This window comes from Phreatobacter stygius (assembly GCF_005144885.1).
In the GTDB taxonomy this organism is placed as follows: Bacteria; Pseudomonadota; Alphaproteobacteria; order Rhizobiales; family Phreatobacteraceae; genus Phreatobacter; species Phreatobacter stygius.
Genome location: NZ_CP039690.1, coordinates 2,502,071 through 2,556,728, shown reverse-complemented (window position 1 = coordinate 2,556,728; position 54,658 = coordinate 2,502,071). Strand labels below are relative to the sequence as shown.

56 protein-coding genes and 1 tRNA gene (2 of these 57 cut by a window edge) are annotated in these 54,658 nt (G+C 67.5%); 27 read left to right on the top strand and 30 right to left on the bottom strand.

Annotation, left to right across the window (positions count from 1 at the left end):
• Nucleotides 1-60: the 3' portion of a DUF1697 domain-containing protein gene (locus E8M01_RS11775; RefSeq protein ID WP_136960292.1), read on the top strand. Its footprint begins 477 nt before the window's first position; only the last 60 of its 537 coding nucleotides appear in the window; its start codon lies beyond the left edge, outside the window; its stop codon occupies nt 58-60.
• Nucleotides 61-269: 209 nt separating this feature from the next.
• Here E8M01_RS11775 and E8M01_RS11770 read toward each other — a convergent pair whose 3' ends face one another.
• The gene (locus E8M01_RS11770; protein ID WP_170181870.1) at nt 270-986 is read right to left on the bottom strand and encodes an AprI/Inh family metalloprotease inhibitor; all 717 of its coding nucleotides are present in this window, start codon (nt 984-986) and stop codon (nt 270-272) included.
• A 47-nt stretch (nt 987-1,033) separates the two neighbouring features.
• A complete protein-coding gene (locus E8M01_RS11765; protein WP_136960290.1) occupies nt 1,034-1,705 on the bottom strand; it encodes a transglycosylase domain-containing protein in 672 nt (223 codons plus the stop codon).
• Here E8M01_RS11765 and E8M01_RS11760 point away from each other — a divergent pair.
• The 3 genes from E8M01_RS11760 to E8M01_RS11750 all read left to right on the top strand — a co-directional run bounded on the left by E8M01_RS11760 (nt 1,704) and on the right by E8M01_RS11750 (nt 6,241).
• Nucleotides 1,704-2,447, top strand: coding sequence for a DUF429 domain-containing protein (locus E8M01_RS11760; protein ID WP_136960289.1), 744 nt, complete (start codon nt 1,704-1,706; stop codon nt 2,445-2,447). The two genes, E8M01_RS11765 and E8M01_RS11760, sit on opposite strands and share 2 nt — an antisense overlap.
• A gap of 48 nt (nt 2,448-2,495) precedes the next feature.
• Entirely contained in the window at nt 2,496-3,431 is a 936-nt protein-coding gene (locus E8M01_RS11755) for a threonine/serine dehydratase (RefSeq protein WP_136960288.1), read from the top strand.
• Nucleotides 3,432-3,571: 140 nt separating this feature from the next.
• Nucleotides 3,572-6,241, top strand: coding sequence for a TIGR02302 family protein (locus tag E8M01_RS11750; RefSeq protein WP_170181869.1), 2,670 nt, complete (start codon nt 3,572-3,574; stop codon nt 6,239-6,241).
• Between the two features lie 30 nt (nt 6,242-6,271).
• Here E8M01_RS11750 and E8M01_RS11745 read toward each other — a convergent pair whose 3' ends face one another.
• Nucleotides 6,272-6,973, bottom strand: coding sequence for a helix-turn-helix transcriptional regulator (locus E8M01_RS11745; protein ID WP_136960286.1), 702 nt, complete (start codon nt 6,971-6,973; stop codon nt 6,272-6,274).
• A gap of 141 nt (nt 6,974-7,114) precedes the next feature.
• Here E8M01_RS11745 and E8M01_RS11740 point away from each other — a divergent pair, with 141 nt between their 5' ends.
• Nucleotides 7,115-7,744: a LysE family translocator gene (locus E8M01_RS11740; RefSeq protein ID WP_136960285.1), complete on the top strand. Its 630-nt coding sequence runs from the start codon at nt 7,115-7,117 to the stop codon at nt 7,742-7,744.
• A 51-nt stretch (nt 7,745-7,795) separates the two neighbouring features.
• Here E8M01_RS11740 and E8M01_RS11735 read toward each other — a convergent pair whose 3' ends face one another.
• Genes E8M01_RS11735 through pgsA form a run of 3 tightly spaced genes read right to left on the bottom strand, consistent with a single transcriptional unit; the run spans nt 7,796 to nt 9,750 of the window.
• Complete coding sequence (locus tag E8M01_RS11735; RefSeq protein WP_136960284.1) at nt 7,796-8,872, bottom strand: MBL fold metallo-hydrolase; 1,077 nt, start codon at nt 8,870-8,872, stop codon at nt 7,796-7,798.
• Between the two features lie 6 nt (nt 8,873-8,878).
• The gene (moaD, locus tag E8M01_RS11730; protein ID WP_136960283.1) at nt 8,879-9,130 is read right to left on the bottom strand and encodes a molybdopterin converting factor subunit 1; all 252 of its coding nucleotides are present in this window, start codon (nt 9,128-9,130) and stop codon (nt 8,879-8,881) included.
• The gene (gene pgsA / locus E8M01_RS11725) at nt 9,127-9,750 is read right to left on the bottom strand and encodes a CDP-diacylglycerol--glycerol-3-phosphate 3-phosphatidyltransferase (protein WP_170181868.1); all 624 of its coding nucleotides are present in this window, start codon (nt 9,748-9,750) and stop codon (nt 9,127-9,129) included. The genes moaD and pgsA overlap by 4 nt, the downstream gene beginning before the upstream one ends.
• A 101-nt stretch (nt 9,751-9,851) precedes the next feature.
• Between pgsA and E8M01_RS11720 the strand changes: the two genes are divergently transcribed.
• Nucleotides 9,852-10,412 (top strand): disulfide bond formation protein B, encoded by a 561-nt coding sequence (locus E8M01_RS11720; protein WP_136960282.1) that lies wholly within the window; start codon nt 9,852-9,854, stop codon nt 10,410-10,412.
• Between the two features lie 13 nt (nt 10,413-10,425).
• On the opposite strand, the gene E8M01_RS11715 is transcribed toward E8M01_RS11720, so the two are convergent.
• The 3 genes from E8M01_RS11715 to E8M01_RS11705 all read right to left on the bottom strand — a co-directional run bounded on the left by E8M01_RS11715 (nt 10,426) and on the right by E8M01_RS11705 (nt 12,472).
• On the bottom strand, nt 10,426-10,971 hold the full coding sequence (locus E8M01_RS11715) for an HNH endonuclease (RefSeq protein WP_425467736.1): 546 nt from the start codon (nt 10,969-10,971) through the stop codon (nt 10,426-10,428).
• 158 nt (nt 10,972-11,129) lie between these two features.
• Nucleotides 11,130-11,774: an alpha/beta hydrolase gene (locus E8M01_RS11710; RefSeq protein WP_136960280.1), complete on the bottom strand. Its 645-nt coding sequence runs from the start codon at nt 11,772-11,774 to the stop codon at nt 11,130-11,132.
• Entirely contained in the window at nt 11,774-12,472 is a 699-nt protein-coding gene (locus tag E8M01_RS11705; protein ID WP_246088693.1) for a DNA-3-methyladenine glycosylase family protein, read from the bottom strand. Before E8M01_RS11705 ends, E8M01_RS11710 begins: the two co-directional genes overlap by 1 nt.
• Before the next feature lie 10 nt (nt 12,473-12,482).
• On the opposite strand from E8M01_RS11705, the gene gluQRS reads away from it, so the two are divergent.
• Nucleotides 12,483-13,406: a tRNA glutamyl-Q(34) synthetase GluQRS gene (gene gluQRS, locus E8M01_RS11700; protein WP_136960279.1), complete on the top strand. Its 924-nt coding sequence runs from the start codon at nt 12,483-12,485 to the stop codon at nt 13,404-13,406.
• Here gluQRS and E8M01_RS11695 read toward each other — a convergent pair.
• From E8M01_RS11695 to E8M01_RS11680, 4 genes are read right to left on the bottom strand one after another with little or no spacing between them, the layout of a single operon-like run.
• Nucleotides 13,403-13,951 carry a DUF924 family protein gene (locus tag E8M01_RS11695; RefSeq protein WP_136960278.1) on the bottom strand — a complete coding sequence of 183 codons (549 nt, stop codon included), beginning with the start codon at nt 13,949-13,951 and terminating at the stop codon, nt 13,403-13,405. The genes gluQRS and E8M01_RS11695 overlap by 4 nt on opposite strands.
• The gene (locus E8M01_RS11690) at nt 13,948-15,057 is read right to left on the bottom strand and encodes a CobW family GTP-binding protein (protein WP_136960277.1); all 1,110 of its coding nucleotides are present in this window, start codon (nt 15,055-15,057) and stop codon (nt 13,948-13,950) included. Before E8M01_RS11690 ends, E8M01_RS11695 begins: the two co-directional genes overlap by 4 nt.
• Nucleotides 15,058-15,062: 5 nt before the next feature.
• Entirely contained in the window at nt 15,063-15,944 is an 882-nt protein-coding gene (locus E8M01_RS11685) for a DMT family transporter (RefSeq protein ID WP_136960276.1), read from the bottom strand.
• 2 nt (nt 15,945-15,946) lie between these two features.
• Nucleotides 15,947-17,605 carry a D-alanyl-D-alanine carboxypeptidase family protein gene (locus tag E8M01_RS11680; RefSeq protein ID WP_246088692.1) on the bottom strand — a complete coding sequence of 553 codons (1,659 nt, stop codon included), beginning with the start codon at nt 17,603-17,605 and terminating at the stop codon, nt 15,947-15,949.
• A 392-nt stretch (nt 17,606-17,997) separates the two neighbouring features.
• On the opposite strand from E8M01_RS11680, the gene E8M01_RS11675 reads away from it, so the two are divergent.
• Both E8M01_RS11675 and E8M01_RS11670 read left to right on the top strand, forming a co-directional pair.
• Nucleotides 17,998-18,402, top strand: a complete 405-nt coding sequence (locus E8M01_RS11675) for a MarR family winged helix-turn-helix transcriptional regulator (protein ID WP_136960274.1) — start codon at nt 17,998-18,000, stop codon at nt 18,400-18,402.
• 132 nt (nt 18,403-18,534) lie between these two features.
• On the top strand, nt 18,535-19,701 hold the full coding sequence (locus E8M01_RS11670) for an acetyl-CoA acetyltransferase (RefSeq protein ID WP_136960273.1): 1,167 nt from the start codon (nt 18,535-18,537) through the stop codon (nt 19,699-19,701).
• A gap of 81 nt (nt 19,702-19,782) precedes the next feature.
• On the opposite strand, the gene E8M01_RS11665 is transcribed toward E8M01_RS11670, so the two are convergent.
• From E8M01_RS11665 to E8M01_RS11640, 6 genes are all read right to left on the bottom strand, one after another.
• Nucleotides 19,783-20,874 (bottom strand): P1 family peptidase, encoded by a 1,092-nt coding sequence (locus tag E8M01_RS11665; RefSeq protein ID WP_136960272.1) that lies wholly within the window; start codon nt 20,872-20,874, stop codon nt 19,783-19,785.
• 85 nt (nt 20,875-20,959) lie between these two features.
• Nucleotides 20,960-21,499, bottom strand: coding sequence for a molybdopterin adenylyltransferase (gene mog, locus E8M01_RS11660; RefSeq protein ID WP_136960271.1), 540 nt, complete (start codon nt 21,497-21,499; stop codon nt 20,960-20,962).
• Nucleotides 21,500-21,531: 32 nt separating this feature from the next.
• Nucleotides 21,532-22,089, bottom strand: coding sequence for a GNAT family N-acetyltransferase (locus tag E8M01_RS11655; protein WP_136960270.1), 558 nt, complete (start codon nt 22,087-22,089; stop codon nt 21,532-21,534).
• Between the two features lie 84 nt (nt 22,090-22,173).
• On the bottom strand, nt 22,174-22,821 hold the full coding sequence (locus E8M01_RS11650; RefSeq protein WP_136960269.1) for a GNAT family N-acetyltransferase: 648 nt from the start codon (nt 22,819-22,821) through the stop codon (nt 22,174-22,176).
• 154 nt (nt 22,822-22,975) lie between these two features.
• Entirely contained in the window at nt 22,976-23,245 is a 270-nt protein-coding gene (rpmA, locus tag E8M01_RS11645) for a 50S ribosomal protein L27 (protein ID WP_136960268.1), read from the bottom strand.
• A gap of 67 nt (nt 23,246-23,312) precedes the next feature.
• Nucleotides 23,313-24,002, bottom strand: coding sequence for a 50S ribosomal protein L21 (locus E8M01_RS11640; RefSeq protein WP_136960267.1), 690 nt, complete (start codon nt 24,000-24,002; stop codon nt 23,313-23,315).
• 320 nt (nt 24,003-24,322) lie between these two features.
• On the opposite strand from E8M01_RS11640, the gene E8M01_RS11635 reads away from it, so the two are divergent.
• Nucleotides 24,323-24,412: transfer RNA gene (locus E8M01_RS11635), tRNA-Ser, on the top strand.
• Between the two features lie 133 nt (nt 24,413-24,545).
• Here the strand turns inward: E8M01_RS11635 and E8M01_RS11630 are convergent.
• Nucleotides 24,546-26,129 (bottom strand): ABC transporter substrate-binding protein, encoded by a 1,584-nt coding sequence (locus E8M01_RS11630; RefSeq protein WP_215908878.1) that lies wholly within the window; start codon nt 26,127-26,129, stop codon nt 24,546-24,548.
• A gap of 10 nt (nt 26,130-26,139) precedes the next feature.
• Nucleotides 26,140-27,651 (bottom strand): serine hydrolase domain-containing protein, encoded by a 1,512-nt coding sequence (locus E8M01_RS11625; RefSeq protein WP_136960266.1) that lies wholly within the window; start codon nt 27,649-27,651, stop codon nt 26,140-26,142.
• Nucleotides 27,652-27,811: 160 nt separating this feature from the next.
• Between E8M01_RS11625 and E8M01_RS11620 the strand changes: the two genes are divergently transcribed.
• Complete coding sequence (locus E8M01_RS11620) at nt 27,812-28,195, top strand: DUF1801 domain-containing protein (RefSeq protein WP_246088691.1); 384 nt, start codon at nt 27,812-27,814, stop codon at nt 28,193-28,195.
• A gap of 154 nt (nt 28,196-28,349) precedes the next feature.
• A complete protein-coding gene (locus E8M01_RS11615; RefSeq protein ID WP_136960265.1) occupies nt 28,350-28,649 on the top strand; it encodes a hypothetical protein in 300 nt (99 codons plus the stop codon).
• A 55-nt stretch (nt 28,650-28,704) separates the two neighbouring features.
• Here the strand turns inward: E8M01_RS11615 and E8M01_RS11610 are convergent, their stop codons facing one another.
• Nucleotides 28,705-29,595, bottom strand: a complete 891-nt coding sequence (locus E8M01_RS11610; protein WP_136960264.1) for a LysR family transcriptional regulator — start codon at nt 29,593-29,595, stop codon at nt 28,705-28,707.
• Nucleotides 29,596-29,770: 175 nt separating this feature from the next.
• On the opposite strand from E8M01_RS11610, the gene E8M01_RS11605 reads away from it, so the two are divergent.
• The 7 genes from E8M01_RS11605 (at nt 29,771) to E8M01_RS11575 (ending at nt 38,704) form a co-directional block, all read left to right on the top strand.
• Nucleotides 29,771-30,664 (top strand): EamA family transporter, encoded by an 894-nt coding sequence (locus tag E8M01_RS11605; protein WP_136960263.1) that lies wholly within the window; start codon nt 29,771-29,773, stop codon nt 30,662-30,664.
• 406 nt (nt 30,665-31,070) lie between these two features.
• Nucleotides 31,071-31,406 (top strand): DUF1236 domain-containing protein, encoded by a 336-nt coding sequence (locus tag E8M01_RS11600; protein WP_170181867.1) that lies wholly within the window; start codon nt 31,071-31,073, stop codon nt 31,404-31,406.
• Nucleotides 31,407-31,571: 165 nt separating this feature from the next.
• Nucleotides 31,572-32,285: a response regulator gene (locus E8M01_RS11595; protein ID WP_136960261.1), complete on the top strand. Its 714-nt coding sequence runs from the start codon at nt 31,572-31,574 to the stop codon at nt 32,283-32,285.
• Entirely contained in the window at nt 32,282-33,604 is a 1,323-nt protein-coding gene (locus E8M01_RS11590; protein WP_136960260.1) for an ATP-binding protein, read from the top strand. The genes E8M01_RS11595 and E8M01_RS11590 overlap by 4 nt, the downstream gene beginning before the upstream one ends.
• A 131-nt stretch (nt 33,605-33,735) precedes the next feature.
• Nucleotides 33,736-34,107 carry a hypothetical protein gene (locus E8M01_RS11585; protein WP_246088690.1) on the top strand — a complete coding sequence of 124 codons (372 nt, stop codon included), beginning with the start codon at nt 33,736-33,738 and terminating at the stop codon, nt 34,105-34,107.
• 78 nt (nt 34,108-34,185) lie between these two features.
• Nucleotides 34,186-35,436, top strand: coding sequence for an efflux RND transporter periplasmic adaptor subunit (locus E8M01_RS11580; RefSeq protein ID WP_136960259.1), 1,251 nt, complete (start codon nt 34,186-34,188; stop codon nt 35,434-35,436).
• 13 nt (nt 35,437-35,449) lie between these two features.
• Nucleotides 35,450-38,704 carry an efflux RND transporter permease subunit gene (locus E8M01_RS11575; protein WP_136960258.1) on the top strand — a complete coding sequence of 1,085 codons (3,255 nt, stop codon included), beginning with the start codon at nt 35,450-35,452 and terminating at the stop codon, nt 38,702-38,704.
• 71 nt (nt 38,705-38,775) lie between these two features.
• On the opposite strand, the gene E8M01_RS11570 is transcribed toward E8M01_RS11575, so the two are convergent.
• Nucleotides 38,776-40,128 (bottom strand): spinster family MFS transporter, encoded by a 1,353-nt coding sequence (locus E8M01_RS11570; RefSeq protein WP_136960257.1) that lies wholly within the window; start codon nt 40,126-40,128, stop codon nt 38,776-38,778.
• Between the two features lie 292 nt (nt 40,129-40,420).
• On the opposite strand from E8M01_RS11570, the gene E8M01_RS11565 reads away from it, so the two are divergent.
• The 4 genes from E8M01_RS11565 to E8M01_RS11550 all read left to right on the top strand — a co-directional run bounded on the left by E8M01_RS11565 (nt 40,421) and on the right by E8M01_RS11550 (nt 43,237).
• On the top strand, nt 40,421-40,696 hold the full coding sequence (locus tag E8M01_RS11565; RefSeq protein WP_136960256.1) for a DUF6489 family protein: 276 nt from the start codon (nt 40,421-40,423) through the stop codon (nt 40,694-40,696).
• A 259-nt stretch (nt 40,697-40,955) separates the two neighbouring features.
• On the top strand, nt 40,956-41,393 hold the full coding sequence (locus E8M01_RS11560) for a hypothetical protein (protein WP_136960255.1): 438 nt from the start codon (nt 40,956-40,958) through the stop codon (nt 41,391-41,393).
• Nucleotides 41,394-41,484: 91 nt separating this feature from the next.
• Complete coding sequence (locus E8M01_RS11555) at nt 41,485-42,099, top strand: L,D-transpeptidase (protein WP_136964574.1); 615 nt, start codon at nt 41,485-41,487, stop codon at nt 42,097-42,099.
• A gap of 100 nt (nt 42,100-42,199) precedes the next feature.
• Nucleotides 42,200-43,237 (top strand): amino acid ABC transporter substrate-binding protein, encoded by a 1,038-nt coding sequence (locus E8M01_RS11550; protein WP_246088688.1) that lies wholly within the window; start codon nt 42,200-42,202, stop codon nt 43,235-43,237.
• Between the two features lie 40 nt (nt 43,238-43,277).
• Here E8M01_RS11550 and E8M01_RS11545 read toward each other — a convergent pair whose 3' ends face one another.
• The 3 genes from E8M01_RS11545 to E8M01_RS11535 all read right to left on the bottom strand — a co-directional run bounded on the left by E8M01_RS11545 (nt 43,278) and on the right by E8M01_RS11535 (nt 46,287).
• Nucleotides 43,278-43,574: an HdeA/HdeB family chaperone gene (locus tag E8M01_RS11545; protein WP_170181866.1), complete on the bottom strand. Its 297-nt coding sequence runs from the start codon at nt 43,572-43,574 to the stop codon at nt 43,278-43,280.
• 25 nt (nt 43,575-43,599) lie between these two features.
• The gene (locus E8M01_RS11540; RefSeq protein ID WP_170181865.1) at nt 43,600-44,307 is read right to left on the bottom strand and encodes an HdeA/HdeB family chaperone; all 708 of its coding nucleotides are present in this window, start codon (nt 44,305-44,307) and stop codon (nt 43,600-43,602) included.
• 201 nt (nt 44,308-44,508) lie between these two features.
• Nucleotides 44,509-46,287, bottom strand: a complete 1,779-nt coding sequence (locus tag E8M01_RS11535) for a winged helix-turn-helix domain-containing tetratricopeptide repeat protein (protein WP_170181864.1) — start codon at nt 46,285-46,287, stop codon at nt 44,509-44,511.
• Here E8M01_RS11535 and E8M01_RS11530 point away from each other — a divergent pair.
• Complete coding sequence (locus E8M01_RS11530) at nt 46,286-47,287, top strand: DUF6639 family protein (RefSeq protein WP_136960250.1); 1,002 nt, start codon at nt 46,286-46,288, stop codon at nt 47,285-47,287. The genes E8M01_RS11535 and E8M01_RS11530 overlap by 2 nt on opposite strands.
• Nucleotides 47,288-47,380: 93 nt before the next feature.
• Here the strand turns inward: E8M01_RS11530 and E8M01_RS11525 are convergent, their stop codons facing one another.
• Genes E8M01_RS11525 through E8M01_RS11515 form a run of 3 tightly spaced genes read right to left on the bottom strand, consistent with a single transcriptional unit; the run spans nt 47,381 to nt 50,828 of the window.
• Nucleotides 47,381-48,247: an SDR family oxidoreductase gene (locus E8M01_RS11525; RefSeq protein ID WP_136960249.1), complete on the bottom strand. Its 867-nt coding sequence runs from the start codon at nt 48,245-48,247 to the stop codon at nt 47,381-47,383.
• Nucleotides 48,244-50,052, bottom strand: a complete 1,809-nt coding sequence (locus E8M01_RS11520; protein ID WP_136960248.1) for an acyclic terpene utilization AtuA family protein — start codon at nt 50,050-50,052, stop codon at nt 48,244-48,246. The genes E8M01_RS11525 and E8M01_RS11520 overlap by 4 nt, the downstream gene beginning before the upstream one ends.
• The gene (locus E8M01_RS11515) at nt 50,049-50,828 is read right to left on the bottom strand and encodes an enoyl-CoA hydratase-related protein (RefSeq protein ID WP_170181863.1); all 780 of its coding nucleotides are present in this window, start codon (nt 50,826-50,828) and stop codon (nt 50,049-50,051) included. The genes E8M01_RS11520 and E8M01_RS11515 overlap by 4 nt, the downstream gene beginning before the upstream one ends.
• A gap of 85 nt (nt 50,829-50,913) precedes the next feature.
• On the opposite strand from E8M01_RS11515, the gene E8M01_RS11510 reads away from it, so the two are divergent.
• The gene (locus E8M01_RS11510) at nt 50,914-51,732 is read left to right on the top strand and encodes an enoyl-CoA hydratase/isomerase family protein (protein WP_136960246.1); all 819 of its coding nucleotides are present in this window, start codon (nt 50,914-50,916) and stop codon (nt 51,730-51,732) included.
• 16 nt (nt 51,733-51,748) lie between these two features.
• Here E8M01_RS11510 and E8M01_RS11505 read toward each other — a convergent pair whose 3' ends face one another.
• Nucleotides 51,749-52,951, bottom strand: coding sequence for an acyl-CoA dehydrogenase family protein (locus E8M01_RS11505; RefSeq protein ID WP_136960245.1), 1,203 nt, complete (start codon nt 52,949-52,951; stop codon nt 51,749-51,751).
• A 192-nt stretch (nt 52,952-53,143) separates the two neighbouring features.
• On the opposite strand from E8M01_RS11505, the gene E8M01_RS11500 reads away from it, so the two are divergent.
• Nucleotides 53,144-53,737: a TetR/AcrR family transcriptional regulator gene (locus E8M01_RS11500; protein ID WP_170181862.1), complete on the top strand. Its 594-nt coding sequence runs from the start codon at nt 53,144-53,146 to the stop codon at nt 53,735-53,737.
• Nucleotides 53,734-54,658 carry the 5' portion of an acetyl-CoA carboxylase biotin carboxylase subunit gene (locus E8M01_RS11495; protein ID WP_136960243.1) on the top strand. 557 nt of this gene lie beyond the right edge of the window, so the window shows 925 of its 1,482 coding nt (coding positions 1-925); its start codon is at nt 53,734-53,736; its stop codon lies off the right edge, out of view. Before E8M01_RS11500 ends, E8M01_RS11495 begins: the two co-directional genes overlap by 4 nt.

Here is a 54,658-nt window from a genome sequence, read left to right as displayed (position 1 = left end):
GGCACCGCCAGAAACTGGAACACGGTGCAAAAGCTCCTGGCGATGGCGCAGACGTTCTGATTTGCGAGGGATGCCGCCCTAGGCGCGCCGCCTCGGGAACGCGTCCCAGTTGGTCTCGCCGGCGGCCGGGTCGGCGACGAGCAGGCGCGTGTAGCTCGCCGCCATGGCCTCCAGCGCCAGAATGTCCGGGCCGCCCCTCTCCTGGGCCCGGCCGACCGGCTGCCCCAAGGCAAGGTCGATGAGCGCCGCGGCACTGCCGATCGGCGCTGCTATTCGCGGCTCAACACCAGCGGCCGGTTATCGGCCGGCACCTTGGTCCAGCGGCCGTCCGGATCGCGCTTGAACGACAGCACGGTCGTAGCGCCCTGGAGCACCAGCAACTCGCGCTCGAGGCGCCAGCTGGAAAGCCCGAGGGCCGCGACCGACCGCTCGCAGCCCTCGGCGGCGTCGAGCGTGAAGCGTTGTTCGAGCGGTCCGGCATTGGCGGCCAGCTCCGGCTTGAACGTCAGGGTGCAGAGCGCCCGCCCGCGCGGCTGGCCCAGCGTCCAGATGCCGGTGAGCTCGTCGGCGGTCGGCAAGGTGGTGCCGGCAAGCCCGCGATTGGTCAGGAAATAGACGCTCGGGTCGCCTGGCCGGAGCGCCTCGAAAATGCCGACCTCGGTCTCGCCGAAATCGAAGGTGGCGGCGCCGGTGCGGTCGAGCCATTGGATATTGCCGTTGGGCGTGACCGCCCAGCCGACGACACCGGTGACCGCCGGAAAGATGGCGGCGCAGCTTGCCGCGAAACCGAGGCCGAAGCCGGGACCGGCCCGTTCGGCCTTGAAGGTGACGTCGCATTTGCGGTCGCCCGCCGGGTTGGACAATTCCCAGGGGCCGACGACACGGTCGATCTGGGCCGGTGTCGTCTGCGGGACGGCCGGCGGCGGCTGCGCGGCAGCCTGGCCGAGCGGGCACAAGAGGAAAGCGGCGAGGACCAGTTGACGCATGCCCGGCGATAGTGACCGCGGCGCCGCGAGCCGTCCACCCCGGGTCATCAGCCGAGACAGTCGATGGCCGCGGCGGCGGCGCGCCGGCTGACGATCGCGGCTTTCCGCCGGACGCCGGGGCCGGGCTGGCGGGCGTCGCGCTCGATCGGATTCGGCAGGATCGAGACGAGCAGGGCTGCTTCCGACGGCGTCAGCCGTGCCGCCGGCTTGTTGAAGGCGCGCCGGCTGCCGGCCTCGATGCCGAACTCGCCGTCCGGGCCCCATTCGGCAATGTTGAGATAGACCTCCATCATCCGCCGTTTCGACCAGATCAGGTCGATGACCAGTGCCAGCGGGATCTCCAGGCCCTTGCGCAGATAGGCGGTCGGGCCGGAATCGCCCTGCCAGAGGAACAGGTTGCGGGCGACCTGCATGGAAATGGTCGAGGCGCCGCGCGACGGGCCGTCGTCATCGTCCAGAACCGCCTGAAGCTCGCGCCAGTCGACGCCCCAATGGCCGCAGAAGCGAGCATCCTCGGAGGCGATCAGCGCGCGTGGCACCGATCGGGAGACATTGGCGAGCGATACGGTGACACGTTCGACCCGCCCGCCGGTGACCTTGCGCCACGCCATCAATGTCGAGACCGGCGTGACGACGGTGTAGACAAGGGCGAACAGCAGCGGAGCCGCGACAAGGATCGCGATGACGAGCCTGGCGCGGCGGAGAAGGCGGAAGATCATGCCGGACGACTATCCCGATGGTTCAGCCACAGTCGTTCGCGGCGTCGACGGATGCAAGGCCGGCTGGATCGCGGTGACGATAACGGCAGCCGGCCCGATCGAACCCCAAGTGACGGTCAGCCCGCGTTTTGCCGACCTGATCGACGGCGCCGGCATTATTGCCGTCGACATGCCGATCGGCCTGCCGGAACGGGCCGGCGCCGGCGGCCGCGGGCCGGAACGCCATGTCCGGCCGTATCTCGGCGAGCGCCAGTCGTCGGTGTTCTCGCTGCCGTCGCGCAGCGCCGTCCATATGCTCGACTATTGGGAGGCCTGCAAAGTCGCGCTGGAAACCTCCGACCCGCCGCGCAAGGTGTCGAAACAGGCCTTCTTCCTGTTTCCCAAGATCCGCGAGATCGATCAGATGATGCGCGCCGATCCGACGCTCGGCCGGCGCATCTTCGAGGTCCATCCGGAGCTCGCCTTCTGGCGCCTCAACGGCGAGACGGCCGTGGCCTTGCCGAAGAAGGTCAAATCGCTCGTTCATGGCTCCGGCCTGGCGCTCCGGCGCGCCATCCTGGTCAACCATGGCTTTCCCGAACCCTTTCTCGACAAGGCGCCGCGCGGTGCCGGTGCCGATGATCTGCTCGATGCCTGCGTCAACGCGCTGATCGCCCGCCGGTTGCATGCCGGCACGGCGCGCCCCTTTCCGGATCCGCCGCTCAGCGATGCGTTCGGGCTGACGGTCGCGATCTGGGCTTGACCGCGGAGCGCGAAGCGGCTCCGGTTCGGGCCGACTTTGGGAACGATCATGCTGACACCTGACGACATCAGTGCCGCCCACGCCCGCATCGCCGGCCATATCAGGCGGACCCCGACGGTTGCGCTCGGGCCCGAGACCTTCGGCCTCGGCATTCCCCTGTCGATGAAGCTCGAATTCCTGCAGGTCACGGGCACCTTCAAGGCGCGCGGCGCCTTCAACACGCTGCTGGGCAGCCCCTTGCCCGCCGCTGGCGTCTGTGCCGCCTCGGGTGGCAATCACGGCATCGCGGTGGCCTATGCGGCGACCAAGCTCGGCATCGCCGCACGCATCTTCGTGCCTGAGATCTCGTCGCCGGCGAAAATCGCCCGGATCCGCGAGACCGGTGCCGACCTGGTCGTCGGCGGCGCACGCTATGCCGATGCTCTGGCGGCCTGCGAAGCCTATGCGGCGGCAAGCGGCGCTCATTCGGTCCACGCCTATGACGCCTGGCCGACCATGGCCGGGCAAGGCACGGTCGGGCTCGAATGGGAAGAGGATGCCGGCGGCCTCGACACCGTCCTGGTGGCGGTCGGCGGCGGTGGCCTGATTTCCGGCATTGCCCGCTGGTTCGACGGCCGGGTCAAGGTGGTCGGCGTCGAGCCGGAAGGCTCGCGCGCGCTGCAGGCCGCGCTGGCCGCCGGCGGGCCGGTCGATGTCGAGGTCGATTCCATCGCGGCCGATTCGCTCGGCGCCCGGAACGTGCTGGCGCGCGTTCACGAGGTGGCGGCGCGCCATGTCGACAGCGTCGTGCTGGTGCCGGACGAGGCGATCCGCGAGGCCCAGCGGCGGCTCTGGCTGAACCTGCGTGCCGCCGCCGAGCCAGGTGGGGCCGCGGCCCTCGCCGCCCTGATCGCCGGCGCCTATCGCCCGGCTCCGGGCGAGCGGGTCGGGGTGCTCGCCTGCGGCGCCAATGTCGATCTGGCGAGCCTGGCGTCGCTGGTCTGAGGCATGGCCCGGGAGGTTCAGGGCGGCCTCCTCACAGGCTCCGCACTGATCCGTGATCGGCTGGCCGGGCCGGTGAGGTGGCCTTCCGTGACATTCGTGTTACCCTGTGCAGTGCAAGGTGGCACGAACCGGAGCGGTCATTGAGCGACGGCACGAATACCGAGCGGCAGGCGACGGGGCCCGGACATGATCCGGCGCTCGGCCATACCATCGATCGCGCGCGGGCCGTCCTGCTGTGGGAGCGTGTCTGGCCGCGCCTGGTGCTGTTCCTTGGCATTTTCGGCGGCGTCCTGGCGGTCTCCTGGCTCGGATTCTGGCAGGTCGTGCCCTATTGGGCGCGGTTTGGCGGCGTCATCTTCGTGCTGGGCCTCTTGGTCATTGCCGCCTGGCCGCTTCTGACCATCCGGCGGCCGACCGATCAGGAGGCCTTGCGCCGGATCGACCGGTCGACCGGCGGCGGGCACCGGCCGGCGACCGCGCTCGCCGACGAACTGGCCACCCGGGACGATCCTTTCGCCAAGGCGCTGTGGGATGAGCACCGGGCGCGCGTACTGGCCGCGACCGGCCGGCTGAAGACCGGCATTCCGATGCCGCGCATGGCCAATCTCGATCGTTATGCGATCCGCTCCCTGGCGCTGCTGCTGATCGTTCCGGCCTATTTCCTGGCCGGCGACGAACGCATGGCGCGGCTGATGACGGCGTTCGACTGGCGCGCGCCGCCGGCGCCGATCACCTACCGGGTCGACGCCTGGGTGACGCCACCGACCTATACCGGCCGGCCACCCCTGATCCTGCCGACCCGCCGCTCGACCGAGCCGGTCGCGCAGCGCGAGGCGACGCCCGACAGTTTCAAGGTGCCGGCGGGTTCGGTCGTCACCTTGCGGGTGACCGGCCTTGCCAATGTCGACATTCGCGCCGATGGCGGCGTCACGGCTGCCCCGCCACCGGCCACCACGGGTGCCACGCCGACCGCGCCGGCCGGTCTTGCCGAGACGCGCTGGGTCATCGCCAGGGACGGCCAGCTGACGGTCCGCGGCACCGGCGCGGAACCGCTCGACTGGCGCTTCGAGGCGCTGATCGATCAGGCGCCGACGATTACCTTCGAGCGTGATCCGCAGGCCGACCAGCGCAACCAGCTCATGCTGTCCTACAAGATCGAGGACGACTACGGCGTCACCGAAGCCGAGGCGCGGTTCCAGCTCGCGCCATCGGCCACCGCGCTGCAGCGGCCGTCGGCCCGGCCGCTGGCCGAACTGCCGCCGATCCCGCTGGTCTTGCCGCAGGCGCGCACGCGCCACGGCACGAGCCAGACCAGCCGCGATTTCGTCGCGCATCCGTTCGCCGGGCTGCAGGTGGCGGTGACGCTGCATGCCAAGGACGATGCCGGCAATGAAGGCCGGTCCGACACGGTCGTCGCCACCTTGCCGCAGCGCAGCTTCGCCAAGCCGGTGCCGCGCGCCCTGGTCGAGCAGCGGCGCATCCTGGCGCTCGATGCCAATGCGCGGCCGCGGGTGGCGCGCGCCCTGGAGGCGCTGACCACTGCGCCTGATGTGTTCGGCATGGAGACGGCGGTCTATCTCGGGCTGCGCACCGCCTATTTCCGGCTGACGCGGGCGTCGAGCGATGCCCAGCTGACCGAGGTCATGGATTATCTCTGGGATATCGCCGTCCGGATCGAGGACGGCGACGTGTCGGAAGCCGAGCGCGCGGTGCAGGCGGCGGCCGAGCGGCTGCGCCAGGCGATCGAGCGCGGCGCATCGGAAGACGAGATCCGCCGCCTGTCGCAGGACCTGCGCCAGGCCATGGACCGGTTGATGCGCGAACTGACCGAACAGGCGCTGCGCAACCGCCAGGACGGGCAGAACCAGCAGCAGGCCCAGCGCGATCCCAATGCGCGCACGGTCCGTCCGCAGGACCTGCGCGACATGCTGAACCGCATCGAGAACCTTGCCCGCAGCGGCGCGCGCGAGCAGGCGCAGCGGCTGATGCAGGAATTGCAGCAGATGCTGCAGGGCCTGCAGGCCGGCCGCCAGCAGCAGCAACAGGAGATGGGCGACGGCACCGAGCAGGGCGAGAACGCGCTCGACCAGCTGTCCGACATGATCCGCCGCCAGCAGCAATTGCGCGACCAGACCTTCCGGCGGGGCCAGGAGCAGCGTCGGGCCCAGCGCGGCCAGCAGCAGCGTCCGAACCAGCGCGGTCAGCCGGGCCAGCCGGGTCAGGACGGGCAACCGCAGCAGGGCCAGGGCGACCAGCCGGGCGACGGACCCCCGAGCTTCTCCGAGCTTGGCGAGAGCCAGCGGCAATTGCGCGAATTGCTCGATCAATTGCGTGAGCAGCTCGGCCAGCAGGGCGACCAGGGCGATTCGCCGGGTGGCCGGCAGGCGGAGCAGGGCATGGGCAATGCCGGCCGTGCCATGCGCGAAGCCGAAGGTGCGCTTGGCCGCGGCGACGGCCAGGGCGCGGCCGATGCCCAGGGACGGGCACTGAGGAGCCTGCAGCAAGGCGCGCAGGGGCTCGCCCAGCAAATGCAGGAGGGTCAGGGCCAGCAGGGCCAGGGCAATCAGCAGGGCCAGCCCGGCCGCAATGGCCAGGCCGGCAACCAGGACTACGACCCGCTCGGCCGGCCGACGCGCGGCCGCGAGGCCAATGAAAACTCCAATGTCCGCATTCCCAACGCCGGCGAGGGTGCGGCCCAGCGCGCCCAGCGGGTTCTGGAGGAGTTGCGCCGGCGCCTGTCGGATCCGGACCGGCCGCAGCTCGAGATGGATTATATCGAGCGGCTGCTGCGCGGCCTGCAGATCCAGTAACGGGGCGCCCACCGATGCGCGGCAAGCGCTTCAGGTGTCGTCTCTCGCGCCGCTGGTGTTCCAGCCGCTGATCCATTCCTGGCGCAGGCGATCGCCTTTGCCCCTGAAGAAACTGTCGCATGCCGCGCAGCGCGCGACCCGGTCGGACCGGAAGTTGCGCCGCGCCTGGCGCAGTTCGCACCAGGCGACGATATTGGCGGTCTCGGAATAATAGATCAGCGCGACCGGCCAGATGGTTCGCTCGGTCGCCTGGCCTTGCTCATCGCGATAAGCCAGATCGAGTTTCCGTTCGTCGCGGATGGCGCGGCGCACCAGCGCAAGATCGAGCCCGGGCGGTGCCGGCGCCACCGAGCCCCAGGCATGCAGCGTGTTGGTGTGAAGGACCTGGCGAAGCGGTGCCGGCACCGCGCCCGCGATCTTTGCGCCGACCCGCTTGGCGGCCTCCTTCAGCTCGCCGTCGCCGGTGCGTTCCAAGAGCGCCAGCGCCAGGACGAGAGCTTCCATCTCTTCGATCGAGAACATCAGCGGCGGCAGGTCGAAGCCCGGTCGCATGATGTAGCCGATGCCGCGATCGCCCTCGATCGGCACGCGCATGGCCTGCAGCGCGAGGACATCGCGATAGACCGTGCGCTGGCTGACCTCCAGCGTCTCGGCCATCGCCGCTGCGGTGACCGGTGTCCTGGCCAGGCGCAGGGTCTGAATGATCTCGAACAGGCGCGAGGCCTTCGGCATCACGTGACCTCGGGAAATCCCGCACTTCACACATACAACTGACATTCGGTGTCAGTTGGCCCGTCTTATATATCCGCCACAACACCCTGAAAAGCAAAGGCTCCCTCGATTTCCGGGGCGGCACGGCGGCGGACAACTGACATGAATTATGCCGAAAACCTCTGGCTCTTCTTCGTGCTCCTGTTCGGCATCATCATCGTGCCGGGCATGGACATGGTGTTCGTGCTGGCGAATTCACTGACCGGCGGCCGCCGCCAGGGTCTGGCCGCCACGGCCGGAATCATCGCGGGCGGCGTGTTCCACGGCATCTATGCAGCGCTCGGCGTCGGGCTGCTTCTGCGTCTGGTTCCCGGCCTGTTCACCGTGCTGCTGCTGGCGGGGGCAGCCTATATCGTCTGGATCGGCTGGACGTTGCTGCGCAGTTCCGTGGTCATCGGTGCGATCGGCAGCCTGCCGATCCAGTCGCTGTGGACCAGTTTCCGGCAAGGCATCGTGACGAGCCTGCTCAATCCGAAGGCCTATCTTTTCATGCTGGCGGTCTATCCGCAGTTCCTGAAGCCGGAATTCGGCCCGATCTGGGCGCAGGCCATCGTTTTGGCGGTGATGACCGCGGCGACGCAGCTTGCCGTCTATGGTGGGGTGGCGCTGGCTGGAAGCAGCGGGCGGGACTGGCTGACATCCAGTCCGGGCATGACGGTGAGCCTTGGCCGCGGCGCCGGCGTGGTGCTGATCACGGTGGCGGTCGTCACCGCGTGGCAGGGCCTGTCCTGACATCGCAGGCCGCGCCGAGCCGGGGGCAGAACCTGCGGCTCGGACGGGCTCTCAGGCGCCGGCAGCCGGAATATCCCAGGCCTCGCCCGGCCGGATCGCCCGAAACCTGTCGGCGGCGATATTCCTGGCCTTGAGCGCTTCGGCGAGCGCGGCGCGAGGCGCTTCGATCGGCTCATTGGTGAGCTGGACGGTGCCCCAATGATGGGCGAGCGCATGGCGGGCGCCGCAATCCAGCATCACCTGGACCGCCTCTTCGGGGTTCATGTGCTGCTCGCTCATGAACCAGCGCGGCTCATAGGCGCCGATCGGCAGGATCGCCAGCCGGAAGTCGCCGAAGCGGCGCCTGGCTTCGCGGAAATGGTGGCCGTCGCCATAACCGGTATCGCCAATGTGATAGATGTGGCCGGCCGGCGTCTCGATAATGAAGGCAGCCCACAGCGCCTTGTTGCGGTCGAACAGGCCACGCGCGGTCCAGTGCCGCATCGGCGCCAGATTGACCGCCATGTCATGGCCGATCTCGACCCGGTCGCCCCAGTCATGGGCTTCGGCGCGAATCGCCGGATCATGCGCCTTCATGATCGCATCCTGGCCGAGCGGCGTGATCACCCGCGGGGCGTGGCTGGCCGCAAGCCTCGACAGCGTCGCGAGATCCAGATGGTCGTAATGGCCATGGCTGACCAGAACCAGGTCGATCTTCGGCAGGTCTTCGAAGCGGATACCCGGCGGATTGACCCGTTTCGGACCAAGGAAGGACAAAGGCGAGAAGCGTTCCGACCAGACCGGGTCCAGCAGGATGTTCAGCCCGCGCGTCTGCAACAGCAGGCTGGCATGGCCGGCATAGCCAAGTCTCAGGGCGTCGCCCTCGACCCGAGCCGGCGGCGTGTCGAACCGCTCGAGCGGCCAGGCGGCGGGCCAGCGGGCGCGGGCGTCGGAGCCGAACTGCCAGCGCAGCAGATCGGACAAGGGGCGCGGTGCGGCACCATGCGGGTCGAAGAAGCGGGTGCCGTCGAAATGATCCGACACCGGTCCGGAATAATAGGGGTTGGCACGGGATGCCAGCAACGCGCCGGCGGCGGCGAGCAGCGGGATCGAGGCCAAGGAGCCGAGAAGTCTGCGCCTGGTCGGCATGCCGGTTCAGCCGCCGGTCATCGGCGGAAAGAAGGCCACTTCCTTGGCACCTTCCAGCATGGCCGCGGGTTTCACATGGACCTGGTCGATGGCGGCGCGAATCACCTTCGGGTTCTCGAAGGCATAGGCATATTCCTCGCCGCGGCCGGTGAGATGGGCGATCAGGTCGGCGACCGTCCTGACCGTCTCGGGCAGCACAATGGTTTCCTCGGCCTTGCCGATGCGCTCGCGCACCCAGGCGAAATAGAGGATCTTCACCGCTCGTCCTCATCGATCAGATGGCCGACGCCGGCGCGAAAATAGTCGAAGCCGGTATAAAGCGTCAGCAGGGCGGCGACCCACAACAGGCCAATGCCGACCTGGGTGACGAAGGGGATGACCTGGTCGCCGGCCGGACCGGCAATGAGAAACCCGACCGCCACCAGCTGCAACGCCGTTTTCCATTTGGCCAGCTGGGTCACCGGTACGGAGACCTGCAGCTCGGCCAGGAACTCGCGCAGGCCCGAGACCAGGATCTCGCGCGACAGGATCACCACCGCGGCCCACAGCGACCAGCCGAGAATGGTGCCGTCGGCGGCCAGCATCAACAGCACCACGCCGACCAGCAGCTTGTCGGCAATGGGATCGAGCATCCGCCCGATGGCCGATTGCTGCGACAGGGCGCGGGCGAGATAGCCGTCGAAATAGTCGGTGATCGCGGCGATGATGAAGATCGTCAGCGCCACCCAACGCAGCCAGAGCCCGCTTTCGTAGATGACCTGCACGAACAGGCAAGCCGCCACCAGCGGCACGGCAACGACCCGCCCGTAGGTGAGCATATTGGGAATATTGAACGCGCCGCCGCGGCGCACGCGGGGGATCGGATCAGCCGAGCTCATGATCTTGTGATGAACGAGGGGGCGTCTTGGGTCAACCGAAAGCCGACATGGCCGGCTCACGGGATGGACAGATCGTTGTGAACGGATCAAGAAATGTCGCCATGACCGTCAGCACATTTTCCGTCGGCACTCTGGCCACCAGCACTCTCACCGTCGCCCGCCGGCGCCCCTGGCTCATTGCGGCCCTGGTCGTCGGCCTGGGCGCGACCAGCACGATTCTCGGCGCCTATTTCTTTCAATATGTGATCGGGCTGGCGCCCTGTCCGCTCTGCCTCGAGCAGCGCCTGCCCTATTACATCGCCATTCCCCTGGCTTTCGCCGTGGCGCTCGGCGCTGTCCTGCGGCTGCCGCCGCTCGCCATTCGTGTCGGATTGCTGGCACTGGCCCTGGTCATGGCCTGGGCGGTCGGGCTCGGCGCCTACCACGCCGGCGCCGAATGGGGCTTCTGGCAGGGCCCGACCAGCTGTTCGCAGCCGGCCGCACTCGCCCGCACGCCCGGCGATCTCCTGCGTCAGCTGCAGAGCGGCCCGCGGGTGGTCGACTGCACGGTGGCGGCCTGGCGCTTCCTCGGCGTCTCGCTCGCCGGCTGGAACGTGGTGATCGCGACCGGCCTGTCGATCGTCGCGCTCGTCGGCGCGGCGCGGACCAGCGAAGAGGCCTGAACCCGGCAGCCGCTCACGGCTCCAGTTCGGTATCCCAATAGAGATAGTCCATCCAGCTGTCGTGCAGGTAGTTCGGCGGGAACAGCCGGCCGTTGCTGTGCAGGTCCTGGATCGTCGGCGTGTAGGGATGCTGCATCAGGTGCATGCCCGATTCACGCAGGGTCTTCGAGCCCTTGAGCAGATTGCACGGCGAACAGGCGGCCAGCACATTGTCCCAGGTGGTTTGCCCGCCCTTCGAGCGCGGCACCAGGTGGTCGAAGGTCAGGTCGTCGCTGTCGCCGCAATATTGGCAGCGGAATTTGTCGCGCAGGAACACGTTGAACCGGGTGAAGGCCGGGTTGCGCGACGGCTTCACATAGGTCTTCAGCGACACCACGCTCGGCAGCTTCATCTCGAAGCTCGGCGAGCGGATCGCCTTCTCGTAAAACGAAACCACCGAGACGCGATCGAGGAACACCGCCTTGATGGTGTCCTGCCAGGACCAGAGCGACAGGGGGTAATAGCTCAACGGGCGGTAGTCCGCGTTGAGCACGAGGGCAGGCCATGAACCTGGGGAAATGCCGGAAGAAACCGGCAGATCCCTCGGAGAAACGGCGACCGTCACGAGCACACTCCCTGCGACCGGTCCTGCCCGCTGATTCGCGAGCAGCGAAAGCAGATGCCCGTTAATAATAGGAGCACTGTGTCGGTCTTGTGAAGCCTCGACCCGCTTGGCGTTCAGTCCGCCTGGAATCCGCGGCTCAGTGCGGCGAGCCCGAAGCCGAGAGCGCGGCCGTCGATCTCGTGGCCGATATCGGGGATGAGGTGGGTCTCGACGGCAAGGCCAGCACTGCTGAGCGCGGTCGCGGCCACGCCCATGTCGACCGCCGGGATCACGTCGTCCAGCCCGCCATGGATCAAGGTCACCGGCGGCCGGACGGTGACCTCGGCGAGGCTGTCCGGGCCGGCCAGGCGGCCGGAATAGCCGACCAGGGCCGCCGGAGCGTTCTTGCGGCGCAGGCCGACATGCAGCGCGGTCATCGTGCCCTGGCTGAAGCCGACCAGGCCAAGCGCGCCGTCATCGAGCGCCAGACGCCGCAGTTCGGCATCGAGAAAGCAATCGATCGCCGCGCGCACGCCAATACAGCCGAGCCAGTATTCGCGCGGGTTTCGGAGATCCAGCGGGAACCATTGCCGGCCGCTCGGCATGTGGTCGCAGGGCTCGGGGCCATCGGGCGCGACGAAGGCTGCGTCCGGCAAGGCCTGGCGCCAGGCCTCGCCGAGCGCGATCAGATCGTCGCCATCGGCGCCATAGCCATGCAGGATGACCACGAGCTGGCGGGCCCGGCCGGACAGCGGCGCAAGGCGTGGTCCGTCCAGCATCACGCCACCGTCGGTTCGGCGACGCGGCCGGTGCGGCGCGCGGCATAGTGAGCCCAGAGCAGGCGCGCCGCCACGGCGCGATAAGGCCGCCAGCGTTCGGCGAGCGGCCCCATCTCCTTGGCGGTCGGCCGGGCCGGCAAGCCCAGCAGGTCGCCGGCAGCCGCCTGCAAGGCGATATCGCCGGCCGGCCAGGCGTCGATATGGCCGAGGCAGGACAGGAGATAGACGTCGGCGGTCCAGGGCCCGATGCCTTTCACCTGCGTCAGCATGGCATGGGCGGCGTCCGCGCCGTGGCGATCGAGCGCCTCGAGGTCGAGACCGCCTTCGGTCACCGCGGCCGAGATCGCCCTGAGCGTGCGCACTTTCGGTCGCGACAGGCCGGCCGCCCGATAGGTCTCGTCACTGGCGGCGCCGAGGATCTCCGGTGTCCAACGCCCGAAGACGGTCTCGGCGCGCGCCCAGATGGCGCGCGCGGCATCGACCGAAATCTGCTGGAACACGACGATCTGGACCAGGCCCTCGAAACCCGGTGCGCGCCGCCGCAGCGGTGGTGTCCCGAGTTCGGCATGGGTTTTCGCCATATGAGGGCAAAGGCCCGCCAGCGCGGCGAGCGCGCCGGCGAGATCGGCCTCGGTTTCAATGCGCATGATGGCCTGGTTGGAGCGTTGCGGGTTGCGTTCGTGCGGGGCTGTCAGCATAGGCTTGACCATGGCCCTTGTGCATCCGCCGATTTCCCGGAGCGATCCTGCCGTCCTGCGCTTCGCGCCGAGCCCCAACGGCGCGCTGCATCTCGGCCACGCGCTGAGTGCGCTCGAGAATGCCGCCATGGCCACCAGGCTCGGCGGCCGCCTGTTGCTGCGCATCGAGGATATCGACCGGACGCGCTGCCGGCCGGAATTCGAACGCGCCATGCTCGCCGACCTGGCCTGGCTCGGCATCGGCTTCGAAATGCCGCCGCGGCGGCAATCCGAACACCTGGACACCTATCGGCAGGCGCTTGGCCAGCTCGATGCTCTCGGCCTGATCTATGCGAGTTTCGAGAGCCGCGGCGAATTGAAGGCGCTGGTGGCCGAACGCGAGGCCGCGACCGGCCGATCCTGGCCGATCGATCCGGACGGGGTGCCGCTTTATGCCGGGACGGGCGCGGCGATGACGGCGGCCGAACGGAATGAAGGTGTCGCGTCCGGGCGACCCTTCGCGCTCCGGCTCAGGATGGCCGAAGCGATCAGCCGGCTCGGCCGGCCTCTGACCTGGACGGAAGTGGACGAGACCGGGGCCCGGTTGCGCAGTGTCGCCGCCGATCCCGCATGCTGGGGCGATGTCGTGCTGGCGCGCAAGGATGTGCCGACCAGCTATCACCTGTCGGTGGTTGTCGATGATGCGCTGCAGGACGTCAGTCACATCGTGCGCGGCCAGGACCTGTTCGAGGCGACCGCGGTGCACCGGCTGCTGCAGGAACTGCTCGGCCTCGCCGAGCCGCTTTACCGGCATCACCGCCTGATCCTGGGCGCCGACGGCCGCAAACTGTCGAAAAGCGAGGCGGCGACCGGTCTTGCCGCGCTGCGCGCGGGCGGCGCCAGCCCTGCCGATATCGGGCGGCTCGTCGGGATCGACCCACGAACCGATATCTAGCCCTTGAAGCCGTCCGTTTCCAGGAAAGCCAGCTCCTCGGGAGTACTGTCGCGGCCCAGAATGGCGTTGCGGTGAGGGAAACGGCCAAAGCGGGCGATCAGCTGGTGATGGACCTCGGCATAATTGTCGAGTTCGGCATCGCCGAGCGTCCTGAACAGCGCCACCGAACGGCGCTGCACGGCGAGCTGCTCGGTATGTTCCATCGGCAAATAGAGGAACAGGCGCAGGTCCGGCCCGATCAGCCGGTCCAGGCCCTTGCCGATGGCGCGCTCGGCCACCGCCAGGGCCAGCGGATCGGCCCAGAAGGCTCGCGCACGCCCGCGAAACATGTTCCGGGAGAACTGGTCGAGCACGATGATCAGCGCCAGCGTCGCCTCCGCCGTTGCTTCCCAGCCTTCGAGGTCGCCGGCGGCCGCCGCCTCATAGGTTGCGGCGAAACGCGCGGTGATGGCGGCGTCGAAAGCCTCGTCCTTGGCGAACCAGAGTTGCGGGCCGGCATTGCGCCAGAAGGCCAGGACCGCTTCGGGGGTTTCGATCTTGCTCACAGGCCAAGCCCCGGAATGGCGAGAGGGTTGTCGGTCAGCGCGGCGCGGTCCGGCTGGTCGGCGCGCGGCACGCCCAGGAAGGCATCATAAAGCGCCTGGATCACCTGCGGTTCCATGTCCTTGAGGATGAAGACGATGCGGGTGCGCGCGTCGCCATCGGGCCAGGCATCCAGGACCGTGGTCGGGTGGAAGACGTGCTGGGCGCCGTGGATGACCACCGGCCGGTCCGGGAACTCGGCGATCTTGACCACGCCTTTGACCCGCAGGAGCTTCGGCCCGTGGGCGCCGCGCAACAGTTCCAGGAACATGTCGAAGGCGGCGGAACCGAGCGGTTGGTCGCTGGTCAGCGCGAAGGCCTTGATGCCGTCGTCATGGCTGTGGTCGCTGCCGTCGGTGGCGAGCGCCGCCTCGTTCAGCCAGCGGGTGACATCGGGAACCTTGGTGGCCGGGTCATAAAGGCCGGCGGCCAGAACCGCCTTGGCGTCGGCCTCGCCCCTGGCGGCATCGAGCCGGATCGCGGTCGGTGCCAGGGCGGCCAGGCGCGCCTCGAGCTGGCCGAGCGCCACCAGGCGGTCGTCGCTGTCGATCAGATCGGTCTTGGTCAGCACGATCCGGTCGGCCACCGCTGCCTGTTTCACCGCTTCCGGATGGCCGTCGAGGGTGGCAAGGCCGTTGACCGCGTCGACGACGGTGATGACCGCGTCGAGCCGGTAGCGCATCACCAGATAGGGATGCGCCATCATGGTGTGGATGACCGGAATGGGATCGGCCAGGCCGGTTGTCTCGATGACCACCCGATCGAAGGCATCGATGCGGCCATTGTCGAGCGCGCGCAGGAGATCCTCGAGCGCCGAGACGAGATCGCCGCGCACCGTGCAACAGACACAGCCCGACGACAGCATGACGATGCCGTCCTCGACGGTGCGCACCAGCAGGTGATCGAGGCCGATCTCGCCGAACTCGTTGATCAGCACGGCGGTGTTCTTCATGCCGGGATCAGCCAGCAGCCGGTTGAGCAAGGTGGTCTTGCCGGCTCCGAGGAAGCCGGTCAGCACGGTCACCGGGATCGGGGCGCGCGGCCGTCGGGGGCGCGGGGCGTCGGGCATGGGTTTCAGGCGGGTTTCGGTTCGCGCCGCAATTCGGCGAGCGAAGATGCGACGAGGGCGGTGAGGACAAGCAGGCTTCCCACCATTTGGGGCGCCGAGAGCGTTTCGCCAAGGACGAAGTTGGCGGTGACGATGGCGACCACCGGTTCGAGGCAGAAGACCAGGCCGACCAGCGCCGGCGGCGCGTTGCGGGCGCTGAGCATCTGGAAGGCAAAACCGACGAGATAACCAAGCATGGTCATGGTCGCGGCGAACCAGGCGCCGCCCAGCGCGCTCAATTGGCCAAGGCCATTGGCGAGCGCCACCAGGCCGGCGATCGGCATGATCACCACATGCGACCAGAACAGCAGGGCGGCCGGGCTGATCCGCGCGCCGGCTCTCGCGGCGGCGAAGAACTGGCTGGCGGCGAGCACGCTGGCCAATGCCGCCAGGAGCACGCCACGCATGTCGATACCGCCAAGCGTCGGTCCGAGGGCAATGGCGAGACCGCCGAAGGCCAGCGCGAAAACGCCGAGGCGCTGCAACGTGAAGCGCTCGCCGTCGATGAACGGGCTGGCGATCAGGATCAGCAGGGGAAAGGTGTAGAAGATGACCGCGGCGATGCCGATCGGCACGAAGGACACGGCAAAGAAATAGGCGAGCCCGAGGCAGCCCGAGGTGATGCCGACCAGGATCAGGAGCGGCCGGTCGCGGGTCTCGACCTTCAGCGAACCGCCGGCCAGCGCAAGGGTCGCCGCCACCGCGCCCATCATCAGGAAGACCCGCAGGAAAACCAGATCGGCGGCGGAAACGCCCTGCTGGGTCGCCATGCGGGCGAAGACGATGTTGACGCCATAAGCGACCGCGCCAGCGAGCGCCGCGGTAATGCCGACGGCGCGCGATGGCATGGTCACGGGCGTGGGACGACCGGGGTCGGCGCCGGCTGCGGCCGCGGGGCGGGGCGGGCCGCGGGCCGGGTGGCAGTGCTCGCCGCCGGCCGGACCTCGCGCGGATTGCGCCGGCCGGTTTCGGCATGGCGGCCGGTCTGCACGGTTGGCCGTTGCGGCGTGTCGGACGACCGGCTGGCGGCCGGCGCGGGGCTTGCCGTCGACGATGCGGCGCCCTGCAGCGCCATCGGTGCGCCAACCGCGCCAATGGCTCCCGGCCGGGTCGGCGGGGCGGCATGTTGCGTCGTCGGCGCCGCAAGCCCGATCGCGCCGTGGGCGCGCTGGCCTCCGGCGGGCGCATGGGCTGCCCGATCCGGGGCGGCGGCGCGCCCAATGGCGCCGGCCGGAGCCGGCGTCGGCGCCGGCGCGGCGACGGTCGTCACGGTCGAGGTCATGCCGGCCGCCACGGGCTGGGGCAAGGTGGTGGTCCCGGATGCCGGCAAGGTGACGCGCCTGGAACCGGGCGTCGAGGCCAGCATGGGTGCGGCGGTGGCCGGCGGAGGCGCCGAGCCGGCGCCGCCGATGAACACCGGGATCGGATCCATGCTCGGCCGGTAGGGGCCGAGCAGCGACGGCACCTGGCCGGGAATGGCGGCGAAGGCCTGGATGCCCATGCTCCGGCGCTGCGACGGCTGGGCCATCATCTGGGCATAGCTGAGATTGCCGGGGTCGCTGGTGGAGGCGATCGGCTCGTTCTCCAGGTCTTCGCCCGATTCGATATAGGCGGGGCCGCGGCCGCGCCGCCGGCAAGCCTGGTCGCGGATATTGGCGGGTGCCGAGAAGGCGTCGTTGGCAATGCCGTCGACGCTGACGCCGGAACCGCCGAAACCGCCGAAATGACGCTCGAACAGGCCGGCGGCCGTCTCGGCCCGGCCACGCGCCGAGGTGGCGCCGAGCACCACGACGATCAGTTGCCGGCCGCCGCGGGTGGCGGTGGCGACGACATTGAAGCCGGAGGCGCAGGTGAAACCGGTCTTGAACCCGTCGGCGCCGGGATAACGGCCGATCAGGTGGTTATGGTTGCGCATGACGCGATTGCCGTAGCGGATCGCCGGCATGCGCCAGAGCATCGACTGCTCGGGAAATTCACGCATCAGCGCGCGGGCGAGCACCGCCATGTCGCGCGCCGAGGTCTGCTGGCCGGCGCCGGGCAAGCCGTTCGGATTGATGAAACGTGTCGCCGTCATGCCGAGCCTGCGGGCCTCGGCGTTCATCATCGCGGCAAAATTCTCGACCGATCCGCCGAGGCCTTCGGCAATGGTGACCGACACGTCGTTCGCCGACTTGACCATGATGATCTTCAAGGCGTTGTCGATGGTGACGACGGTGCCGGGGCGAAAGCCCATTTTGGAGGGCGTGGCGCGCGCCGCGCGCTGCGACACGGTCAGGCCGGTATTCATGGTGACCCGGCCCTGGCGCACCTGGCTGAGCGCGACATAGGCGGTCATCATCTTGGTGAGCGATGCCGGCAGCCAGGCTGTTCCGGCCCGGTCGGCCTGCAGAACCTGGCCGCTGGCGACGTCAACAACGATGGTCGGTCCGACCTGCTGCGCGGCTGCCGGCGAAACGAGCCCGAGGCTAAGCGCGATCGTGGCGGCGAGGGCGGGAGCGCTGATCCGCAAGGTCGAGCCTTTATGGGGAATAAGACGAGGGGAGCTTAGGTCTTTTACCTGCTTCGCGAGTGGTTCGCCAAGTGGGGTGTACCACGGGGTTGAGTTGCGAGGCCGGTCAAGACGGGCGAGGTCCGCTATCAATCGTCCGAACGCGGCCAAACAATGGCCCGGCCGGTCCATTTTCCGCCGCAGCACCACACGTCAAACTGGTCGATCCGGATGGTCCGCCAGGGTGGTCGGCCGGCACCGCATCTACCAGCGAATGCGATGGTCCTGGAGCCGGTGGCGGGGGCCGTCGGCGGTTCGGCGTCGCTGGTCATGGCGTCGGGGCCGGTCGGCTGTCGAGCCATCGACGCGCGCCGTGGCCCATGACATAACCCCTCGGCGCGGCGGAACGCCTGATGCTGGCGCTGCGCCGGTCATCGGCGGCCGGCGTGCTGCACAGCCAGGCGGTCGCCCGCCGTGTCGGCATCAATTCGAGCGATCTCGAATGCCTCGACCTGATCCTGATGGGCGGACCCGCGACCGCCGGCGAGATCGGGCGCCGCACCGGGCTGATCGACCGGCTCGAGCGCCAGGAACTGGTCGAACGCACGGCGGACGCACATGATCGGCGCAAGGTGCTGGTCAAGGTGCGCGAGGACCGGATCGGGCGGCTGGCCGCCTATTGCGAGCCGCTGCAGCGGGCCATGACCGAACTCCTGGCCGCCTATAGCGATGAGCAATTGGCGCTGATCGCCGACTTTGCCGAGCGCGCGACGGTCGTCGCCATGGCGCGGGTGGCCGAGCTCAACACCAAGGCCTGACACCGGGGCATGGCAGGTGGCGTCGGCCCCGAGATCGCGCCGGATCAGCCATGCGCCGGACGGACGATGGCGAGGCGGATTGCCGGGGCATATAGTGTAACTACGCCTTTAGACCTCCCGAGGAGACTTCAGATGACCGCCTGCATCGTCGGCTGGGCCCATACCCCCTTCGGCAAGCTGGAGAACGAGACCGTCGAGAGCCTGGTCGTGCGGGTCGCGACCGATGCCTTGATCGATGCCGGGCTTGGTCCTGACGATGTCGACGAGATCCTGCTCGGCCATTTCAATGCCGGCTTCTCGCCCCAGGACTTCACCGCCTCGCTGGTGCTGCAGGCCGATCCGCGCCTGCGCTTCAAGCCGGCGACGCGGGTGGAAAATGCCTGCGCGACCGGCTCGGCCGCGGTGCATCAGGCGGTGCGGGCGGTGAAGGCCGGCGATGCCCGCATCGTGTTGGTGGTCGGCGTCGAACAGATGACCCGGACGCCCGGCCCCGAGATCGGCAAGAACCTGCTGAAAGCGTCCTATCTGCCCGAAGACGGCGATACCCCGGCGGGTTTTGCCGGTGTCTTCGGCAAGATCGCCCATTCCTATTTCCAGCGCTGGGGCGACCAGTCCGACGCGCTGGCGGCGATCGCCGCGAAGAACCACAAGAACGGTGTCGACAATCCCTATGCCCAGATGCGCAAGGATTTCGGCTTCGAATTCTGCCGCACCGAAAGCGAAAAGAACCCGTTCGTCGCAGGCCCGCTGAAGCGCACCGACTGTTCGCTGGTGTCGGACGGCGCGGCGGCCCTGGTGGTGACCGATGTCGCCACCGCGCTGAAGCTGAACAAGGCGGTGGCGTTCCGCGGCACGGCCCATGTGCAGGACTTCCTGCCCATGTCGAAGCGCGACATCCTGAAATTCGAGGGCTGCACGAAAGCCTGGGGCAAGGCGCTGGCGGAAGCCGGCATCGCCTTGTCGGATCTCTCCTTCGTCGAGACCCATGACTGTTTCACGGTCGCCGAACTGATCGAATATGAGGCCATGGGCCTGGTGCCGGAAGGCCAGGGCGCACGCGCCGTGCTGGAGGGCTGGACCCTGAAAGACGGCAAGCTGCCGGTCAATCCGTCCGGCGGGCTGAAGTCCAAGGGCCATCCGATCGGCGCGACCGGCGTGTCGATGCACGTGCTGAGCTCGATGCAGCTAATGGACCAGGCCGGCGGCATCCAGGTGAAGGGCGCCAAGCTCGGCGGCATCTTCAACATGGGCGGCGCGGCTGTCGCCAATTACGTCAGCGTGCTCGAGCGGCTGCGCTGACGCCAGGACGAATCGCGACAAGACATGCGAGAGCAAAGCCCGCGCGCCGCAACCGGCCGCGGGCTTTGTTTTTGAACGGCGTCAGGTCAGCTCGGAGGCCGCCGGCAGCGTCGGCAAGCCCGGGCCGCTGAGACCCTTGGCATTCAGGACCGCACGCAACACCGCGGCGGTGGTGACCTGGGCGGCGATCGCGCCGAGCGCCATCATGTTGCCGGGCAGCCCGCTTTTGCCGGTGCCGAGCGCGAACATGGTGTCGCCGTCCCACATGGTGTGGATCGGGTCGATGGCGCGCGCCAGGCCGTCATGGGCCATCTGGGCGAGTTTTTGCGCCTGGGCCTTGGTCAAGGTGGCATCGGTTGCGACCACGCCGATGGTGGTGGCCATGCCGGCCTGGATCGACGGCGGCAGTTCGCCGCGCAGGATCGCCTGGGTCACGCCGAGCTTGCGCCGGCCGTCCTCGGTGCGAGCGCCGGCCACCACCGCGCCGGTGGAGGGGTCGATGACGTCGCCGACCGCATTGACCGCGACGATCGCGCCAATGGTGATCTTGCCGACCTTGACGGCGGCGGTGCCGATGCCGCCCTTCATGGCGCGGCCCATGCCGAACAGCTTGCCGACGGTTGCGCCGGCGCCGGCGCCAACAGAACCCTCGGCCGGAGCCGTGGTGGTGGCCGCCTCGCAGGCCTTGTAGCCAGCGGCCGCGTCCGGGCGGATCTTGTGATCGCCGACGCCGAGGTCGAACAGGATCGCCGCCGGTACGATCGGCACCCGGGCCGGACCGGCCGGGAAGCCGATGCCCTTTTCCTCCAGCCAGCGAACCACGCCGGTGGCGGCATCAAGGCCGAAGGCGCTGCCGCCGGCGAGCAGAATGGCATGGACCTTGTCGACCAGATTGGTCGGGTTGAGCAGGTCGGTCTCGCGCGTGCCAGGCGCCGCCCCGCGCACGTCGACGCCGGCGGTCGCGGCCTCTTCGACCAGGACGACCGTGCAGCCGGTCGGCCGGCGCTCATCGGTGAAATGGCCGATCTTGATGCCGGGCACGTCGGTGATGGCGCCGCCGAGCACACGCGCCTTGAGCGGATCGGTCCCTTGAGCCTGGGCCGAAGTCGCCAATGGCAGCATGGCCGCGCCCAATCCGAGTGCTGCCTTGGATCCAAACTCGCGCCGGTCCATCGATCGTCTCCCCTTGCCACGCCTGATGGCGCAAGAGGATAGGCGAGCCTGCCGGCCGGTCAAAGGGTTTGCCGCCGATGATCCCTCAGGCGCCTTTCGGCCGGAACGCCACGCAGTGGGCCGGGTTGGTTTCCAGCCGGGCGCCGCCGATCAGGTCGATGCAATAGGGAATGGCCGGCATCACCGCATCGAGGCATTCGCGGATCGACGAGGGTTTGCCGGGCAGGTTGACGATCAGCGTGCGGCCGCGAATGCCGGCGGTCTGGCGCGACAGGATGGCTGTTGGCACGACCTTCAGGCTGACCGCCCGCATCAGCTCGCCGAAGCCCGGCATCAGCTTTTCACAGACCGCCTCGGTCGCCTCGGGCGTGACGTCGCGCAAGGCCGGACCGGTGCCGCCGGTGGTCAGGATCAGCGGGCAGTGTTCGACGTCGGCGAGCGCGATCAGGGCCGCTTCGATGGCCGGCTGCTCGTCCGGGATGACCCGGGCGACCGGATGCCAGGGCGAGGCCAGAAGCTCGGTGAGGGCCGCGACGATGCCCGGCCCGCCCTTGTCCTCATAGACGCCGCGGCTGGCGCGGTCGGACACGGTGACGACGCCGATGGGAATGGAGGTGACGGTCATGAACAAGTCCATAACCCGGCGGCCGCGCGGGCTCAACGCGCTGGACGCATCGGCCGGGTGATTTCGGTGTCGATGTGCCGGACCAGCCCGCCACGCGCCAGATTGTGCCGTTGCGACAAGCCGGTTCTGGTGAAGCCGAGCTTGTCCTGGACATGCAGCGACGCCGGATTGTCGTGGAAGGCGCCGGCGACGACACGCTCCAGCCGCGGCTCCAGGAAGGCGACCTTGAGCAGCGCGCCGGCCGCTTCGGTGGCGAAGCCGCGGCCCCAATAGGGCCGGCCGAGCCACCAGCCGATTTCCACCACCGGCAGGACCCCGGCAAAGGACATGACGCCGATCAGGGCGCCGGGATCATGTTTCTCGACGACCGCGAGACCGAGCCCGCGGCCGGCGGCATTGGAGGCGCGCATGCCGGCGATGAAGGCTTCCGCATCGGCTTCGGCATAAGGCAGCGGCACGAGCGCCAGCATGCGCGCGACACCGGTTTCGCCGACATAACGGGCAAGGCGCGGCGCATCGCCGGGATCGAGGTGGCGGAGCGCAAGGCGGGGCGTTTCGATGGGAACTTCAGCGAGCCAAAGCGAGGTCATGCGCCGTGCCGCGGGCCTTCGCCCGTGTGAGACTTGCGGGGCGGGGTGAACCCCCGGCCGAGAGGGCCGGGGGTCGATCGACGATCAGCCGAGCTCGCCAATGACGATCTTCGGCGCGCTGCGCCTGAGGATCGGATCGCGCCAGGCCTTCAGGCTCGACCAGACGCTGCGGTCCAGCTGGAACTTGTCGACCGGCACCGAGCTCGCCAGCAGACGCGAGCGGGTGAGGCCGGCGCCGACCCATTGGAAGCCGCACTTTTCGATCACCCGCCGCGAGGCCGGATTGACCACGCGGGCCCGCGCCGCGATCGATTTGGCGGCGTGATTCATGAACAGGTGATCGACCACCGCGCGCGCCGCTTCCGTTGCGTAGCCCTTGCCCCAATGGGCGATGCCGACCCAATAACCGATTTCGGGATCGCCGATTTCCGGCATCACGAAACCCGTCGCACCAATCAGGGCGCCGTCGGTTTTCGACGTGATGAGAAAGGGATGATCCTCGCCTTGCCAGGCGTTTGTAATCCAGTTCTCCGCGTCTTTTTCCGCATAGGGATGCGGGAGATTCGCCGTCATTTCGGCGATACGGCGATCATTGGCTACGCCAGCGATCGCGCGCGCGTCCTCGAAACGCGGCGCACGGAGGACGAGCCGCTCAGTCTCGAGGACGGGGATACTGCACTCGGTCGTCACGCCGCTTCCGCGGCATTCCAGGATGGTTTCCAGGGCGGTCATGATACGGCTCCTTGCCGTTATGCGACCCGGGGACCATCCCAGGGCCAAAAGAAAAAGGGGCGCCAGCTTGCCGCCTGGCGCCCCTTGATCCTTGAACCTGAGATCATCGGAGCGGCCGGGCTGTTCGCCGGCGGCTCCGATGGGATGCCGCCGTTTACTCGGCTGCGGCAATCATCGGAACGACCGACACATAGGTTCGGTTATTGGATTTCGTACGAAACTCCACGCGGCCGTCTACCGTCGCGAAAAGCGTGTGATCAACGCCAAGCCCGACATTGTTGCCGGGATGGAATTTGGTGCCACGCTGGCGAACGAGGATGTTGCCAGAGATGACGGCCTGACCGCCGAAGCGCTTAACGCCCAGCCGCTTTGACTGTGAATCGCGGCCGTTTCTCGACGAACCGCCTGCCTTTTTGTGAGCCATCGTGAGCTCCCGATCTGTTCTGACTTATAAAACGTGTTCTGCGGCGTGGTGACAAGCGGGAAACCGCTTACCGATCCTCGCCCGATTTCAATTCGGCCTGGTCGACCTTGGCGCGCGGCGGCTTGCCGGCGAGAAGTTCCTTGGCCTGCTCGACCCATTCCTCGCGCGTGGCGCGGCCACGGAGCGCGAGCTCCTTGTCCTTCGCCTCGAGATCGGCCTCGGTCCAGGAGGCGATCTGCTCCCAGGAGGTGATCCCGGCAGCGCGCAGCTTCTTCTCGATCGTCGGGCCGATGCCGGCGATCAGCGACAGGTTCGAGCTGTCGAGCCCTTCGCTGGCCGGAGCGGCCGCCGCAGCCTTGGCCGGCTTGGCGGCCTTTTCGGCCTTGGCCGGCTTTTCGGTCGCGGTGGCCAGAGCCACTTTCGAGGTCACCGTCGGCTTGGCGCCACCGGTGAGGATTTCAGCGATGCGCACGATGGTCAGGTCCTGGCGGTGACCACGCTTGCGCTTCGAATTCTGGCGGCGCCGCTTCTTGAAGGAAATGACCTTCGGGCCGCGGGCCTGCTTGACGACTTCTGCTGCGACCGAGGCACCGGCGACCAGCGGCGCGCCAATGGTGATGCCGGCCTCGCCGCCGAGCATCAGAACCTCGGGGAACACCACGATCTCGCCGGCCTCGGCCACGAGCTTCTCGATGGTGATCGTGTCGGCGGCGGCAACCTTGTATTGCTTGCCGCCAGTCTTGATGACTGCGTACATTGACGTAGGTCCTTGGCTTGCGACGAACCTTTGCCGTCCCGTGAAACCGGAGCGGCGGCCGTCTTTTTGGTTGATCTTGCCGCCCCGAAGGGCGGTTTACGACGGAAAGCGCGAGCCTTGCCGGACCGAAGTCGTCGAGCGCGCGCTTTCAAGAGGCGGCTCAATGCTGGAAAATGCCCGCGAAGTCAAGGAAAACAGTGGGCACCCGCCAGCGAAAATCGCAAATCGGCAGCGAGGTGCTTGAACCGGTGCGCGCCTTCCGCTACACGGCGCTTGCTTCAGACCAGGACGATCGCGTTTGCGCTCGTCTTCGCGACCGCGGAGAGGTGGCAGAGTGGTCGAATGCACCGCACTCGAAATGCGGCATACGGGCAACCGTATCGGGGGTTCGAATCCCTCCCTCTCCGCCAGTTCCTTGATCTCACGCCAGTTCGTTTCGCACACGGCTCCGCTGAGACCGCCTGGCTGGCCGGCGGGCTCTCGCATGAGCGTCAGTCCACAAGCGACGACACTGACCCAAGGCAGCGGACGCCCCCGGGGCGCCTATTTCTTCTCGATGTTCCAGAACAGCATGACCGGCGCGATCAGAACGCCTGAAATGGTGGTTCGGTGCGCATAGGGCTGGTCGAACTGGCCGAGCACCCGATAGGGCTGCATTTCGGCCAGGCGGCGGTGCAGCGCCTCGACCGCGTTCTTGCGCTGGGTGTCGTCGGTCGCGTCGACCACCGCGCCGCGCAGCCGTTCGGCTTCGGCATCGCAAGGCCAGCCGGCCCAGGCGCGCTCGCAGGCCATGTTGGTGCCGATATTGGTCATTGGCGACTGCATGGTCGCGCCCGAGGCATAGGTGACGAACAGGTTCCAGCCGCCCTGGTCCGGCGAACCGCGGTTTTGCTGGCGTGTCGTCACCGTGCCCCAGTCGGCGAACTGGACATCGACGTTGAAGCCGACTTTTTTCAGCGCATCCGCGGTGACCTCGGCCATGCGGCCGATCGCGGCAATGTCGTTGCTGGTGGTGAGCACCAGGCGCTCGCCATTATAGCCGCTCTCGCGCAGCAGCCGGCGGGCGGTTTCGAGATCCGGCTTGGCATAGGCTTCCGTGCCGGCTTCCGTGCCGTTCGGCCCGCCGCAGACGAAATAGGCGTTGCAGCGCCGCCAGAACCGTTCGTCGCCGAAACCGCCGGCAAGGAAATCGGCCTGGTCGGTGGCATAGGCGAGCGCGAGCCGCGCCTTGGGATTGTTGAACGGCGGATAGAGGTGGTTCGGCCGGAGCATGACCTGGTTGGCGAGGTTGGAATAACGCTCGACCCGGATGTTGCGGTTGCCGGTCACCACCGGAATCAGGTCCTGGCTCGGCTGTTCCCAGATGTCGATCTCGCCGGTCTGCAGCGCCGCGGCGGCGGTCGCCGGGTCGGGCATGATCAGCCACTCGACCCGGTCGACCTTGACCACGCGGCCGCCGGCAAGCCCATCCGGCGGCTCTGAGCGCGGCAGGTAATCGGCATTGCGGTCGTAGACGACCTTGGCGCCGCTGCGCCATTCGGCCCGGTTGAAGCGGAACGGACCGCTGCCGATCGCTTCGGTCACCGGCCGCATCGGATCGCTCGCGGCATCGCTTTCGCGCATGATCGCTGGGATCTGGCCGACCGCCGAGCCGAGCGCGAAGGGCACGAGCGCGAAGGGCCGCTTCAGCCGCAGCACGAAGGTCCGGTCGTCCACCGCTTCCATCCGGTCGGTATATTCGCCGAGCTTGCCGCCGATGGTGTCGCGCGCCATCCAGCGTTTCAGCGAGGCGATGACGTCGCGGCTGGTGACCGGCTGGCCGTCGTGAAACTTGAGGCCCGGCCTGAGCGTGAAGGTCCAGGCGAGGCCGTCGGCAGAGGTCGAGAAGCTCTCGACCATTTGCGGCCGCGGGACGAGGTTGGCGTCCCAGGCAAACAGCGTCTCGTAGATCATCAGGCCATGCATGCGGGTGATGACGATCGAGGCGGCGACCGGGTCCAGCGTCTTCAGGTCGGCATGCGGGGCGACCCGCAACACGCGCTGCGGCGCCGGCTGGGCATAGGCCTGCAGGCTTGCGAGCATCGATGCGGCGGCGAGGCTCAGGGCAACACGGCGCGTACGGGTCAAGGCGGTGTCCTCATGCGATGCGGTCGAATTCCAGTATTCGCGAGCGATGGCTGGCCAGCAAGAGGCTGCCGTCGGGCCGCAGGCCTGCGCAGGACCGGTGGCGCCATGGTCCGTGGCTGAGCGCGACCAGGGCGCGGCCATCGGGAAGCGGCGTCAGCCGCGCCTCGATCCCTTCAGTGCCGGCGAAGGGCATCAAAGCCGTGCCGTCCGCGCGCAAGACCATGTCCCGCCCGGATCGGCGGGCGCGCCAGCGGCCGGCCAGGGCCGGATCGAGGCGCGTCGTCTGGGGCACCCGGACGAGTTTTCGTTCGACGCCGCCGAACAGCCCTTCGAGGACATCCGGCCCGGTCTGTCTGAAACGCGTGTCGAGATAGGCCGGGAGGCTGATGAAGCCGCCCGCGCCATCGGCGGCAAGGCTTTCGAAGCCGCCCATGAAACTCACGGCATCGCTGGAGAGCTCGGCCCAGAACGGCCCATGCTCGGCAGCGAAAAGGCCCGGCACCAGGCCGCGCGGCGGCGCGGGCAGCGGTTCGCCGACAAGGCTCGCGAGAACCCGCAGGGCGGGCCCCAGCGCGTCTTCCTCGCGATTGGTCAGCACGACCACGCCGGCACCGAGCGACGGCGCCATCAGGAGGTGGTTGCGATAGCCCGGCAGCGAGCCGCCATGGCCAACCCAGGCGACCGACCCGAGCCTGCTGCAGACCAGCCCGAGCCGATAGGAACTCTCGAGGCCGTTGACGAACAGCCGCGGCGCGGTCAGCCGTTCCAGCATGCCTGCCAGGGGGCCGCGCCCGGCAAGCAGCGCGGAACCCCAGCCGGCCAGCGCCGCGGCGCTCGCGACCATTCCGCCCGAGGCCGAGAAATGAAAGCCATAGCGGCCGCGCCGCCATGCGCCAGTGTCGCGCCAGTAACCGCTCGACAGATCAGGCACCAGCTCGGTTTCGTCCTGGACGAAACGGACGCGCAGGCCGAGCTCGCCCATCAGTCCGTCGACGATCTGCGCATAGGGAGCCCCCACCCGCCGGGTCAGGACCGCCTGGGCCAGGCGCCATCCGGTGTTGGAATAGGCCATCTCGGTGCCGGGCTCGGCATTGAGCGCGGCAAGCCCCAGGGCGCGCCCAGCGAGGTCGGCCTCGCCGAGACCTGCGGTGAACGGCACGCCCTCCTGCCACATCAGCTCCATCATGTCGGGCAGCGCCCCGGTCATATCGAGCGCGCGGCCAAGCTGGACCTCGCCGGCCGCGCCGGACAGGTCAGGCAGGAGTTCGCCAAGCGTCGCATCCAGCGGCACGCCGGCCTTGAGCAGAAGCACCGCCAGCATGTGCTTGCTGATCGAGGCCAGGCGATGGTTGGTCTCCGCCGTGAACGGCACGCCATGTTCGATAACGGCCAAACCGCCGGCGCTCCGGTGGCGCAGGCCATGGCGGTCAAACAGCGTTATGGCGCCGCCTGGCCCGGCTTCCCTCGACCAATCCGCGGCAATCCCGGCCGCTTCCGCTTGCGCTTTCGACCAATTCGGCATGTCCGACCGGCACCACAATCCTGGTTCTGGGGCGCCAAGTCCTACCTGCCTTTGGCGGTCCGCGTCGAGCCGGGCGGATCCGGCCATTCCGCGATCGATTGGACTTATGCGCGCGGCGATGACGATAGTGTCCAATCTTCGTCGGCCGGGGAGATGAGCCGTGCGGAAAACCACGCCAGCGGCCGATCCCGATGCCTATGTCATGGCGCTGACCGGCTGGCAGCGCGATCGGGTCGAGCTGTTGCGCAGCGCGGTGCGGCAGGCGTCGGTTCTGCGGGAGGTGGTGAAATGGGGCCACCTCGTCTATGTCGCGCAAGGGCCGGCGCTGCTGATCCGGGCCGAAGAGACCCGGGTGCTGCTCGGTTTTTGGCGCGGCCAGCGCCTGCGCGCGATCGAGCCGCGGCTGAAGGCCGGCGGCAAATATGAAATGGCGACGTTTCACATGTCCGAGGCGACCCCCGTCGATCCCGCCACCGTTCTCCGTCTGACGCGCGAGGCCGTCTTGCTCAATGAAACGCTTGGCGATCCGACCAGGAAGACGTGATCGCCTGAGATCAGCTGGGCGTGCCGTGCTGTTCGCATGCCTTGCCGGCAAATATGCCCCTATGATTTGAGCCAAAATTAATCCGTATCCGATGGTTCGGTCTCCAAGCCTCGGGGCTGAGGGAACTATTTGGCTCGGCCGGACTTGCCACGGCATGGCCCGAGCCAGAACCAAGGCATCTGCGGAAGATCTTCTCGGTGAAGACTGGTTTCGCGCGACGAACGCGGCGCGTGCCAGCGAACGTGCCCGGTTCAAGGTGTGGCTCGACGCCATCCGCGGCAAGATCAGGGCGGCGCTCGACGATCCAAGCGATCCCGTGGCGCGGGCGGATCTCGAAGCCTCATTGGATCTTGCGGCTGCCACGCTGGCGCGGCTCGACGCGCAAAGCGAGACCGAGGCGAACAGCCGCCTTCATGCCGTGATGTCAGCTATTCAACGCGTCACCGGTCGCTAGCGCCCGCGCGGGTCGTGGTCTGCGCTCAGGCGGGATCGGGCGGATGCCGGGATGCCTATCCCTCGCCCAGCTCTTCGACCAGAAAGTCGAGAAAGGCCCGCAATTTGGCGTCGACATGGCGCCGCGACGGATAGACCGCATAGATCGAGGTTTCGACCGCCGACCAGTCGTCGAGCACGGTTCGCAGCCGTCCCTGCTCGAGGTCCTCCCGGATGTAGAGCCGGGGGACCAGGCTGAGGCCGAAGCCGGCGCGCAGGGCGTCGCGGACCGCCAGGCTCGAGGACACCCTGTAGCGGCCGGTGACGGCGACGCGCACCGACCGGTCGGCCCTGCGGAAGTCCCAGTCGTCGACATGGCTCGACAGGGTGAACTTGATGGCGTTGTGACGCCTAAGGTCCTCCGGCGTCTCGGGCGTGCCGAAGCGCTCGAAATAGGAGGGCGCGCCGCAGACGACATGCGGCAAGGTCATCAGCTTGCGGGCGATCAGGCTCGAATCCTCGATATTGTCGCTGCCGCGGATGGCGAGGTCGTAACCTTCCTTGACGATATCGACCCGCCGGTCCTCCATGCGCAGATCGAGTGACAGGTCCGGATGGCGGTCCAGGAAGCCCGGGATCGCCGCCGACAGGCACATCAGCGTCAGCGTCATCGGCGCGCTGACCCTGAGCGTGCCGCTCGGCATGTGCTGCAGCGGCCCGAGCGAGCGGTCGGCCTCGTCGAGATCGTCGAGGATGCGCACGACCTGGGCATAATAAAGCGAGCCGGCCTCGGTCAGGCTCATACGGCGGGTGGTGCGGTTCAACAACCGCGCCGCCAGATGGCTTTCCAGCTCGCTGATGTTCTTGCTGATCGCGGCGGGCGAAAGGCCGAGCCGGCGCGACGCCTCGGCGAAACTGCCGAGCTCGACGGCTTGCCGAAACACCTTCAGCGCGGTCAGGTGATCCATCTATTATTCACTCCCGGTGCCGGGTATCTCTCCCAAAGCCTATATTATCAATCGAGGGGCCGGCAATTAGCTGCGGTCCATGGCGCGGTGAAGCGCCTTCCGTTGTCACGACGAAAGACTTGCCGGCACGGCCCTGCCGTCGCCGCTGCGTCGTTTTCATTCTGGCCGAGGCATCATGACGCGCCGTTCCGACCTGCTGTTGACCGCGATTGCGCCGGCCATCTGGGGCAGCACCTATTTCGTCACCACCGAATTCCTGCCGCAGGGCTATCCGATGACGGTCGCCATGCTGCGGGCGCTGCCGGCCGGCCTGCTTCTGCTGCTGCTGGTGCGCGAACTGCCTCGGGGGATCTGGTGGCCGCGCGCCTTCCTGCTCGGCGCGCTCAACTTCTCGTTCTTCTGGGCCATGCTGTTCGTCGCGGCCTACCGGCTTCCGGGTGGCGTCGCCGCAACCGTTGGCGCGATCCAGCCGCTGTTCGTCATCTTCCTGGCGCGCGGCCTGCTCGGCTCGCCCATGCGCGTGCTCGCCATTGTCGCGGCGATCGCCGGCATGGCCGGGGTCGCGCTGCTGATCCTGACGCCGCAGGCGACGCTCGATCCGATCGGCATCGCCGCCGGGCTCGCCGGTGCCGTCTCGATGGCCTTCGGCACGGTGCTCAGCCGGTTCTGGCAGCCGCCGGTCTCGCCGCTGACCTTCACGGCCTGGCAGCTGACCGCCGGCGGCATCCTGCTGGTGCCGGTCGCCTTCGTGCTGGAGCCGGCCCTGCCGGCGCTGACGCAGGCCAACATTGCCGGCCTTGCCTATCTCGGCCTGATCGGCGCGGCGCTCACCTATATCCTCTGGTTCCGCGGCGTCGCCCGGCTCGAACCCTCGGTCGTCGCCTCGCTCGGCTTCCTCAGCCCGGTGACCGCGGTCATTCTCGGCTGGTGGCTGCTCGGCCAGGCGCTGAGCCCGCTGCAGATCGTCGGCATGGCCGTGGTGGTCGGCAGCGTCTGGCTGAGTCAGCACATTCAGAGCGGGGGTCAGAAGGTGGTGTCGGCGATCGCGGCGGAACGGGCGGAGACGTAAGGGCGATCGTGCCTATGCGGCGGAGCAAGAACCGTGCAAGCGACTGGCGACTTGCGGCTCCACCATGCATCGCCGCCTGATGCAAGAACTGCAAAGGTTGCATCGGACAGCTGCCATCATCCGTTCAAGCGCTACGGCTCTTGCGCCGCACCGGATATCGCCGACGGGCCCACCCCAGATCGGGGGGCAAGGGCTCGGTAACGAGAGCGACCGGAACATCGGAAGAACGCCGTTCGATCATCCGGTGAGGATGTCGCTTGATGTTACTGTTTATGTCTTTTGCCTTTCAGCGTATTTCGAAGTATTACGAAATATATTGTTGTAATATATCGATTGATCGACATGCATTTCTCTAGCATCAACATGTCATCGGCACTCTCATCGAGGCCGCAACATGGAGAAATCGATGTCAGTACTCGCAAGGATCCTGGCCCTGTCGCTCGTCGCCGCCATTCCCGCGATCACGACCCAGCCGGTTCGGGCGCAAGGCGCCAGCGATGCCGCGCAATCCTATTCCGCGGATGAGCGCGCCTTCCTCGATGGCTATATCAGCCGGACGGCCATGCCGTCGGCGACCATTGCCGGCGATGTCACGGTCGGCACCCAGCTCGCCGGCAATCTCAGCTATCACGCGATCGACGGTCACCCGCGGTTCCGTGGTCACCGCTACACCCATGTCAACAACAACCACGTGATCGTCGACGGCAACAACCGGGTGATCGCGATCCATCGCCACCACTGACGCGCAGGTGGGCATGACCCGGCCGCCGTCCTGTCAGGGGCGGCGGCCACGCGCCGCGCCGTACAATCCGTAACAGAGCAGCAACATGGGGGCACATTTGGCGCTGTAGGGTGGCGGATGCCGGGGCGCCGATCGCGCCGCCTCATCCTGTCACTGCGAGACACCATGAGCGACCCGCATATCCTGCTCGTCGACGATGACGGCGAGATCCGCCGCCTCGTCGCGAAATTCCTGCGCGAATCCGGGTTTCGCGTCACGCCGGTGCGCGACGGTCGCGAGATGCGCGAGACGCTGAAGGCGACCGATGTCGACCTGATCATCCTGGACCTGATGCTGCCCGGCATCAGCGGCCTGGAGCTCTGTCGGGAGCTGCGCGCGGAATCGGCCATTCCGATCGTCATGCTGACCGCCCGCGGCGATGACATGGACCGCGTGCTCGGGCTCGAATTCGGCGCCGACGATTATATTTCCAAGCCGTTCAACACGCGCGAACTGGCGGCCCGGATCCGTGCCGTGCTGCGCCGGACCTCGTCGCCGGCGGAAGCGCGCGCCAACCAGTCCTGGCGTTTCGCCTTCGACGGCTGGACGCTCGACACGCGCCGGCGCGAGCTGACCGACACGCGCGGCGTCGTCGTCGATCTCTCGACCGGCGAATATGACCTGCTCCTGTCCTTCGTCGAGGCGCCGCAGCGGGTGCTGTCGCGCGATCATCTGCTCGATGCCGCGCGCAACCGGGTGTCGGCGGCTTTCGACCGGTCGATCGATGTTCAGGTCAGCCGGCTCCGGCGCAAGCTCAGCGGCGGTGACCAGGCGCAGGACATGATCAAGACGGTGCGCGGCCTCGGTTATCTGTTCATACCCGAGGTGGCGCGCGCGTGAGGTGGCTGTTCGAGACCCTGGTCGGGCGGACGGTGGTCGTCCTGCTCCTGGGCATCGCCACCGTCCAGGGCAGCAGCCTCTGGTTCTACGAAGCGACGCTCAACAGCGAAGCCGTGCTGGCCAATGAGAAACAGCTCGCCGAGCGCCTGACCGCGATCTATCGCGCCGTCCTGCACATCCCGCCGCGTGACCGCGACGCCTTGACCCACGATCTCGCCGGCGGCGTCATCGAGGCGCATTGGGGCCTGCAACGGCGCGCCAGCGCCGACCCGCTGGCGACCGAAACCTGGGCCGGGCTGCGCGACCGGCTGGTCGCGGCGGTGCCGGCCTGGGCGGAGAACGGCCTCGTCATCGGCAGCGACCAGGCCAATGCCAGCAGTCATCTGGCGGCCATCTCGATGCAATTGCCCGACGGTTCGTGGCTCAATGTCGACCTGCTGGCGAGCCATAGCCACCATTCCCGCTCCGACAGCGCGATCCTGTCGACGACCCTGATGGCGTTCGGCGTGGTGATCGTGGCCGTGCTGCTGATCCGCTGGCTGACCCGGCCGCTGGAGCGCTTCGCCGAGGCCGCCCGCAAGCTCTACGCTTCGGCGGACCGGGCGCCGGTGCCGGAGACAGGGCCATACGAGATCAGGACGCTTGCCCATGCCTTCAACGAGATGCAGGGCCGCATCCGTCGCCTGATCACCGCGCGCACCCAGGCGCTGGCGGCAGTCTCGCACGACCTGAAGACGCCGCTGACCCGCCTGCGCATGCGCATCGACGAGATCGGCAATGCCGAGACGCAAAGGGCGATCGCCGCCGACTTAAGTGAAATGGAAGCGATGATCGACGCCACCTTGAGCTATCTCAGGGGCGACCGGTCGGACGAAGAGATGCGGCCGGTCGACCTGATCGCGATCATCGCAACCATTGCCGATGATGCCCGCGATGCCGGCGACAGCGTCAGTCTCGACGCGCCCCGTTCGATCGTGGTGCACGGCCGGCATCTGGCGCTCAAGCGGGCGCTGACCAACCTCATCCAGAACGCCATCAAATATGGCGGCGTCGCCGCCATCACGGTTCGTGCCGAGCACGGGCAGGCCCGCGTCTGCGTGGCGGATGAGGGGCCGGGCATCCCCGACCAAGACATGGACGCAATGTTCGAGCCGTTCGTCCGGCTCGATCACTCGCGCAACCGCGGCTCCGGTGGTTTTGGCCTGGGTTTGACCATAGCCAATGAAATCGTCCGCGCCCATGGCGGCACGATCAGCTTGGCAAATCGGACGGAAGGCGGGCTCTGCGTAACTGTATTACTTGAAGCGCAGTCTGATTAGCCCGTCATATTTCGTTACAAAGCCGAAATACTCCGACGTGGATTTTCCGCTACATCGCTTCGCCATGCCGTTGCTGCACTGCGGTGATGGCAAAGACGGCCGCGATGGCCTTGTCCATGGAGGATGACCCGATGTTGAAACATGTCCTGGCCGCGCTGATGGCCGTCAGCCTCTCCTCCGGCGCGATGGCAAGCGGGCCCGAGCGTGGTCCGAATGGCGGCTGGAAGATCGATGCCGGCGCGCGGCATCATGTCGAAGTGGTGCTGGATGGCACGAGCAATGTCGTGGTCTACCTGAGCGACGAGCGGTCGCGACCCGTCGCCGCAACCGGCTTTACGGCGAATGCGACGATCGTCGTCAACGGCACCACCCATCGCTTTCCGCTGAGCCCGGCCGACGGCCCGCGCCTGACCGGCACGGCGCCAGTGGCGATCCCGGCCGGCAGCAAGGGCGCGATCCAGCTGAGCATCCCCGGCGGGTCGACGGTTCGCGCCACGTTCTGACCGCCGCCGTGACCCTTGCTGACTGAGCGCCGCTCGCGAGAACCCGCGGGGGATCGGGCGGCTGCGAAGGATATGTCCATGAAGCCGATCCTCATCGCGATCTCCGCGCTGGTCGCCGGCGTGCTCCTGAGCGTGCTGGCGCCGCAGATCCCGCAATCCGCCCGCGGGCTATTGACCTCGACCGGCCTGGTGACCGCGAGCGGGGTCGACGCGCGCGCGACGCCGGCGGCAAGCGAGGCCGGCCACGGCGCCAGCGGAGAGGCCGAGGGCACGCTGCGGATGGATGCCGCGCGGATCGAGACGGCACGGATCAGCCTGGCAACCGTCGAAGCCGGCACCTTGAGCCGGCACCTCGTCGTTCCCGGCGTGATCGTGCCGGACCGCAACACGATCTGGCGTATCGCCGCCAAGGTTGTCGGCACGGTCGCCGAGCTGCGCAAGGGTCTCGGCGACGAGGTCCGCCCGGGCGAGGTGCTGGCGATCCTGGATAGCCGCGAGGTGGCCGAGGCCAAAAGCGAATATGTCGGGGCCCAGGTCAATTTTGGCCTGCAGAAGACGCTGTTCGAGCGCGAGGAAACGCTCTGGCAACGCCGGATCCAGGCCGAGCAGCAATATCTCAAGGCCCGCAACGCTTTCACGGAAGCGCAGCTCCGGGTGCATCTGGCGCGCCAGAAATTGTCGGCGCTGGGGGTCAGCGATCAGGAGGTCTCCGGCCTCTCGATGCAGACCGTCAACGGCCTGCAGCGTTATGAAATTCGCTCTCCGGGCGGCGGCCGGGTGGTCGAGCGGATCGTCGATCTCGGCGCGCCGGTTGGTGGCGAGGGCCAGGCGAAGGAGCTGTTCGTCATCGTCGACCTGACCTCGGTCTGGGTCGAGCTGACCGTGTCGACCGCCGACCTGGCCGAGATCAAGGAAGGCAATAGGGTCCGGATCAGCGCGGGCGGGACCGACCGGCGCTCCGAGGGCAAGGTGGTGTTCATCAGCCCGCTTTTGAACCAGGACACGCGCTCGGCCCGGGTGATCGCCGTGATCGACAACAAGGACCATGGCTGGCGGCCGGGCTCCTTCGTCAATGCCGAAGTGGCGATCGAAGAGGCCCGCGTCGATATCCGGGTGCCGCGCGCGGCGCTGCAGACCATGGAGGGTTCGCCGGTGCTGTTCGTCCGGACCGAGACGGGTTTCGAGCGGCGTAAGGTGGTCGTCGGCAAGGAAGACGACCAGTTCGTCGAGATCGCCTTCGGTGTCGATGCCGGCGAGGTCATCGCCGTCAGCAACACCTTCCTGCTGAAAGCCGAGCTCGGCAAAGCCGAAGCCGAGCACTCGCACTAGGCGGATCGCATCCATGATCGCACGTATCCTCGCTTTCTCGGTTCATCATCGCTGGCTCGTCGTTCTCCTGACGATCGCGGCGGCGGCGTTCGGCCTGTGGTCGCTGACCAAGCTGCCGATCGACGCCGTGCCCGACATCACCAACAACCAGGTGCAGATCAACAGCCTGGCGCCGGCGCTCTCGCCGGTCGACGTCGAGAAACAGGTGACCTTTCCGGTCGAGACCGCGCTCGCCGGCATTCGCGGGCTTGAATATACCCGCTCGCTGTCGCGCAACGGCTTCTCCCAGGTGACCGCGGTCTTTTCCGAGAAGACCGACATCTATTTCGCCCGGCAACAGGTCGGAGAGCGCCTGGCCGAAGCGGAGCGAACCATGCCCGCCGGGGTCAGGCCACGCATGGGTCCGATCTCGTCGGGATTGGGCGAGATCTATATGTGGGCGGTGCATTTCAAGCCGCCCGGCGAGCGGAGCCCGGGCCGCCCCGGCGAGCCCGGGTGGCAGCGCGACGGCAGCTACCTCACCCCCGAAGGTCAGCGGCTCAGGACGGAGCTCGAACGGTCGGCCTATCTCAGGACCGTGCAGGACTGGATCATCCGTCCGCAGCTCAGGACCGTGCCCGGTGTCGCCGGCATCGACGTGATCGGCGGGTTCGAAAAGCAATTTCTGGTGCAGCCCGACCCGGGCAAGCTCACCGCGCTCAATCTCTCGTTCGGCGATCTCGCCGAAGCGCTCGAACGCAACAATGTCAGCCGCGGCGCCGGCTATCTCGAGCGCAACGGCGAGGCCTATGCTGTGCGCGCCGCGGGCCGTCTGGAATCGATCGCCGACATCGGCAGTGTCGTGGTCGCGACCCGCGACGGCGTTCCGATCAGGGTCAGTGATATCGCCGAGATCGGCATTGGCCGGGAAATGCGAACCGGCAGCGGCAGCGAGAACGGCGCCGAGGTGGTGGTCGGCACGGCGATGATGCTGATCGGCGGCAACAGCCGCACCGTGTCGGCGGCCGTCGACGCCAAGCTGCAAGAGATCAATCGTTCGTTGCCATCAGGCATCGAGGCCAAGACCGTCCTCAACCGGACCGTCCTGGTCGACGCGACAGTCAAGACGGTGGCCAAGAACCTCGCCGAGGGCGCCTTCCTGGTCATTCTCGTGCTGTTCCTGATGCTCGGCAATTTCCGGGCGGCTGTCATCACCGCGCTGATCATCCCGATCGCCATGCTCATGACCATGACCGGCATGGTGCAGGGCCGGATCAGTGCCAATCTCATGAGCCTCGGCGCGCTCGACTTCGGCCTGATCGTCGACGGCGCCGTCATCATCACGGAAAATACCCTGCGCCGGCTCGCCGAGCGGCAGCATCATCTCGGCCAAAGGCTGAGCCTCGGGGAGCGCCTGAGCACCGTCATCGAAGCCGCCGAAGAGATGATCAAACCGTCGGTCTACGGACAGGCGATCATCATCCTGGTCTATGTGCCGCTGCTGACCTTCACCGGCGTCGAAGGCAAGATGTTCGAGCCGATGGCGCTCACCGTCATCATAGCGCTCGCCGCGGCCTTCGTCCTGTCCATCACCTTCGTGCCGGCGATGATCGCCATCGCCATTACCGGAAAGGTTCAGGAGAAGGAGAACCTGTTCGTCCGCGGGCTGAAGGCCGCCTACGAGCCCTTGCTGAAGAGCGCCGTGCGTATCCCCTCAGCCTTCATCACGGGAGCCATGGTGCTGCTGGTCGGCGCTGGCCTCTTGTTCAACAGTCTCGGGCAGGAGTTCATCCCGACACTCGATGAAAAGAACATCGCCATGCACGCCTTGCGGATCCCGAGCGTTTCGCTGTCGCAGTCGCAAGCCATGCAGCTCGACGTCGAAAAGGCCGTCAGTGGCTTCGCCGAGGTCGCTTATGTGTTCTCCAAGACCGGCACGGCCGAGGTCGCCGCCGATCCGATGCCGCCGAACGCCTCCGACACGTTCATCATGCTCAAGCCCCAGTCGGAATGGCCCGATCCGACCCTGGCGAAGGACGTGCTGATCGAGCGGATCAAGGCCGCCGTGGAAAAGCTCGTCGGCAACAATTACGAATTCACCCAGCCGATCCAGATGCGCTTCAACGAGCTGCTGGCCGGTGTTCGTGGCGACCTGGCGGTCAAAGTGTTCGGCGACGAGTTCGAACCGATGCTGCGGGCGGCGAACCAGATCGCCACCATCCTGCGCGCCACCCCGGGCGCCCAGGACGTGAAGGTCGAACAGGTCGGCGGCTTGCCCTTCCTGGAGATCAAGATCGACAAGGCGGCGATCGCCCGCATGGGGCTCAGCGTCTTCGCGGTTCAGGAGGTCATCGGGGCGGCCATTGGCGGCCGCGAGGCCGGCGTCATCTTTGAAGGCGATCGCCGCTTTCCGATCGTCGTTCGCTTGCCTGATGTCGTCAGGGATGATCTGGAAAAGCTCAAGCACTTGCCTATTCCGCTTGCGGCCGCGGGGTCCGGGCGGCCGGCGTCGATCCTGCTGGAACAGGTCGCGAGCCTCTCCTTTGTCGAAGGCCCGAACCAGATCTCACGCGAAAACGGCAAGCGCCGGGTGGTGGTGACCGCCAATGTCCGCGGCCGCGACATCGCCTCGGTCGTCGAGGAAGCGCAGGCCAAGGTGCGGCAGGTGCCGTTGCCGCCGGGTTATTACGTCACCTGGGGCGGCCAGTTCGAGAATCTCGCCGCGGCCCGGCAGCGGCTGATGATCGTCGTGCCGGCCTGCTTCTTCCTGATCTTCCTCCTGCTCTATTCGGCGCTCGGTTCGCCGCGTGACGCGCTGCTGGTGTTCAGCGCGGTGCCGCTGGCGCTGACCGGCGGCATCGTGGCGCTATGGCTGCGCGGCATGCCGTTCTCGGTCGCCGCGGCCGTCGGGTTCATTGCGCTGTCCGGCGTCGCCGTGCTGAACGGCCTGGTCATGCTGACCTATATCAAGCAGCTGCTGGAGGAGGGCTTGAGCAAGCGTGACGCGATCATGCAGGGCGCGCTCACCCGCCTGCGTCCGGTCGCGATGACCGCGCTGGTCGCTTCGCTCGGCTTCGTGCCCATGGCGATCGCCACCGGCACCGGCGCCGAGGTGCAAAAGCCGCTCGCCACCGTGGTCATCGGCGGTCTGATCAGCGCGACGCTGCTCACCCTGCTGGTGCTGCCGGCGCTCTACGCCCGGTTCAGCGGGGTGCCGGCGTCGCGTGTGGCGGAGGCCGGGGCGCCGGACGACCTGCCGCCGCAGCCCAAGGCCGCGGAGACGGCTTGAAGCGAAGGGCCTCGCACCTCGACGTCCAGCCGCCGCCGCCGGCCTGCCCGATCATGCCGCTGCACGCCGGGCTAGTGCGCCGGCGCGGCACCGGTCACGAGCGGGCCTGATGTCGCCATGCCGTCGCGCATCGCCTTGGCGTCGACCGGAAAGCGGCGGGCCGCCAGGAACATCATCAGCGCGGTGACGAACAGCGACACCGGCACCAGCGACATCGCGCCATGCAGGCCGACGGCCTTGAACTGTTCGGTCATGGCCGAGGCCCCGGCCGCGGTCATGGCGGCCTGCGCATAGTGGTCCGACAGCAATCCGACAACCACCGGACCGAAGGCGCCGCCGAGCAGATAGAAGGCGGCGAAAAACACCGCGACGGCGGTGGCGCGCAGCCGCGGCTCGACGATGTCCTGCAGGGCCGGATAGACGCAGGTGTAATAGGTATATTGAAGCAGCCAGCCGAGGCTGAATATGGCGGTGAACAAGACCACCTGGCTGCTGTCGAGACGCAGCGCGTACCAGGTCGCGACGGCCGCGACGAGCAGGCTGACGGCGCCGAACAGCAAGCGGCGCATTTCCGACTTCTGGTGCATCCTGTCGGCGATCCAGCCGCCGAGCGTCAGGCCGACAAGGCCGGTGACCCCGACAATGATGCCGGTGGTCACCGCCGCCTTTTCCAGCGGCAATCCGAAATAGCGCTGCAGCACCGGCACCATGAAACTGCTGACCGAATAAGCGGAAAAATTCGAGGCGATGCCGGCCAGAATGATCCACCACATGGTCGGGATGCTCAACACCTTGCGGATCGGCTGGCTGATGGCGGCTTGCGAAACCTTGGATGTCTCGGCGGCGCCGCGCGCCGGCTCGCGGATGAACAGCATGAAGACCGCCAGGATCAGGCCGGGGATCATGGCAATGAAGAACGGCGCGCGCCACGAATCGAAGGCCTTGACCATGGCGCCGACGGTGAAGAAGGCCAGGATCAGGCCGACCGGCAGGCCGAGCATGAAAATGCCGATCGCCCGTGATCGCCTGTCGGAGGGGAAAAGGTCGCCGATCAACGCATTGGCCGCCGGCGCATAACTCGCTTCGCCGACACCGACACCAATGCGCATGATGAGGAACGACCAGAAATTCCACGCGATGCCGGTGAGGCCGGTGAAGCCACTCCAGGCGACCAGGCCCCAGGCCATGATTTTCTTGCGCGACGCGGTGTCCGCCATGCGGCCAAGCGGCAGGCCGGCGAGCGCATAGACGATGGTGAAGGCGGCGGTGATCAGGCCGAGCTGGAAATCGCTCAGGCCCCATTCGTGGCGGATCGGCTCGATCACGATGGCCGGCACCGCCCGATCGAAGAAATTGAAGAGATTGGCCAGAAACAGCAGAATGAGAACGCGCCAGGCGTTGTCGGCTTGCTTGCCTTGATCCATGTGATCGCTCCCCTCGTGACCGTTTGCCCGGCCGTTGTTCCGCTGCGTCGGCCTTGTCGAAAGCGCAGCCGGGGATCACCGAATACGCGCGCGCCGCAAGCCATGCCTCTGGCTATACGCCAGCATCCTTGCGCATGGATATGCCATTGTCTCGCTGTTGTTTGTTGCCCAAGATCACGACTGCCGGTCAAGCTGGTCCAACCGGCGCCAAAGGTGCAAAGATCTGGATCTCTTCTCCGCTGTTTGTGAACAGCAACGCAGGCGGACCGGTGGATCGGTCGAGGAGGACTGAATGAAGATCACCATCGACATCGATTGCACGCCTGTCGAGGCGCGGGTTTTCTTGGGTTTGCCGGATGTTCAACCGATGCAGACCGCCTGGCTCGCCGAGGTCGAGAAACGCATGATGGCCGAGGCGGAGAAGTTTTCACCGGAGGGACTGGCACGCATGTGGCTTTCCGGCGTGCCGACCAATGCCGATTGGCTGCCCGAGATGTTCCGCGGGCTGTTCGGTCAGGGCGCGGGCCAGGATCCGGCCAGCCGCGAGACCAAGAACAAGCCCAAATGACAGCCGGACGTGAGGCGCTCGGAGCGGCGGCGGCCGGCGAGTACCGGCACCGCCACTCCAGAATAGTACCGAGACGCACCCCGGATTTGTACCGAGATCAGATGTGGCCAGGTGACAGCCCGGGTGGAACCCCCTAGCATCGCCTCAGTAATGGTTCGCCGAGGATGTCTTGATGCCGTCTTCTTCCGGTCCGATGTCATTGCCGTCCCGGCGCATTTCCTTTCGCTCCGGCGCAAATCGATCATGGGTTAGGTTCGGCATGATTGTCGCGAGCGCTTTGCTTGCGGGCTGCGCCAGCGCTCCGGATGTCCCGTCTCCCGTCGCTCAAGGCGCCCTGCCGCCGGCCTATGCCACCGAGAGCCTGGTCGGCCGCTGGGGCGTCGCCTCGTTCCGGCGCGACCAGGACCGGGGGCGCACCGAAGCGCAGGCGCGCAGCCAATGCCGGCTGCCTTATGTGATCACCAAGGGACCGACCGACGGCGTCATCATGCATGTCGCCGACGACTCGACGCCCTATGAGCTGAAGCTCAAGGGCGGACCTGGCGGCAAGACCTATCTCGGCTTCGAGGCGCCGCCCGGCCATCCGCAGGATCGCGAGATCGTCTCGTTCAACGAGCCGGTGCTGATCATGCGGTTCGTCAATCCCGAGGTGGCCGAACGCTACGGCACGATGGTCTATGTGCGGTGCGGCCGTTGACGGCCGGACAGACCGATTTGTGATGAACCATGAGGCGGTAAACATGATGCAAGCATCCATGGCGCTGTGGCCTGCGCGGCGCTCGCTCGAGATGGTGCTGGCCGCGGCCGGTCTTGCCGGGCTTTGGCTCGCCGGACTTGGCGCGGCGCCGGTGCTGGCGCAGGGCGCGCCGGCTTCGGCGATGCGCGAGACCATGGCGATCGGTGACGAGCCGGGCCGGGTGCCGACACCTGAAGCAGAGCAGCTCGAGGGCCCCTTGGCGCGCCAGCTGGTCTATTTCCGCAGCAATGAGGCGCCCGGCACCATCGTCATCCACACCTCCGAGCGCTTCCTCTATCTGGTGCAGGGCAACAACCGCGCGCTGCGCTACGGCATCGGCGTCGGCCGCGAGGGTTTCCAGTGGTCGGGACTGCAGCGGATCAGCCGCAAGAGCGAGTGGCCGGACTGGCGTCCGCCGCCGGAAATGATCGCCCGGCAGCCCTACCTGCCGCGGTTCATGGCCGGCGGTCCCGGCAACCCAATGGGCGCACGCGGGCTCTATCTCGGCGCCACCATCTATCGCATCCACGGCACCAATCAGCCGCAGACCATCGGCCAATCGGTGTCGTCGGGCTGCTTCCGGCTGGTCAACAACGACGTCGCCGACCTTTACGAGCGCGTGCCGGTCGGAACCAAGGTGATCGTCCGCCACGCGGCGGCGCTGTGACGGCCGCCAAGCCGTCAGTTCCAAAGCCGTCAGCTCCAAAAGCCGTCATGGCCAAAGGCCATGACGGCAAGACAACCCACCAGACGCGGAGATGAGGTCCATGTTCACGGCCGCTCGAGCCGCCACGGTTAAACTGCTTGCCCTTGCCGGGGTGGCAATCATCGCGTCTGCCGCAACCGCCGCGGAAGCGCAGACCCTGAAGACGGTGCGCGATCGTGGCACGCTCGCCTGCGGGGTCAGCCAGGGACTGTTCGGCTTTTCGTCGCGCGACGACAAGGGCCAGTGGTCGGGTTTCGACGTCGACTTCTGCCGGGCGCTGGCGGCCGCCATCTTCAATGATCCGGCCAAGGTGGAGTTCGTGCCGCTCGCCGCCAACGAGCGCTTCGAGGCGCTGCAGACGCGGCGGATCGACGTGCTCTCCCGCAACTCGACCTGGACGCTGGAGCGCGAGGCCGGGCCCGGCCTGTTGTTCGCCGGCATCACCTATCATGACGGCCAGGGCTTCATGGTGGCGCGCCGGCCGAACGTCACCTCGGCGCTCGAACTCGACGGCGCCACCGTCTGCGTTCAATCGGGCACGACCACCGAGGCCAATCTGCGCGATTTCTTCGTGGCCAATGCGATGAATCTGGAGGTCCGCACCTTTCCGACCTCGGCCGAGGCGCTGAAGGCCTTCGAGACCGGCCAATGCGACGTGCTGACCAGCGACCAGTCGGCGCTTTATGCCGAGCGGCTGAAGCTGCCGCGGCCGGCGGACGCGACCATTCTGCCCGACATCATCTCCAAGGAGCCGCTCGGGCCGGTGGTGCGCCAGGATGACGTGGCCTGGTTCACCATTGTCAAATGGGTCAATTTCGCCCTGGTCAATGCCGAGGAACTGGGCATCTCGGCCAAGACGGTCGGCGAGGCGCTGGCCTCGGCGAAACCGGATATCCGGCGCTTCGTCGGCACCGAAGGCGGCTTCGGCGCACAGCTCGGGCTGGCCAATGGCTGGGCGGTTCAGGCGGTGCGCGCGGTGGGCAATTACGCCGAGATCTATGAGCGCAATGTCGGCGTGCAGTCGCGCCTCGGCATCCCGCGCGGCCTCAACCAGTTGTGGAACATGGGCGGCATCCTCTACGCCCCGCCGCTGCGCTGACGAGACCTGGCCGGCGATCGGTCCAGGCCGACGCCCCGGCTCACCGGGGCGTTCGCGGCTGAGGCGCGCGGGCGAAGTCGGGGATGAGCAGGCGCGAAGGATCGGCGCGGCATTGCGCCAATCGCTGCTCGGCGCCCTGGAGAAACTGTTCATTGTCGAGGGCGGTCGTGTCGGCATGCGCACTGGCATAGCCGTGCAGCCAGAACAGCAGCATCCGCTGCTCATCATCGGTCAGCTCGAGGAACTCGCGGCAGGCGAATTTCGAGATGTCGATCGGCTCGGCGCGGACGGCAACCGGGGCGACGAGGACGACCGCCAGGACCACGGCGGCCAGCAAGATCGGGACACGCATCGCCATGCCCTCAGCTACCGGTGCATTCGCGCGGCATGCGGGCGAGAGCCGCCGCCAGCGTCGTTGCGGGAATGCGGTGCTCGCGCGGGCCGAGCCGCACCAGGACATGGTCGCGCGCGGACAGGACCGGTGCCGCCAGGCGCCTGATCAGCCGGTCCATGGCCTGATCATCGGCCTGCGGCGGCGGGCCGAGATGGCCGGCGCGGCCGGCGGTCATGGTGATGCTTTCGCCTGGCGTCGCCTCGTTGCCAATGGTCACCTCGACCTTGGTGCCGGCCTCATAATCGGCCTCGGGTTCGAGCGCCTCGAAATAGAGCCCGAGCGAGGCGCGCGGTGGCCCGGCCAGGCACAACAAGGCCAGGCTGCCGTCGCCGAGGTCGCCACGCAGGGTATAGGCCGAGCCGCCGATATCCAGCTGGAACGAAAAGGACCGGCCGGACCGGGCCGCGGCAAAGCCGTCCTGTGCCAGGGCGCTCCGGTCGCTGACGCAGTAGTGCTCGGTGCGCCGCATCACCTGCTCGATCCGGTCGTCGATCACCGGATCGCCGTCGCGTGCGCCGGCGACACCGGCCATCCAGAACATCAGGGCGCTCCGATCCGAGCGCGGCAGATCGGTGAACCGGCGGCAGTCGAGCTTGGCCATGTCAAAGCTCTGTGTGCGCGCCGTCGCCGGGGCGACCAGCATGATCGCCAGAGCGAGGGGCCAGACGAACCGCATTCCATTCTCCATGCTTTCCCTAACGTAAACTCATAGCACCATCTGAGGGGAGCAGGTCAATGCGGGCCCTGGCGGGGTGAGAAACGCGGGTCAACCCTGCGGCTGGATCCGGTCGGCGAGGAAATCGCCGCCCGGCGAGACCGGTCGGTCGCAGTCGCAGCCCCGTTCTTTGGCACATCATGCCGGTTCCGGCGCATTGCTTCAGTCCGGCAGTCCGGCGCGACGCAGACCGTCATAGACGCGTTCGCGCTGCGCCAGGAATGCCGGCGCGTCCGACGGTTCCAAGGATCTGAAACGGCTGAGACTGAAGCCGGGCGCCAGCTGGAGCAGGTTGGCGACCGCGGCGCGGGCTTCGGCCTCCCGGCCGATCCGCGCCAGCGCGCTGGCCAGAAACAATTGGGTGAACTGGTCCTGGGCGTTCAAGGCTGCCGATCGTCTCAGCCATTCGACCGCCTCATCGTCGTGGCCGAGATGGAGGCGGGCGACACCCATGATCAATTGCCAGCGCGGCAGATGGCGGTCCGTTGGGCTCAGCCGCATCGCCTTGCGCAGCGATTCCAGGGCATTTTCCGGCCGGCCGAGCATGATATTGGCCGCCGCGATGCTCGCCAGGACCTCCGGATTGCGTGGATCGAGCTGCATGGCATGTTCGAAATCCATCAGCGCGTCGCCCATCCGCTTCTGCTCGTAGCGCACCCAGCCCCGGGTGACATGCGGGCCGGCGGCCATGGGTTTCAAGGTGACGGCGCGCTCGGCCGCCTCACTGGCCTCCTGGAGATCCTGTTCGCGTGTCGGGCTGAAGCGGATGCGGCGGAGATAGCTGCTGGCCACTCCCATCCAGGCACCGGGCAGCGATCCGTCGAGCCGCAATGCTTCGCGAAACAGGCGCCGCGGCTCCGACAAGTCGCCGCCATCCGGCGTATCGTGCAAGAGAGTGCTTGCGCGGATCAAATAGTCGGTTGCGTCGGGATTGTCGGGGCGCTCGCGGATGGAGCGCGCGCGTTCCGCATGGAAAAGTTCGACCACGAAGCTGCGCGACAGCCGCATCGTCACCTCGTCCCGCAATTCCGAAATCCCACGCAACTCGGTATCGAACGACTCGGTCCAGATATTGGCCGCCGTGCTCGCGTCGATCAGTCGCGCGGTGACGCGCAGCTGATCGCCGGAGCGGCGAATCGTGCCCTCCACCACGTAGCGAACACCCAATTCGCGCCCGACCTTTCGGACATCGATCGGCGCTTCCGTGGGGGTGAAAGCCACACTGCGGGCGATCGACAGCCCGCCGTAAAACCGCGACAGGCCGGTAATCAGGTCGTCGGTAATGCTGCTGGCGACGTTGTTCTGTTCCAGATCCGCGCCGAGATTCTGGAACGGCAGCACGGCGAGCGAGAGACGCGGGACGGCATGGGCAGCTGCGGCAACGGTCGGTTGCGCCGTCGGGCGCGGCCCGATCGTCGCCCAGATCGTCGCGCCGGCGATCAGCGCGGCGCTGACCAGCACCAGCGAACCGATCACCTGGCTTCGCGCCGGCCGGCGCAACGGCCACCAGCGGCCAGGCGAGGCGGCTGCAATTGGGTCGCGCCCGGGCGCCTCGGCGGCGGAATCGGCCGGCCCCGTCCCGATGGCTTGGTCGGGGCGCAAGGCGGCCGGGCCCAAAAACAGGGGCTCGACCTGGGCGTCCAGGAGGTAGCCCCGGCGCGGCATCGTCTTGATCAGCCGATGGCTGTGGTCGTCCAATTTGTCGCGCAGTTCCCGGATGCACTGGACGAGCGAGTCGTCCGATACGAACACACCGGGCCAGACGGCACGGCAGAGCTCGTCCTTGGGAACCAGCCGGCCGGCATTCTCCGCAAGGTGGCGCAGCAACTCGAACGCCTTGGGGCGCAGGGCGATGTCCCGATCGGCGTGACGTAGACATCCGCGCGTCAGATCGAGCGTGAATCGATCGAAACGGAGGACGTTATGAACAATATGTTCCATGCCGTCGCTCCAGGCGAACGGCGCCATCCCACCATCGGCAAAGTCTAGGCGAAATTTCGGGTCTTGGCCATCGCTCCATCAGGACATCGGCGTCGCGCGCCTCGCCAATAGCCGGCACGTCACGCTGCATGGTCGGCGGCTCAGCCAGCCGAACGCAGCCCTTCGTCGCGTTGTGTTCGAGGAGGTGATGATGGCTCGGGCTCGTTCGCTCCAAGCGTGGCTCTCACACATCCTGCGCGGCCATCAGCCTCCTGCCTCGATCACCGAACGACCGCGTCGGGGCCATGCGACGCTGGTGCTGATCCTGGCTCTTCTGGCGGCGGCCGCCGTACCGGTCAAGGCGCTCGCCGCGTGCGGCCGCAGCGGCGTGACCGTGGTTGGTAGTCCAGGCGAGCATGACGAGGCCTGCGCCGCGCTTGGCGAAGTCCTGCAATATTTCGCCGATGGCGGCCTTGCGGTCGAGCTTCGGGTGACGATCCGGTTTCAGCAGTCGGTCCATCTCGAGAGCGGCGCCGATGCGGCCACGCCGCTGACGACTGTCGAACCGATCCCGGTGACCGGGTTCTACCTTGCCGCACGCCAGGAAATTCGGATGACCAGCTCGACCTCGCCGTGGGTCTATCAGCGAAGGCCCTGGGGCCTGCCATGGGATCAACCGCTCGCCCATTCGATCCTGAAACACGAGATTGCCCATGCGGTCATCTATCAGCTGCTGGGTGCGAACCATCGGAAGCTGCCGCGGGCATGGCATGAAGCTTTGGCCTATGCGGTGCAGATCGCACTGATGGCGCCGGATCTGAGGGCCGGGATACTGGCGCGATATCCCGATCGGCAGGCCTTTTCCAGCACCTACCACATCAATGATTTTGTCTATGGCGTCGATCCGGACGGCTTCGCGATTGCCGCCTACAAGACCTATTTGCGGGATGGAGAAATCGAGTTCGTGAAACGAGCCCTCAGCCTCCAGCTCGAGATGGTCGACATGAACGACCTGCCCTGACCGGCTCAGCCCTGAATTCCATCGGGAGCCGCGACCGCCCCCGCGCGCCGGCCGGTCCGGTCCTGTTGCGTCACAATGCCAGGCCCGTTCGGGTCAGGGTCGCTGGCCGCCGAAATAATCGGGACGCGGGATGGTCCACTGGTCGCCCCAGACCTGGTTGCCGCCGTCGACCACCATGACCTCGCCGGTGACGAAGGCGCCGCTCGGGCCGGCGAGATAGGTGACGGCGTCGGCGACATCGCGGGCCTGGCCGAAGCGCTGCATCAGGTTGGAGCGCGGCAGGTCACGTTGCGCCTCATCGGAATAGACATCCATGCCCTCGGTGGCGATGGCGCCGGGGGCCACGCAATTGACCCGGATGTTGAGTGGCGCCCATTCGATCGCGACCGTCTTGGACAGGTAGATGACGCCGGCGCGCGCCGCGCAGGTATGAGCGACGCCCGGCATGCCGCGCCAGATCACGGTGACGATATTGATGATCGAGCCCGGAGTGCCATGGTCGCGCCAGCCGCGGGCGGCGGCCTGCATCATGTGCCAGGTGCCAGTCAGATTGGTGTCGATGACGGCGTTCCAGCCCTTCACCGAATAATCGATCGCGGCCTGCGGAAACTGGCCGCCGGCATTGTTGACGAGATGGTCGAGCCGGCCGAAGCGCTGCCAGACTTCGGCGTGAAGCCGGCCGACATCATCGGCATCGCGAATCGAGGCTGGCCGCACCAGGACCTCGCCGCCAAGGCCGCGGATCAGCTCGGCGGTCGCCTCCAGCTTGTCGGCCTTGCGGCCGCAAATCGCGAGCCTGGCGCCGAGCCTGGCGCATTGGACGGCGATGGCCTTGCCGATGCCGCTGCCGGCGCCCGAGACCAGCACCACCTGGTCCTTCAGGAGATCGGCGCGATAGGTCAGCGGCGCGGTGATCAGGTCGGCATCGCTGCCGGTCGCATGAGGCGATGTCTGGGTCATGGCCGGCGCGCTCCGCGTGCGAGTTCCGCGAGATCGGTTGGAACGGGAATGGCGATATCCATCAGCATCTGGGCGAAGGCCTTGCCTTGCGGATCGATGCGCAGGGAGGCGATGCCGCCGCCGCCGAGGCAGTCATGCAGCAGGAAATTCAGCGCGTTCATGCCGGGCAGTTCGAAGCGTTCGACGTGGGTGACGCCGGTCTGGCGGAAATAGTCCCTGATCTGCTCCGGCGTCAGTGCGGCGCGGATGAAGGGCAGGTATTCCGGCTTTCGCGCGATCACGCCGATATTGGCGGAATTGCCCTTGTCGCCGCTGCGGCCGACGGCCAACGCGATCAGCGGCACGGTCGTGGCAGTCGCCGGAACAGCCGGCTCGGGTGATACCCCGCCCGGCTCGGGCGCTGGCGTTTCACGTGAATCGGTTGCCGGCAAATCATATCGTTGCCCATCGATTGCGACGCTGGCCGGCACTTTTTCCGCGGGCACCAGAAACGAATAGCCGCGCAGAACCGGCTGGACGCCAGGGCGCCCGGCGAAGAAGCCGGTCAGGCCCTGGGCCATGGCGGTCGCGGCCGGCGCGATCTCGCGGGCGAGCATGGCGAGTGGCGCTTCGGCATCGTGCCGGGCGCCGATCTTCAGCACGACCTCGCGGCTTGCCAGCGCCTCGGGGCGGGCCTGGTCGCCATAGGTGGCCTCGCTGCCGAGGACTTCGATCGAGGTTTCGCGGAAATCGGCAAGACCGGCCTCGGCGACCAGCCGGCGGGCGCGCGCGATGATGGCTTCGCCGGTCCGCCTGGCCTTGGGCGCCGCATCGCGGCCGGCGATGGTCACCGTGCCGATGGTGCGGAAGCCCTCGGCAAAGGTGGCGCTGACCTTCAGGCTGCCGGTCGGTGCCCGGCCGCGCGCGCCGGTGACCAGGACCTGGTCGGGGCCAGCCTCGGTCATCACGACCTGGCTGAAATCGCAGGCGACATCGGGCAGGAGATAGGCCTTGGGGTCGCCGATCTCGTAGAGCATCTGTTCGGCGACGTTGAGCGGCGTGATCAGCCCGCCGGTCGCCGGCGGTTTGGTGATCAGGAATCGACCGTCGGCGCGGCATTCGGCAATCGGAAAGCCCATGTCGTCCCAGCCGGGCACGTCGGCCCAGTCGGTGGCGAGACCGCCGGTCGCCTGGGCGCCACATTCGAGCAGGTGGCCAGCCAGGCTGCCGGCGGAAAGCCGGTCGTAATCGGTCGGCGCCCAGCCGAATTCATGCATCAGCGCGCCGAGCGTGACAGCCGAATCGACACAGCGCCCGGTGATCACGATGTCGGCGCCGCGGGCGAGCGCGAAGGCGATCGGCCCGGCGCCGAGATAGGCATTGGCGCTGGTCAGTTTTTCCGGGAGAGGCGCGCCGGTGAACATCTCGCTGACGCCAGCCGCCCGGAACTCCTCGAGGCGCGGCAAGAGATCGTCGCCGGTCACGACCGCGATTTTCGGGGCAAGGCCAAGGGCCGCCGCGCGCCGGCCAAGCTCGGCCGCGGCAGCCTCGGGGTTCATGCCGCCGCCATTCGACACGACGCGAATGCCGCGCGCCATGATGTCGGGCAGCAGCGCCGCGACGGTGTCGACGAAATCCGGCACGAAGCCGAGCTCCGGCCGCTTCGCGCGGATCCGGGCGAGCAGCGCCAGCGTGATCTCGGCGAGATAGTCGAAGACCAGATAGTCGATTTCGCCGCGCTCGACCAATTGCCGGGCGCCGGCCGGCGTATCGCCCCAGAAGCCCGAGGCGCAGCCGATTCGAATGGTCTTGGCCTGATCGCTCATGATGTCACCCAACGCGGCGCGCGCCTTTCGTTGAAGGCCTTGAAGCCCTCGATCGCGTCGTCGGTCTTGGCCAGCAGAGGCAAGACGCGCTGGGCATATTCCAGCCCGGCGAGATAGGGCATCTCAGCAATGGTATTGAGCGCGCGACGGCCGAAGCGCATGGCGGTCGGCGCGCCGCCGGCAAGTGAGGCGACGAGCGTGTCGATCGCGGCATCGAGCCCGGTTTCCGGCAGCGCCTCGTTGACGGCACCGATCGCCTGCGCTTCCGCCGCCGAGATCGGCTTGCCGGTCATGCAGAGCTTTGCCGCGTCGCGGCGCGACAAGACGCGCAGGATCGAGGGCAGGATCATCAGCGGGAACAGGCCGAGACTGATCTCCGGCGTGCCGAGCCGGGCGTGGTCGGCGGCAATGGCGAAGTCGCAGGCGCAGACGAGCCCGAAGCCGCCGCCAAGCGCATGGCCATTGACCCTGGCGATGGTCGCCACCGGGCAGTCCTCGATCGCCCTGAGCAGCAGGGCGACCGGATTGTCGAGCCGGTTGGGATCGACCCGGAAGGGGTCGCCTTCGGCATCCTGTTTCAGATTGCCGCCGGCGCAGAAGACCTTCGAACCGGCGCCGGTGATGACCACCGCCCGGATGCCGTCGCGGCCGCCGGCGCTCTCGACGCCCTCGCGCAGGGCATGCAGCACGGCATCATCCAGGGCGTTGCGCTTGGCCTCGCGATCGATCGTGAGCCAAAGCGCCTGTCCCCGCGTTTCGACGCGGACATCAGTCATCGTTTTCTCCCATTGAATGTTATTCATTTTTGCTGAACTCTACCCGAAATCGCCCGAGGTTCAAGGGCGCCACAAGGAGGAAGTCATGTCCAAGGAAGCCGCGCCGCTCGCGCAGAGCAGCACTGAGGCACCGGTGCTCACCAGCGTCGATGGCCCGATCGCGGTCATCCGGCTCAACCGGCCGAAGCAGCTGAACGTGCTCGACATCGCCATGGGCGAGGGCCTGCTGGCGGCGCTCCGGCGCATCGCGGCCGACGCCACGATCCGAGTTGTCGTGCTCGCCGGCGCCGGCCGGTCCTTCATGGCCGGCGGCGATCTCACCTTGTTCCACCGGGACCCGGAAAAAGCGCCGGCCGCCGCGACCCAGCTGATCGACCTGTTCCATGCCGCCATGCTGGCGATCAGGCAAATGCCGCAGCCGGTCATTGCGGCACTGCAAGGGCCGGTCGCCGGCGGCGGCCTTGGCCTGGCGCTCGCCTGCGACCTCGGCGTGGCGGCGGACGATGCGAGTTTCCTCTCCGCCTATACCAAGATCGGCACGAGCCCCGATGGCGGCACCACCTGGTCGCTGACCCGGCTGCTCGGGGCGCGCCGCGCCATGGAAGTCATGCTGCTGAACGAGCCGATGGATGCGCACACGGCGCTGGCGCTCGGCCTGGTCAATCGCGTGGTGCCGGCGGGCGATGTCGAGGCCGAAGCGCTCGCCATGGCGCGCAAGATCGCCGGCGGCGCCCATGGCGCGACGGCGGCGGTCAAGCGGCTGGTCGGCGCGGCGGTGACGGCAGATTTCGCCGAACAGCTCGCCGCCGAAAAGGTCTCGTTCATCGAGCGGGCAGCGACAGCCGATTTCCGGGAAGGCATTGCCGCCTTCCTGGAGCGGCGGACGCCGCGATTCGAGCCCTGACGCCGGATACCGCCGGTCAGCGCAGCAGCTCGCCGGCAATGATCAGCTTGCGGATCTCGGTGGTGCCGGCACCGATTTCCAGCAGCTTGGAGGCACGGTAGAGCCGGTTGACCTCGGTCTCGCGCATGTAGCCGGCGCCGCCGAAGATCTGCACCGCGTCGGCGACCACTTTGCTGCAGCCTTCGGCGGCAAACATGATCGCGGCGGCGGTGATCTTGTGGATCTCGCCGCGGCCGCCCGCGCCCTCTTCCAGGTCGTTCGCCTCGGCGAGGGTGCGGTAGCACAGCGCCTTCATCGCTTCGACCGTGACATACATCTCGGCAAGCTTGCCCTGGACCAGCTGGAACTCGCCGATCTTGCGGCCGAACTGCTCGCGTGTCTTGGCATAGTCGATGGCGAGCTCCAGGGCCCGCTCGGCCATGCCGACATTGATCATGGCGACGATGGCGCGCTCGAGGTCGAGCCCGCTCATGACCACCGCGACACCCCGGTGCTCGGCGCCGACCATGTTGGCGGCCGGCACGCGGCAGTCGTCGAAGGTCAGCTCGGCGGTGGTCGAGCCGCGAAAGCCCATCTTGTCGAGCTTCTGGGCCACCGCGAAACCGGGCGTGCCCTTCTCGACGATGAAGGCGGAAATGCCCTTGGCGCCCCGGGCCCGGTCGGTCTTGGCATAGACCAGCACGATATCGGCGACCGGGCCGTTGGTGATGAAGAGCTTGCGGCCGTTGAGCACGTAGCTGTCGCCGTCCAGCCTGGCGGTGGTGGCCATCGAGCCAAGCGCGTCGGAGCCGGCGCCGGGCTCGGTCAGCGCGAGCGCGCCGATCTTGGTGCCGTCGCAGAGCCCCGGCACGACCCGGCGCTTGACCTCGGCGCTGGCATTGCGCGCGATATTGTTCAGGCAGAGGTTTTCATGGGCGACATAGGAGAGCGCGATCGCCGGGTTGTAGCGCGCCAGGCCTTGGGTGATCAGCGCCGAGGTGAAGAAGTCCGAACCGCTGCCGCCGAGCTCCTCCGGCACCGTCACGCCGAGGAAACCCATCTTGGCCAGCGCCGGCATGGCCTCCGGCGGCCACCATTCCTCGTCGTCCATGCGCGGCTGCAGCGCGAGCAGTTCGTCGCGGCCGAATCGCGATGCCAGATCAAGGATTTCCTGCTGATCGGCCGATAGCTCGAAGGCCGATGCCGCACGGTTTCGTCCGGATGTCCCGGTCGTGTCCATAATGTCCTCCCCAGGACGTTTTCGCCGCTTTGGGCGTGTTGACATGCTTCAATGAATAATATTCACTATGGGCAACTTGGCAAGCGCCCAGTCTCCGACAAGAGGCGCTCCGGGGGAGGACATCATGTTCAGGGACTGGCGCGGCCCGGCCGCGGCACAGGCGTGCTCATGCCTGTGATCAGCGCAAAACGAATGCAGGATCGCCGCGATTCGATCCTCTCGGCGGCCAAGCAGGCCTTTGCCGAGAAGGGCTTCGAGGGCACCTCCATTGCCGATATCGCGCGCGCCGCCGGCGTCTCGGACGGGCTGGCCTATCGCTACTTCCAGAACAAGCGCGACCTGCTCAACGAAGTGCTGCGCGCCTTCTACGAGCGGACCATGGTCGACCTCGAGATCATCGCCACCCGCGATGCGCCGTTCGAGACCCGCCTGCACGACCTGATCCACCGGCATCTGGTGGCCTTCGTCGCCGATGCGGACCTTTGCCGGCTGTTCATCTCGGAAGTGCGGACCGCCAGCGACTACCAGGGCTCGCCGGTACACGAATTGAACCGCCGTTATACCTCGATCCTGATCCGCATCATCGAAGCCGGCGTCGCGACCGGCGAGGTGCGCGCCGATATCGACATCCGCCTGGTGCGTGACGTCATTTTCGGCGCCGTCGAACACCGCTCCTGGGCGGCGGTCAATGGCCGTCCGCATGATGTCGACGCCACCGCGCGCAATCTCGTCGAGCTCTTGCGCTACGGCCTGATCGCCCGGCGGGATGCCGGAGCCGCGTCATGAGCCGCTTGCCCTTCGACACGCTGCTGGTCGCCAATCGCGGCGAGATCGCGCTCAGGATCATCCGCTCGGCCAAACGCCTGGGCCTGCGCACCGTGGTGGTCTGCCACGAGGCCGATGCCGGCTCGCCGGCGGCGGAGGCCGCCGACATGGTGGTGGGCATCGAGGGGCGCACCGGGGTTGCCGCCTATCTCGACGGGGCGCAGATCATCGATGCGGCCCGGCGCTCGGGTGCCCAGGCGATCCATCCGGGCTACGGCTTCCTGTCGGAAAATGCCGGTTTTGCCCGTGCCGTGGCGGCGGCCGGCCTCGTCTTCGTCGGGCCGACGCCCGAGGCGATCGATCTGATGGGCGACAAGATCCGGGCCCGTGCCTTTGTCGTCGAGCACGGTTTTCCGGTAGCGCCCTCGGCGATCGAGGATGACGACCCGGCAAGCTTCGTCGAGCGGGCCCGCGCGCTCGGCGCGCCGCTGCTGGTCAAGCCATCCGCCGGCGGCGGCGGCAAGGGCATGCGCATCGTCCGCGACATGGCCCTGCTCGAGCAGGAGATCATCCAGGCGCGCAGCGAAGGCACCCGCTATTTCGGTGACGGCCGGCTCTATGTCGAACGTTTCGTCGAGCGGCCCCGCCATATCGAGGTTCAGGTGCTGGGCGACGCCCATGGCCATGTCGTGCATCTGGGCGAGCGCGAGTGTTCGGTCCAGCGCCGCTTCCAGAAGATCGTCGAGGAAACGCCGTCGCCGGCACTCAGCCCGGCCTTGCGGGAGCGCATTTGCGAAACCGCCGCCGGCATCGCGCGCGCCGCCGGCTATCGCAATGCCGGTACGGTCGAATTCATCTTCGGCGACGGCCAGTTCTATTTCCTGGAAATGAACACCCGCCTGCAGGTCGAGCACCCGGTCACCGAAATGGTCACCGGCATCG

Excerpts from the sequence above, each read along its gene's own strand:
- E8M01_RS11770 (WP_170181870.1), bottom strand. The coding sequence starts at position 986 with ATGCGTCAACTGGTCCTCGCCGCTTTCCTCTTGTGCCCGCTCGGCCAG.
- E8M01_RS11760 (WP_136960289.1), top strand. The coding sequence starts at position 1,704 with ATGCCGGACGACTATCCCGATGGTTCAGCCACAGTCGTTCGCGGCGTC.
- E8M01_RS11765 (WP_136960290.1), bottom strand. The coding sequence starts at position 1,705 with ATGATCTTCCGCCTTCTCCGCCGCGCCAGGCTCGTCATCGCGATCCTT.
- E8M01_RS11755 (WP_136960288.1), top strand. The coding sequence starts at position 2,496 with ATGCTGACACCTGACGACATCAGTGCCGCCCACGCCCGCATCGCCGGC.
- E8M01_RS11745 (WP_136960286.1), bottom strand. The coding sequence starts at position 6,973 with ATGCCGAAGGCCTCGCGCCTGTTCGAGATCATTCAGACCCTGCGCCTG.
- E8M01_RS11740 (WP_136960285.1), top strand. The coding sequence starts at position 7,115 with ATGAATTATGCCGAAAACCTCTGGCTCTTCTTCGTGCTCCTGTTCGGC.
- E8M01_RS11735 (WP_136960284.1), bottom strand. The coding sequence starts at position 8,872 with ATGCCGACCAGGCGCAGACTTCTCGGCTCCTTGGCCTCGATCCCGCTG.
- pgsA (WP_170181868.1), bottom strand. The coding sequence starts at position 9,750 with ATGAGCTCGGCTGATCCGATCCCCCGCGTGCGCCGCGGCGGCGCGTTC.
- E8M01_RS11720 (WP_136960282.1), top strand. The coding sequence starts at position 9,852 with ATGACCGTCAGCACATTTTCCGTCGGCACTCTGGCCACCAGCACTCTC.
- E8M01_RS11710 (WP_136960280.1), bottom strand. The coding sequence starts at position 11,774 with ATGCTGGACGGACCACGCCTTGCGCCGCTGTCCGGCCGGGCCCGCCAG.
- E8M01_RS11705 (WP_246088693.1), bottom strand. The coding sequence starts at position 12,472 with ATGCTGACAGCCCCGCACGAACGCAACCCGCAACGCTCCAACCAGGCC.
- gluQRS (WP_136960279.1), top strand. The coding sequence starts at position 12,483 with ATGGCCCTTGTGCATCCGCCGATTTCCCGGAGCGATCCTGCCGTCCTG.
- E8M01_RS11690 (WP_136960277.1), bottom strand. The coding sequence starts at position 15,057 with ATGCCCGACGCCCCGCGCCCCCGACGGCCGCGCGCCCCGATCCCGGTG.
- E8M01_RS11685 (WP_136960276.1), bottom strand. The coding sequence starts at position 15,944 with ATGCCATCGCGCGCCGTCGGCATTACCGCGGCGCTCGCTGGCGCGGTC.
- E8M01_RS11675 (WP_136960274.1), top strand. The coding sequence starts at position 17,998 with ATGCTGGCGCTGCGCCGGTCATCGGCGGCCGGCGTGCTGCACAGCCAG.
- E8M01_RS11670 (WP_136960273.1), top strand. The coding sequence starts at position 18,535 with ATGACCGCCTGCATCGTCGGCTGGGCCCATACCCCCTTCGGCAAGCTG.
- E8M01_RS11665 (WP_136960272.1), bottom strand. The coding sequence starts at position 20,874 with ATGGACCGGCGCGAGTTTGGATCCAAGGCAGCACTCGGATTGGGCGCG.
- mog (WP_136960271.1), bottom strand. The coding sequence starts at position 21,499 with ATGACCGTCACCTCCATTCCCATCGGCGTCGTCACCGTGTCCGACCGC.
- E8M01_RS11655 (WP_136960270.1), bottom strand. The coding sequence starts at position 22,089 with ATGACCTCGCTTTGGCTCGCTGAAGTTCCCATCGAAACGCCCCGCCTT.
- E8M01_RS11650 (WP_136960269.1), bottom strand. The coding sequence starts at position 22,821 with ATGACCGCCCTGGAAACCATCCTGGAATGCCGCGGAAGCGGCGTGACG.
- rpmA (WP_136960268.1), bottom strand. The coding sequence starts at position 23,245 with ATGGCTCACAAAAAGGCAGGCGGTTCGTCGAGAAACGGCCGCGATTCA.
- E8M01_RS11640 (WP_136960267.1), bottom strand. The coding sequence starts at position 24,002 with ATGTACGCAGTCATCAAGACTGGCGGCAAGCAATACAAGGTTGCCGCC.
- E8M01_RS11625 (WP_136960266.1), bottom strand. The coding sequence starts at position 27,651 with ATGCCGAATTGGTCGAAAGCGCAAGCGGAAGCGGCCGGGATTGCCGCG.
- E8M01_RS11615 (WP_136960265.1), top strand. The coding sequence starts at position 28,350 with ATGGCCCGAGCCAGAACCAAGGCATCTGCGGAAGATCTTCTCGGTGAA.
- E8M01_RS11610 (WP_136960264.1), bottom strand. The coding sequence starts at position 29,595 with ATGGATCACCTGACCGCGCTGAAGGTGTTTCGGCAAGCCGTCGAGCTC.
- E8M01_RS11605 (WP_136960263.1), top strand. The coding sequence starts at position 29,771 with ATGACGCGCCGTTCCGACCTGCTGTTGACCGCGATTGCGCCGGCCATC.
- E8M01_RS11600 (WP_170181867.1), top strand. The coding sequence starts at position 31,071 with ATGTCAGTACTCGCAAGGATCCTGGCCCTGTCGCTCGTCGCCGCCATT.
- E8M01_RS11595 (WP_136960261.1), top strand. The coding sequence starts at position 31,572 with ATGAGCGACCCGCATATCCTGCTCGTCGACGATGACGGCGAGATCCGC.
- E8M01_RS11585 (WP_246088690.1), top strand. The coding sequence starts at position 33,736 with ATGTTGAAACATGTCCTGGCCGCGCTGATGGCCGTCAGCCTCTCCTCC.
- E8M01_RS11580 (WP_136960259.1), top strand. The coding sequence starts at position 34,186 with ATGAAGCCGATCCTCATCGCGATCTCCGCGCTGGTCGCCGGCGTGCTC.
- E8M01_RS11575 (WP_136960258.1), top strand. The coding sequence starts at position 35,450 with ATGATCGCACGTATCCTCGCTTTCTCGGTTCATCATCGCTGGCTCGTC.
- E8M01_RS11570 (WP_136960257.1), bottom strand. The coding sequence starts at position 40,128 with ATGGATCAAGGCAAGCAAGCCGACAACGCCTGGCGCGTTCTCATTCTG.
- E8M01_RS11565 (WP_136960256.1), top strand. The coding sequence starts at position 40,421 with ATGAAGATCACCATCGACATCGATTGCACGCCTGTCGAGGCGCGGGTT.
- E8M01_RS11560 (WP_136960255.1), top strand. The coding sequence starts at position 40,956 with ATGATTGTCGCGAGCGCTTTGCTTGCGGGCTGCGCCAGCGCTCCGGAT.
- E8M01_RS11555 (WP_136964574.1), top strand. The coding sequence starts at position 41,485 with ATGGTGCTGGCCGCGGCCGGTCTTGCCGGGCTTTGGCTCGCCGGACTT.
- E8M01_RS11550 (WP_246088688.1), top strand. The coding sequence starts at position 42,200 with ATGTTCACGGCCGCTCGAGCCGCCACGGTTAAACTGCTTGCCCTTGCC.
- E8M01_RS11540 (WP_170181865.1), bottom strand. The coding sequence starts at position 44,307 with ATGCGGTTCGTCTGGCCCCTCGCTCTGGCGATCATGCTGGTCGCCCCG.
- E8M01_RS11530 (WP_136960250.1), top strand. The coding sequence starts at position 46,286 with ATGCCGTCGCTCCAGGCGAACGGCGCCATCCCACCATCGGCAAAGTCT.
- E8M01_RS11535 (WP_170181864.1), bottom strand. The coding sequence starts at position 46,287 with ATGGAACATATTGTTCATAACGTCCTCCGTTTCGATCGATTCACGCTC.
- E8M01_RS11525 (WP_136960249.1), bottom strand. The coding sequence starts at position 48,247 with ATGACCCAGACATCGCCTCATGCGACCGGCAGCGATGCCGACCTGATC.
- E8M01_RS11520 (WP_136960248.1), bottom strand. The coding sequence starts at position 50,052 with ATGAGCGATCAGGCCAAGACCATTCGAATCGGCTGCGCCTCGGGCTTC.
- E8M01_RS11515 (WP_170181863.1), bottom strand. The coding sequence starts at position 50,828 with ATGACTGATGTCCGCGTCGAAACGCGGGGACAGGCGCTTTGGCTCACG.
- E8M01_RS11510 (WP_136960246.1), top strand. The coding sequence starts at position 50,914 with ATGTCCAAGGAAGCCGCGCCGCTCGCGCAGAGCAGCACTGAGGCACCG.
- E8M01_RS11505 (WP_136960245.1), bottom strand. The coding sequence starts at position 52,951 with ATGGACACGACCGGGACATCCGGACGAAACCGTGCGGCATCGGCCTTC.
- E8M01_RS11500 (WP_170181862.1), top strand. The coding sequence starts at position 53,144 with ATGCAGGATCGCCGCGATTCGATCCTCTCGGCGGCCAAGCAGGCCTTT.